The 57,671-nt window shown below is 54.3% G+C and carries 50 protein-coding genes (1 of these 50 running past the window's edge); 23 read left to right on the forward strand and 27 right to left on the reverse strand.

Translation table 11 applies throughout. The features are described 5' to 3' along the window. The 4 genes from dnaA (at window position 1) to gyrB (ending at window position 6,722) form a co-directional block, all read left to right on the forward strand. Window positions 1-1,578, forward strand: coding sequence for a chromosomal replication initiator protein DnaA (dnaA, locus tag LG297_RS00005; protein WP_404423888.1), 1,578 nt, complete (start codon window positions 1-3; stop codon window positions 1,576-1,578). A 309-nt stretch (window positions 1,579-1,887) separates the two neighbouring features. Then, window positions 1,888-3,006 (forward strand): DNA polymerase III subunit beta, encoded by a 1,119-nt coding sequence (gene dnaN, locus LG297_RS00010; RefSeq protein ID WP_404423890.1) that lies wholly within the window; start codon window positions 1,888-1,890, stop codon window positions 3,004-3,006. A 64-nt stretch (window positions 3,007-3,070) separates the two neighbouring features. Then, entirely contained in the window at window positions 3,071-4,243 is a 1,173-nt protein-coding gene (gene recF / locus LG297_RS00015) for a DNA replication/repair protein RecF (RefSeq protein ID WP_404423892.1), read from the forward strand. A gap of 19 nt (window positions 4,244-4,262) precedes the next feature. Next, the gene (gyrB, locus tag LG297_RS00020; RefSeq protein ID WP_404423894.1) at window positions 4,263-6,722 is read left to right on the forward strand and encodes a DNA topoisomerase (ATP-hydrolyzing) subunit B; all 2,460 of its coding nucleotides are present in this window, start codon (window positions 4,263-4,265) and stop codon (window positions 6,720-6,722) included. Window positions 6,723-6,892: 170 nt separating this feature from the next. Here gyrB and LG297_RS00025 read toward each other — a convergent pair whose 3' ends face one another. The 6 genes from LG297_RS00025 to LG297_RS00050 form a co-directional block, all read right to left on the reverse strand. Beyond that, on the reverse strand, window positions 6,893-8,155 hold the full coding sequence (locus LG297_RS00025) for a TRAP transporter large permease (RefSeq protein ID WP_404423896.1): 1,263 nt from the start codon (window positions 8,153-8,155) through the stop codon (window positions 6,893-6,895). Beyond that, on the reverse strand, window positions 8,152-8,691 hold the full coding sequence (locus tag LG297_RS00030; RefSeq protein ID WP_404423898.1) for a TRAP transporter small permease: 540 nt from the start codon (window positions 8,689-8,691) through the stop codon (window positions 8,152-8,154). Before LG297_RS00030 ends, LG297_RS00025 begins: the two co-directional genes overlap by 4 nt. Window positions 8,692-8,748: 57 nt before the next feature. Then, a complete protein-coding gene (locus LG297_RS00035) occupies window positions 8,749-9,726 on the reverse strand; it encodes a TRAP transporter substrate-binding protein (RefSeq protein ID WP_404423900.1) in 978 nt (325 codons plus the stop codon). 28 nt (window positions 9,727-9,754) lie between these two features. Continuing rightward, on the reverse strand, window positions 9,755-10,321 hold the full coding sequence (locus LG297_RS00040; protein ID WP_404423902.1) for a 3-hydroxyanthranilate 3,4-dioxygenase: 567 nt from the start codon (window positions 10,319-10,321) through the stop codon (window positions 9,755-9,757). 125 nt (window positions 10,322-10,446) lie between these two features. Beyond that, complete coding sequence (locus LG297_RS00045) at window positions 10,447-11,337, reverse strand: EamA family transporter (protein ID WP_404423904.1); 891 nt, start codon at window positions 11,335-11,337, stop codon at window positions 10,447-10,449. Between the two features lie 8 nt (window positions 11,338-11,345). Further along, the gene (locus tag LG297_RS00050) at window positions 11,346-12,299 is read right to left on the reverse strand and encodes a dihydrodipicolinate synthase family protein (RefSeq protein ID WP_404423906.1); all 954 of its coding nucleotides are present in this window, start codon (window positions 12,297-12,299) and stop codon (window positions 11,346-11,348) included. A 181-nt stretch (window positions 12,300-12,480) separates the two neighbouring features. On the opposite strand from LG297_RS00050, the gene LG297_RS00055 reads away from it, so the two are divergent. The 5 genes from LG297_RS00055 to LG297_RS00075 all read left to right on the forward strand — a co-directional run bounded on the left by LG297_RS00055 (window position 12,481) and on the right by LG297_RS00075 (window position 20,230). Then, on the forward strand, window positions 12,481-13,263 hold the full coding sequence (locus LG297_RS00055) for an aspartate dehydrogenase (RefSeq protein ID WP_404423908.1): 783 nt from the start codon (window positions 12,481-12,483) through the stop codon (window positions 13,261-13,263). 9 nt (window positions 13,264-13,272) lie between these two features. After that, window positions 13,273-14,238 carry a LysR substrate-binding domain-containing protein gene (locus tag LG297_RS00060; protein ID WP_404423910.1) on the forward strand — a complete coding sequence of 322 codons (966 nt, stop codon included), beginning with the start codon at window positions 13,273-13,275 and terminating at the stop codon, window positions 14,236-14,238. A gap of 99 nt (window positions 14,239-14,337) precedes the next feature. Beyond that, window positions 14,338-15,774, forward strand: a complete 1,437-nt coding sequence (locus LG297_RS00065) for an NAD-dependent succinate-semialdehyde dehydrogenase (protein ID WP_404423912.1) — start codon at window positions 14,338-14,340, stop codon at window positions 15,772-15,774. A 339-nt stretch (window positions 15,775-16,113) separates the two neighbouring features. Continuing rightward, window positions 16,114-18,033, forward strand: coding sequence for a transglycosylase domain-containing protein (locus LG297_RS00070; protein ID WP_404423914.1), 1,920 nt, complete (start codon window positions 16,114-16,116; stop codon window positions 18,031-18,033). A 217-nt stretch (window positions 18,034-18,250) separates the two neighbouring features. Next, a complete protein-coding gene (locus LG297_RS00075) occupies window positions 18,251-20,230 on the forward strand; it encodes a transglycosylase domain-containing protein (protein ID WP_404423916.1) in 1,980 nt (659 codons plus the stop codon). Between the two features lie 275 nt (window positions 20,231-20,505). On the opposite strand, the gene argE is transcribed toward LG297_RS00075, so the two are convergent. Genes argE through LG297_RS00095 form a run of 4 tightly spaced genes read right to left on the reverse strand, consistent with a single transcriptional unit; the run spans window position 20,506 to window position 24,787 of the window. After that, a complete protein-coding gene (argE, locus tag LG297_RS00080; protein ID WP_404423918.1) occupies window positions 20,506-21,684 on the reverse strand; it encodes an acetylornithine deacetylase in 1,179 nt (392 codons plus the stop codon). A gap of 28 nt (window positions 21,685-21,712) precedes the next feature. Next, entirely contained in the window at window positions 21,713-23,212 is a 1,500-nt protein-coding gene (locus LG297_RS00085; RefSeq protein ID WP_404423920.1) for a tripartite tricarboxylate transporter permease, read from the reverse strand. Window positions 23,213-23,229: 17 nt separating this feature from the next. Then, window positions 23,230-23,760 carry a tripartite tricarboxylate transporter TctB family protein gene (locus LG297_RS00090; RefSeq protein WP_404423922.1) on the reverse strand — a complete coding sequence of 177 codons (531 nt, stop codon included), beginning with the start codon at window positions 23,758-23,760 and terminating at the stop codon, window positions 23,230-23,232. 37 nt (window positions 23,761-23,797) lie between these two features. Beyond that, window positions 23,798-24,787 (reverse strand): Bug family tripartite tricarboxylate transporter substrate binding protein, encoded by a 990-nt coding sequence (locus LG297_RS00095; protein ID WP_404423924.1) that lies wholly within the window; start codon window positions 24,785-24,787, stop codon window positions 23,798-23,800. A 153-nt stretch (window positions 24,788-24,940) separates the two neighbouring features. Here LG297_RS00095 and LG297_RS00100 point away from each other — a divergent pair, with 153 nt between their 5' ends. Then, window positions 24,941-25,846: a LysR family transcriptional regulator gene (locus LG297_RS00100; protein WP_404423925.1), complete on the forward strand. Its 906-nt coding sequence runs from the start codon at window positions 24,941-24,943 to the stop codon at window positions 25,844-25,846. Window position 25,847: 1 nt separating this feature from the next. On the opposite strand, the gene LG297_RS00105 is transcribed toward LG297_RS00100, so the two are convergent. Together LG297_RS00105 and LG297_RS00110 are read right to left on the reverse strand one after the other, a co-directional pair. Further along, complete coding sequence (locus tag LG297_RS00105) at window positions 25,848-26,480, reverse strand: LysE family translocator (protein ID WP_404423927.1); 633 nt, start codon at window positions 26,478-26,480, stop codon at window positions 25,848-25,850. Window positions 26,481-26,498: 18 nt separating this feature from the next. Then, a complete protein-coding gene (locus LG297_RS00110) occupies window positions 26,499-27,215 on the reverse strand; it encodes a M48 family metallopeptidase (protein ID WP_404423929.1) in 717 nt (238 codons plus the stop codon). Between the two features lie 220 nt (window positions 27,216-27,435). On the opposite strand from LG297_RS00110, the gene LG297_RS00115 reads away from it, so the two are divergent. The 3 genes from LG297_RS00115 (at window position 27,436) to LG297_RS00125 (ending at window position 31,444) form a co-directional block, all read left to right on the forward strand. Further along, the gene (locus tag LG297_RS00115; protein WP_062949720.1) at window positions 27,436-28,656 is read left to right on the forward strand and encodes an argininosuccinate synthase; all 1,221 of its coding nucleotides are present in this window, start codon (window positions 27,436-27,438) and stop codon (window positions 28,654-28,656) included. 82 nt (window positions 28,657-28,738) lie between these two features. Further along, window positions 28,739-29,485, forward strand: coding sequence for a tRNA pseudouridine(38-40) synthase TruA (truA, locus tag LG297_RS00120; protein ID WP_404423931.1), 747 nt, complete (start codon window positions 28,739-28,741; stop codon window positions 29,483-29,485). Between the two features lie 255 nt (window positions 29,486-29,740). After that, window positions 29,741-31,444, forward strand: coding sequence for a methyl-accepting chemotaxis protein (locus LG297_RS00125; RefSeq protein WP_404423933.1), 1,704 nt, complete (start codon window positions 29,741-29,743; stop codon window positions 31,442-31,444). 34 nt (window positions 31,445-31,478) lie between these two features. On the opposite strand, the gene LG297_RS00130 is transcribed toward LG297_RS00125, so the two are convergent. The 5 genes from LG297_RS00130 to LG297_RS00150 all read right to left on the reverse strand — a co-directional run bounded on the left by LG297_RS00130 (window position 31,479) and on the right by LG297_RS00150 (window position 34,697). Continuing rightward, window positions 31,479-32,204: an LrgB family protein gene (locus LG297_RS00130; protein ID WP_404423935.1), complete on the reverse strand. Its 726-nt coding sequence runs from the start codon at window positions 32,202-32,204 to the stop codon at window positions 31,479-31,481. Continuing rightward, window positions 32,204-32,572: a CidA/LrgA family protein gene (locus LG297_RS00135; protein ID WP_404423937.1), complete on the reverse strand. Its 369-nt coding sequence runs from the start codon at window positions 32,570-32,572 to the stop codon at window positions 32,204-32,206. Before LG297_RS00135 ends, LG297_RS00130 begins: the two co-directional genes overlap by 1 nt. A gap of 133 nt (window positions 32,573-32,705) precedes the next feature. Further along, window positions 32,706-33,047, reverse strand: coding sequence for an arsenate reductase (glutaredoxin) (gene arsC, locus LG297_RS00140; RefSeq protein ID WP_404423939.1), 342 nt, complete (start codon window positions 33,045-33,047; stop codon window positions 32,706-32,708). A gap of 77 nt (window positions 33,048-33,124) precedes the next feature. Further along, entirely contained in the window at window positions 33,125-33,865 is a 741-nt protein-coding gene (locus LG297_RS00145; protein ID WP_404423941.1) for a MauE/DoxX family redox-associated membrane protein, read from the reverse strand. Window positions 33,866-33,986: 121 nt separating this feature from the next. Further along, window positions 33,987-34,697: a regulatory protein RecX gene (locus LG297_RS00150; RefSeq protein WP_404423943.1), complete on the reverse strand. Its 711-nt coding sequence runs from the start codon at window positions 34,695-34,697 to the stop codon at window positions 33,987-33,989. 94 nt (window positions 34,698-34,791) lie between these two features. Between LG297_RS00150 and LG297_RS00155 the strand changes: the two genes are divergently transcribed. The 5 genes from LG297_RS00155 to LG297_RS00175 all read left to right on the forward strand — a co-directional run bounded on the left by LG297_RS00155 (window position 34,792) and on the right by LG297_RS00175 (window position 39,709). Further along, the gene (locus LG297_RS00155; RefSeq protein WP_404423945.1) at window positions 34,792-35,586 is read left to right on the forward strand and encodes an ABC transporter permease; all 795 of its coding nucleotides are present in this window, start codon (window positions 34,792-34,794) and stop codon (window positions 35,584-35,586) included. A gap of 232 nt (window positions 35,587-35,818) precedes the next feature. Continuing rightward, the gene (locus LG297_RS00160; RefSeq protein ID WP_404426976.1) at window positions 35,819-36,976 is read left to right on the forward strand and encodes an aspartate aminotransferase family protein; all 1,158 of its coding nucleotides are present in this window, start codon (window positions 35,819-35,821) and stop codon (window positions 36,974-36,976) included. A gap of 10 nt (window positions 36,977-36,986) precedes the next feature. Then, entirely contained in the window at window positions 36,987-37,904 is a 918-nt protein-coding gene (argF, locus tag LG297_RS00165) for an ornithine carbamoyltransferase (protein WP_404423947.1), read from the forward strand. A gap of 138 nt (window positions 37,905-38,042) precedes the next feature. Further along, window positions 38,043-38,996, forward strand: a complete 954-nt coding sequence (locus LG297_RS00170) for an Hsp33 family molecular chaperone HslO (RefSeq protein WP_404423949.1) — start codon at window positions 38,043-38,045, stop codon at window positions 38,994-38,996. 116 nt (window positions 38,997-39,112) lie between these two features. After that, window positions 39,113-39,709, forward strand: a complete 597-nt coding sequence (locus tag LG297_RS00175) for a hypothetical protein (RefSeq protein ID WP_404423951.1) — start codon at window positions 39,113-39,115, stop codon at window positions 39,707-39,709. 59 nt (window positions 39,710-39,768) lie between these two features. Here the strand turns inward: LG297_RS00175 and LG297_RS00180 are convergent, their stop codons facing one another. The 3 genes from LG297_RS00180 to acs all read right to left on the reverse strand — a co-directional run bounded on the left by LG297_RS00180 (window position 39,769) and on the right by acs (window position 44,433). Then, complete coding sequence (locus tag LG297_RS00180; protein ID WP_404423953.1) at window positions 39,769-40,623, reverse strand: universal stress protein; 855 nt, start codon at window positions 40,621-40,623, stop codon at window positions 39,769-39,771. Between the two features lie 15 nt (window positions 40,624-40,638). Further along, entirely contained in the window at window positions 40,639-42,129 is a 1,491-nt protein-coding gene (locus LG297_RS00185) for a SulP family inorganic anion transporter (protein WP_404423955.1), read from the reverse strand. Between the two features lie 357 nt (window positions 42,130-42,486). Continuing rightward, a complete protein-coding gene (gene acs / locus LG297_RS00190; RefSeq protein WP_404423957.1) occupies window positions 42,487-44,433 on the reverse strand; it encodes an acetate--CoA ligase in 1,947 nt (648 codons plus the stop codon). A 545-nt stretch (window positions 44,434-44,978) separates the two neighbouring features. Here acs and rmuC point away from each other — a divergent pair. The 4 genes from rmuC to LG297_RS00210 all read left to right on the forward strand — a co-directional run bounded on the left by rmuC (window position 44,979) and on the right by LG297_RS00210 (window position 48,699). Beyond that, window positions 44,979-46,451: a DNA recombination protein RmuC gene (rmuC, locus tag LG297_RS00195; protein WP_404423959.1), complete on the forward strand. Its 1,473-nt coding sequence runs from the start codon at window positions 44,979-44,981 to the stop codon at window positions 46,449-46,451. Between the two features lie 118 nt (window positions 46,452-46,569). Further along, a complete protein-coding gene (gene def, locus LG297_RS00200) occupies window positions 46,570-47,088 on the forward strand; it encodes a peptide deformylase (RefSeq protein ID WP_404423961.1) in 519 nt (172 codons plus the stop codon). A gap of 161 nt (window positions 47,089-47,249) precedes the next feature. Beyond that, complete coding sequence (gene fmt, locus LG297_RS00205; protein ID WP_404423963.1) at window positions 47,250-48,179, forward strand: methionyl-tRNA formyltransferase; 930 nt, start codon at window positions 47,250-47,252, stop codon at window positions 48,177-48,179. Between the two features lie 4 nt (window positions 48,180-48,183). Continuing rightward, window positions 48,184-48,699, forward strand: a complete 516-nt coding sequence (locus tag LG297_RS00210; protein WP_404423965.1) for a GNAT family N-acetyltransferase — start codon at window positions 48,184-48,186, stop codon at window positions 48,697-48,699. Between the two features lie 12 nt (window positions 48,700-48,711). Here the strand turns inward: LG297_RS00210 and LG297_RS00215 are convergent, their stop codons facing one another. Next, entirely contained in the window at window positions 48,712-49,701 is a 990-nt protein-coding gene (locus LG297_RS00215; RefSeq protein WP_404423967.1) for a LysR family transcriptional regulator, read from the reverse strand. A 141-nt stretch (window positions 49,702-49,842) separates the two neighbouring features. Between LG297_RS00215 and LG297_RS00220 the strand changes: the two genes are divergently transcribed. Beyond that, window positions 49,843-50,025: a hypothetical protein gene (locus tag LG297_RS00220; protein WP_404423969.1), complete on the forward strand. Its 183-nt coding sequence runs from the start codon at window positions 49,843-49,845 to the stop codon at window positions 50,023-50,025. Between the two features lie 188 nt (window positions 50,026-50,213). Here LG297_RS00220 and LG297_RS00225 read toward each other — a convergent pair whose 3' ends face one another. The 6 genes from LG297_RS00225 to LG297_RS00250 form a co-directional block, all read right to left on the reverse strand. Then, window positions 50,214-51,497, reverse strand: a complete 1,284-nt coding sequence (locus LG297_RS00225; RefSeq protein ID WP_404423971.1) for an MFS transporter — start codon at window positions 51,495-51,497, stop codon at window positions 50,214-50,216. A gap of 175 nt (window positions 51,498-51,672) precedes the next feature. Then, entirely contained in the window at window positions 51,673-53,688 is a 2,016-nt protein-coding gene (locus tag LG297_RS00230; RefSeq protein ID WP_404423973.1) for a TRAP transporter permease, read from the reverse strand. Between the two features lie 12 nt (window positions 53,689-53,700). Next, window positions 53,701-54,207: a DUF1850 domain-containing protein gene (locus tag LG297_RS00235; RefSeq protein WP_404423975.1), complete on the reverse strand. Its 507-nt coding sequence runs from the start codon at window positions 54,205-54,207 to the stop codon at window positions 53,701-53,703. After that, entirely contained in the window at window positions 54,204-55,169 is a 966-nt protein-coding gene (locus LG297_RS00240) for a TAXI family TRAP transporter solute-binding subunit (protein WP_404423977.1), read from the reverse strand. Before LG297_RS00240 ends, LG297_RS00235 begins: the two co-directional genes overlap by 4 nt. A gap of 579 nt (window positions 55,170-55,748) precedes the next feature. After that, a complete protein-coding gene (locus tag LG297_RS00245) occupies window positions 55,749-57,164 on the reverse strand; it encodes a sigma-54-dependent transcriptional regulator (protein ID WP_404423979.1) in 1,416 nt (471 codons plus the stop codon). Beyond that, on the reverse strand, window positions 57,164-57,671 hold the end of the coding sequence (locus LG297_RS00250; protein WP_404423981.1) for a cache domain-containing protein. It continues 1,280 nt past the right edge of the window; 508 of the gene's 1,788 nt are visible here — the last part of the coding sequence; its start codon lies beyond the right edge, outside the window; it ends in the stop codon at window positions 57,164-57,166. Before LG297_RS00250 ends, LG297_RS00245 begins: the two co-directional genes overlap by 1 nt.

Consider the following 57,671-nt stretch of genomic DNA (forward strand, 5'->3'; position numbering starts at 1 on the left):
GTGCAGCACGCCGTTAGGGGAACGCAATCGGCACTCGGAGAGTCCAATGGGGGGATTCCGGGAGACCAGCAGGCGGCACTTGACGATCATGCGAAGGCGACATGGCAGGTTGTCCGCGAAAAGCTCCGTTCGGAGTTTGGCGCGACGGCCTATCGCTATTGGCTTGATCCGGTCGCATTGATTGCCGTTGAAGCCGGGGTCGCACGTCTTGGTGCGCCGACCCGTGCAATGCGTGACTGGGTCACCCAGCATTATCTTGATCGTATTCAGTCCTTCTGGCACGCCGAAGACGAAAACATCCATTTTGTCGAAATCGTTGTGGTCTTGCCGACAAACGGCAATGGTCAGAAAAATTCGCCCTCGTCGGCAGTTTCAGGCAGCCAGTCCACCAAATCCGGTTCCGCACACGGCCGCATCAGCGATAACCACGGACGTCCTGGGCAGGTTGCAAACGAGGCAACCAATCCCGAAGCTCCCTGCCAGCCATATGGCGGTAATGCAAAGGGGCTCGTTTCAGGCGGTCGCAAGGCAATTGCCAGCATGTCCGACGATGGCATCTCGGCAGCTCTCGATCCGCGCTATACTTTCGACAATTTCGTGATCGGCAAGCCGAACGAATTCGCCTATGCCGCGGCACGCCGTCTGGCCGAAGCCGAATCGGTGCCGTTCAACCCGCTGTTCCTTTATGGTGGCGTCGGTCTTGGTAAAACCCATCTGATGCATGCGATTGCCTGGCATATTCGTCGCACGCAACCGCATCGCACGGTTATTTACCTGTCTGCCGAAAAATTCATGTACCGGTTTATCCGGGCTTTGCGCGACAAGAATACGGTGGATTTCAAAGATCAGTTCCGGTCTGTTGATGTTCTGATGGTTGATGACGTTCAGTTCATTTCGGGCAAAGACTCAACCCAGGAAGAATTCTTCCATACTTTCAATGCACTGGTCGATCAGGGGCGCCAGATTATTGTATCTGCCGACAAGTCGCCTTCCGACCTTGAGGATATCGAGGAACGCCTGCGTTCGCGTCTTGGCTCGGGCCTTGTCGCCGATATTCATGCCACGACCTATGAACTGCGTCTGGGCATTCTCGAATCGAAGGCAGAACGCCAGAATATCGAGCTGCCGCAACGCGTGATGGAATTCCTTGCCCACAAGATCACAGCGAATGTGCGTGAACTTGAAGGGGCTCTTAACCGCGTGATTGCGCATGCGCAGCTGGTGGGGCGCGAAATCAGCCTCGAGATGGTTCAGGACGTGCTGCATGATGTATTGCGTGCATCCGAACGTCGGGTCTCGATTGAGGAAATCCAGAAAAAGGTCGCCGAGCAGTTCAATATCAAGGTGTCTGACATGCATTCGGCCCGTCGTGCCCGGGCCGTTGCCCGCCCGCGCCAGGTTGCGATGTATCTGTCCAAGCAATTGACGACGCATTCCCTGCCGGAAATCGGTCGCAAATTCGGTGGGCGTGATCATACGACCGTCATGCATGCGGTTCGCAAGATCGAAGAACTGCATTTGAGTGATCCATCGCTGTCCGAGGACATCGACCTGCTGCGTCGTATGCTTGAAGGCTGATTACGGTTTGAAAATAAGGTGCGGGTCACGGTCCAGGGGCGGTGGCCCGTTCTGATTCTGGCCAGATTTTTGCGGTGACCAACGCGCTGAAAATCAGGCATCGCGCGGGGTTCCGCCTTTTGCGCGCATTGTGCGGGAAAATATGCAACGACTCGTTTTGTTTGCTTGGGTTTAAGCCGTAAAAATCCTTCGATTTCCCGACATGCATGTTATAATGCGCCTGCCTTGCCAGAAAGGGTGGGGTAAAAGCGACAAAACCGATTATAAATCAATTTGTTAAACCAATACTGACAGACGGATAGGACGGGCATGAAGCTGACCATTGAACGCGCGGCTCTGTTGAAATCTTTGACCCATGTTCAAAGTGTGGTCGAACGGCGCAATACCATTCCGATTCTGTCCAATATTTTGCTGCGGGCAGAGAATGATCAGCTGTCTCTGACTGCAACGGACATGGATCTTGAGGTGATTGAAACGACCACTGCAGAAGTCAGTGAAGCCGGTGCAACTACCACACCTGCGCATACCCTATACGAGATCGTCCGCAAGTTGCCGGAAGGCTCACAAGTACAGATCGCGCTGGAGCCGGGGGCAGGCCGCCTGACCCTGTCGGCTGGCCGTTCGAAATTCAATCTTGCCGTTTTGCCGGTCGATGATTTCCCGGTCATGTCTGGCGGCGATCTTCCGGTTAGCTTCGGCCTTGCCGCGGCGGAGCTTCGCGGTTTGATTGATCGTGCCGAATTTGCGATTTCGACCGAAGAAACCCGTTACTACCTGAACGGTATCTATTTCCATGCGACGGATGCCGAAGGAACCAAAATCCTGCGCGCGGTTGCAACCGATGGCCATCGGTTGGCCCGGGTCGAAGCCCCGCTGCCCGATGGTGCGGAAAACATGCCGGGCGTCATCGTGCCGCGCAAAACCGTGGGCGAACTGCGCAAGCTGATCGAGGAAACCGGCGAAGCGGTGGATATAGCATTGTCCGATACCAAAATCCGCTTTGGCTTTGGCAAGGCTGTTCTGACCTCCAAGCTGATTGACGGTACCTTCCCGGATTACGAACGTGTTATCCCGTCGGGCAATGACAAGACACTTGATATCGAATGCAAAGCATTTGCCGATGCGGTTGACCGTGTTTCGGCAATTTCGATCGAGAAATCCCGTGCCGTCAAGGTTGTCATGTCGGGCAATACCCTGACCCTGTCGGCATCAAGCCCGGAACATGGAACCGCGACCGAGGAACTTGAAATCAATTACGATGCCGATGATATCGAAATCGGTTTTAACTCGCGCTATCTGCTCGATATCGCCAAGCAGGTAAAGGGCGATACCCTTAACCTTCTGATGTCGGATGGATCGTCGCCGACCATTCTGCGTGATACCGATGACCTGTCGGCATTGTATGTTCTGATGCCGATGCGCGTTTGACGGTTAGCGCATTTTTGCTGTGGCTGTTTTTGCCCATAATCTCTCATCTCAAGACGGTACGTTCATGACGAACCGTCTTGCCGTTTCCCGCATACAGCTTAGCGATTTTCGCTGCTACGAAAGCCTGCGCCTGTCGCTTGACGGGGCGCCGGTGGTTTTGACCGGGCCAAACGGGGCCGGGAAAACCAACCTGCTTGAAGCTGTATCGCTTTTGTCGCCGGGCAGCGGGTTAAGACGGGCCAAGCTGGGCGAGATATCCCGCAAACTGCCGGGCGCGGAAGAGGTAGATGACGGCACCACATTGCGGGCCTGGGCCGTATCGGCGTACCTGACCACCCCTGACGGGGACTATCAGGTTGGATCCGGCCTTGATCCTGCAGCCCTTGCGCAGGGACGCGAAAAGCGTGCCGTTCGGATTGATGGTGAAAACCAGAGAGGTCAGGCATCGCTGGGCCGGGTTTGTGCCGCGGTTTGGCTGACGCCGCAAATGGATCGTTTGTTTCTGGATGGGCCATCGGCGCGACGCCGGTTTCTCGATCGGCTGGTTTATGGCCTTGATCCGGAACACAGCAGCCGGGTTGCCGCTTATGAACACAGCCTTCGTAGCCGGGCGAAGCTTTTGAAAGAAGGCAAGGCAGACGATAAATGGCTGGCCGCAATCGAAGATTCGATGGTGCGTCATGGTATTGCGGTTGCGGTTGCCCGTGCCGAATTGCTGGCAAAGCTTGGCCGGGCCGGAACCATGGTTGTCGGGCCGTTCCCGGCGGCAAGGCTGGCTCTGGCGGGGGATCTTGAAAACTGGCTGGAACAGCTGCCGGCGATTGAGGTCGAAGACAGAATGCGGGCGGCATTGCGGGATGGACGGCCACGCGATGCCAGCTATGGCGGGGCTTCCGTCGGGCCGCAGCGCAGTGATCTGCTGGTTTGGCATGATGCCAAGAATCAGTCGGCAGATCAGTGCTCCACCGGCGAGCAAAAGGCGCTGCTGCTATCGATAATAATGGCCAATACCCGCCTGCAAAGCAAAGCACGCGGGGCTGGCCCGCTGCTGTTGCTTGACGAGGTTGTGGCGCATCTGGATGCAGAACGCCGCCACCACCTGTTTGATGAAATCGTGGCGCTTGGCGTTCAGGCCTGGATGACAGGTACGGACCGGGCGCTGTTTGAAGGTTTGGACGGACGTGCGCAATTCTTCCGCGTGGAAGATGCCACACTGACCGCTGAAACCACTCCGTGAATGCCGAGGTTGTGACGCTATGACCAACGAAACAGAAGCTCCGAAAACCGCCGAACAACAGGCGCAGGATTACGGTGCAGAATCGATCAAGGTTCTCAAGGGCCTTGAAGCGGTCCGTAAACGCCCTGGCATGTATATCGGCGATACCGATGATGGCAGCGGTTTGCACCACATGATTTATGAGGTTGTCGATAACGCGATCGACGAAGCGCTAGGCGGATATTGCGATACCGTCTGGGTGCAGCTTAACGGTGATGGCTCGGCAACGATCCGCGATAACGGTCGTGGCATCCCGACCGACATGCACAAGGAAGAAGGTGTTTCCGCGGCCGAGGTCATCATGACTCAGCTTCATGCCGGCGGTAAATTTGACCAGAATTCCTACAAGGTTTCCGGTGGCCTGCACGGCGTAGGTGTGTCGGTTGTGAACGCCCTGTCGACCTTGCTGAAATTGCGCATATGGCGCAACGGCAAGGAACATTACATGGAATTTTCCGGTGGCGATGCGATCAAGCCGCTGGAAATTGTCGGTGATGCGCCGATGACGGCGGAGGGCAAACCTCTGACAGGGACCGAAGTGACCTTCTATCCTGATGCCGAAATTTTCACGATGACCGAGTTCAACCTGCCGACGCTTGAACATCGCTTGCGTGAACTGGCCTTCCTGAACTCTGGTGTGATCCTTACATTGCGTGACGAACGCCATGGTGAACCGGTTGAAACCAAGCTGCATTACGAAGGCGGTATTCGTGCCTTTGTCGAATATCTTGACCGTAACAAGGTGCGTCAGATCGAAGAACCCATCACCATCGTTGGTGAAAAGGACGGTATTACTGTCGAAGTTTCGTTGCAGTGGAACGACAGCTATCACGAAACCACCCTGTGCTTTACCAACAACATTCCCCAACGTGACGGCGGCACGCACATGGCCGGTTTCCGTGCGGCCCTGACCCGTCAGATCAACTCCTATGCGCAGGAAAGCGGGATTGTGAAAAAGGAAAAGGTCAGCCTGTCGGGGGATGATGCCCGGGAAGGCCTGACCTGTGTGATCTCGGTCAAGGTGCCGGATCCGAAATTCTCGTCCCAGACCAAGGACAAACTGGTTTCATCCGAAGTCCGCCCGGTCGTCGAGAATATCGTGAATGACAGACTTCAGCAGTGGCTGGAAGAACATCCGCAGGATGCGCGCAAGATTGTCACCAAGGTTGTCGAGGCTGCATCGGCACGTGAAGCAGCGCGTAAGGCACGTGAATTGACTCGTCGTAAGGGGGCTCTTGATATCTCGTCCCTGCCGGGCAAGCTTGCCGATTGTCAGGAACGCGATGCCTCCAAGGCCGAACTGTTCATCGTGGAGGGCGATTCCGCAGGTGGTTCGGCCAAACAGGGTCGTGAACGTGGCTTTCAGGCAATTCTGCCGCTACGTGGTAAAATCCTGAACGTTGAACGTGCACGTTTCGACAAGATGCTTTCAAGTCAGGAAATCGGCACCCTGATTACCGCCCTTGGCACGGGTATCGGTCGTGACGATTTCAACATCGAAAAGGCGCGCTATCACAAAGTCATCATCATGACGGATGCTGACGTCGATGGTGCGCATATCCGGACCCTGCTTTTGACCTTCTTCTACCGTCAGATGCCGGAACTGGTCGAACGTGGATACCTTTATATCGCGCAGCCTCCGCTTTATCGTGCCAAACGCGGCAATTCCGTCCAGTACCTCAAGGATGACCGCGAAATGGAGCAGTACCTGACTGCGCAGGGCACCGAAGATGCGCTTCTGACGCTAAGCGGTGGTGTGCAGGTGGCGGGGCCGGATTTGGTCCGGATCGTTGAGATGGCCCGCAAGGCAAAAGGCTTTTTGGAACCCCTGTCACAGAAGTTGCCGATCTCGGTGCTTGAACAGGCCGTTCTGGCGGGGGCGCTCAACCCGGCATTGCTCGACGATGACGGCAAGCGGCAGGAAGCCGCCAATACACTTGCTGCCCGTCTTGATACCCTGTCCGAAGATTTTGATCGCGGCTGGAAGGGTGAGGCCCCGATGGACGAGATTATGATGTGGCGCATGCTGCGCGGGGTTGAGGAACGCTATGTGATTGACGGCAATATCCTGCGTTCGGCTGAAAGTCGTGCGATTGCCGGTATGTTGGGCGAACTTCGTGAATTGTTCGAAAAAGGTGCCGAATTCGGTGCCAAGGACAAGGTCTGGAGAATCAACGGTCCTGTCGATCTGGTCAATGCGGTGATGGAATATGGTCGTCGCGGTATTTCCGTCCAGCGTTATAAAGGCTTGGGTGAAATGAACCCGGATCAGCTTTGGGAAACCACCCTGGATCCAAATGTTCGCTCGCTCCTTCAGGTGCGGGTCGATCATGCGGACGAGGCGGAGGAAGTCTTCTCGACCCTGATGGGCGACGTGGTTGAACCGCGCCGCGATTTTATCCAGTCGAACGCGCTTAAGGTTGCAAACCTCGACGTTTGATTTGTTTTGATTGTGAATTGACTCATAAAACTGGAAACGCGACGCATAAATCTAGAATCTGTGACGCATAACATTGGAAAGCCGGAGGTATTGCCTCCGGCTTTCTTTGTTATTTCCGGGAGTATCTCGCCCTATTCTCAGAGATACAGGATACGTTGTGATCGCCAGAACTACTCAGCCAGGAAATTGGAAATCCATGGGAACGCGCTGAGCAACACCAGAATGATGGTAACAGCCAGCAAGAACGGCCAAAGGGATTTCAAAATGCGCCCTGCTGAAACACCGCTCATCGATGACGCGATATAAAGTCCGACCCCTACGGGCGGTGTCAAAAGCCCAAGTGTAAGATTAAGGCACATGACCACCCCGAACTGGTAGGGGCTGATATTGAAATCATTCATGGCGATTGGCAGCAAAATTGGTGAAATCAGGATTATGGCTGCAATTCCGTCAATCACCATTCCCACAAACAACAGCACCAAATTGACAATCAGAAGGAACAACAGAGGATCGCTCGTCACCGAGGTGATTAATGCTGCCAGCTTCTGAGGGAGCGCTTCATAGATAATTACCCACCCAAACACATTCGCAGCAGCGATCATGAAAATGATCATTGATGAGTTGACTGCAGTGCGCCTGAACATGTCGATGAAGGCTGATGGCTTGAGTTCACCATAAACAAGCCAACCGATCAAAAACGCGATGAGCGATGCGATTGCCGCACTTTCAGTTGGTGTCGCAATTCCAAAAACAATGCCGCCAACGATCGCCATCGGGATTAATGCAGCGGGCAAACAGTGCAACAGAGCAGACAACGCTTCATTCCGGGTAAACCACCCGCCTTTTGGGAAACCGGTCACCAGTCCGACAAGGAATATGACAGCAGCGAACGATCCAGCCAGCAAAATACCCGGTAATACACCGGCCAAAAACATCTCTCCGATGGGAATTTGTGCCAGAACACCATAAATGACAAACATCATTGATGGGGGAATGACCGGTGCCAAAAGCCCGCCTGCTGCGGTCGTCGCCGCCGCAAACCCTTTGTCGTATCCTTCCTTTTCCATCTCGGGGTTCATTGCCCGTGCCATCACCGCGATTTGGGCAGTCGCAGAACCAATGATGGCTGCCATGAACATGTTCGCAAGAAGATTGATATAAGCCAGGCCACCACGGAATCCGCCGACAAAAACACGCGCAGCATTGATCAACCGGCGGGTCATTCCACCTTCGTTCATCATTTCCCCGGTCAGCATGAAGAGCGGTATTGCCAGAAGGCCGTAGTTTTCAAGCCCTGCGAACATTTTCTGAGCAAAGCTGTCATACAGAACCGTATTCCCGCTTTCCCAAATGTACCAGATGGCGGTCAGGGCCAGAACCAGTGCAACCGGAACAGCGATCAGCAGCTTGAAAGCAAAGATCAGCGGTGTCATGACTCTTCCTTCTTATCGGCCGGGTTTTGACCAATCAGGTTCGTGAAACTGTGCAGCGTTGCACCGATTGAAAACGCCCACATCACCATCCAAACCCAGTATTTCTTGATGCCAAGCGTCGTGGTCGGTTCGGCATAAATGAAGTTGAAGGTCGCGCCCTGAAAGGCTTTGAAATCAAAGCCATGTTGTGCCAGTTCCAGCGGTGAAAACCAGCGCCAGCAAAACCAGAACATAGCCAGTGCAAATGCAAAAACGATCAAATCGACAAGCTTTGCTGCAATATGGCGCACAAACGGCGGCAAAAGATCGGTCAAAATCGTCACAGCAACGGTATGACCGAAATGCAGGGCAGCAGACGCGCTTAGAAAGGTCATCCAGGCCATTGCATAGATTGCAAGCTCATCAACCCAGTAAAGAGCAGCACCGGCGCTGCGTGTGACGACATTAAGAAGGATCAGCACTGTAATCGAAACTGCCAGCATGACTGCCAACGTCATTTCGACCCGTGCCACGCGCGCAGATAGGTTTCCGATCATGATTGAATATACTCTGGCGTTTAGGGCGCGCATATGCGCGCCCTTTGGCTTTGGTAATTATTGCGCAGTCGCTTTTGCAACTTCACGCAAGTATTTGAGCGATGAAGAACGCTCGGACCACGTCTTGTTCCAGGTATCGATTGCATCGGTGAAGAAAGTCTCATCCACTTTGACAATCTTGTGTCCTGTTTTTTCGATGCTATCGAGCCAATCCTGTTCTTTTTTGACGTAGGTATCGATTGTACCCTCGAGATGTTTGGCCATTAAATCATGGATCAATATCCGATCTTCTTCTGACAAATTCAGCCAGACCCGCGCGGAGATCAGTCCAACCATCGGGAACATCATGTGGTTCGACTCTACAATGGTGTCTGCATGATCGTAGAATTTCAGCGCCCATATCAATTCCGCGTCCATATCGATGGCGTCTACCTGACCGTTCGCCAAGGCATCATAGACAGCAGGGAGTGGCATCGGTGTTGGCGCTGCACCGACAGCCTTATAAAAATCAAGGATCGGCTCAAACGGTGTGATTCTGAGTTTCAGCCCCGCCAAATCGTCGGCGGAATTGACCGGAACACGACTGACAATCTGTCGCAAGCCACCCATGCCATAGCCAGCCCCGACAACCCCAACCTTCTCAGGAAGCTGATCAAGCATCGACTTTGCATTCTCGCTTCGCAGAATACGACCTGCATGCTCGATATCACTTGCCAGATACGGGGCATAAAACGCTCCGAAATCGGGTGCGCGGTTTGATACCTCGGCAATTGTCATAAACGCCATATCAAGTGCGCCGGTTTGCAATTGTTGCAACATCTCGGCTTCATCGCCCAACTGACGAGACGGAAATACTGTCACACTGTGATTCCCACCACTTGATACAGACAAATCCGTTGCAAAGTCCTGCGCGGCCTGCGTCCAGATATGCTGTGGCGGCGTGATCAAGCCCAGACGAAATTCATTTGCAAACGCAGGCATGGAAGAAGCAACCAGCAGTGCTGCCCCGGCCAGTGTTTTGGTGATATTTTTCATTGATTGGCTCCCTGATGTAAGCGTTGTGTTATTGGATTTGAACCCAACCCTCTGGCGGCTTGCCTTTTCCGGGGTGAATTTCACCACAGTCGGGACAAGTGCGGGCTTCGATGCTGTTATGGAAAGCGTCATAGATTTTTGGCAGCGCGGTCACGATACCCTCGGGCCCATCCAGTGTAACTTCCGCGCGGTGAACCAGACCCTCGCACTTGAAGCAATACCATTCGAACCCTTCTTTCATGCCGGGCTGACGGGGAGCTTCGACGACGATGCCAACAGAACCTTCCTGCGGGCGCTGCGGCGCATGACGAACGTGGGGTGGCAACATGAAGACTTCGCCTTCGCGGACAGTGACATCATAGATTTTTCCGCCATCCGCAATCTTGAGCATCATGTCGCCCTTCTGCTGGAAGAACCACTCCTCCACAGGGTCATCATGAAAGTCCACACGGGTGTTGGGTCCGCCAACGACCATGACAATCATGTTGCCTTCCTTGTGAAGAAGCTGGTTACCGACAGGCGGACGCAGCTTGTCAGCATTTTCTTCCACCCATTTCTTGAAATTGAAGGGCTTCAGTGTTGGATGTGCAGTCATGATCTTCTCCCGGTAGATCGACATATTCGTCTTACAAAACGACTTTCCACGTGAAAGGTTATGGGGAATTGTGACAAAGGAATATTTGTTTCGCGGAAAGTGGATATCGGTATTACTGATAGCTGCTATGGCGAGAGAAACAGCAGAGTTGTCCCACCCATAGTCACGACAGAAGCGATCAGCAGCCTTATGATCGCAACGGTTTCGCACCTTGTTATAACTAATACAAAGACAGCGCAGAACAGTACTTCGAGGGTTCCCAAAACAGCAACCGACAAGACCGACGCCGTTTTCAATGCGAAGAATTGCAGCAGTTGTCCGGTGCTTAATGCCAATGCTGTTTGCCAATGTTGCCTTGATCTATCAATGGTGATGTAGGTCCATCCGGCCTTTACGCCTTTGGCTCCTAATGCGCAGATCAACAGGATCACCGCTGCAAACAGTGCACCGATGCTTGCTCCTAGTGCCGCATCTGGTATTGAAACAAGCCCGATACCCCTGAAACAATATGCAAGGGCATAAGCAAGGGCAGACATGACGCCAACCACCAGCCCAGTTTTGGGAATGGCATGGCTTTGTCCTGTGGGCTGCACCAGATAAATCGCAACCCCGATCAGGACAATCAGAGCACCAGTAATCCGAAGCGCATCAGGATATTGCCCAAGCAACACAACTGCACAGGGTACCGCAAAGATTGGCGTCATTCGACGCATAAGCCCGGCGCGTACCGCGCCAACCATCTCAGTGGCGCGGTACATGGATTGTCTGCCGACAACATTCGCAAGCACCCCGGCAACGGCAAAGGCGGCCATTGCGGGAAAGACTTCAGGCACCATGATGTCGCCAGCCGCGACCTTACCCCAACCAACCCATAGACATAGCGACATGCCAAACGTCAGCAGGATGGACAGGAATACACCATTGTCACCCCGTGCTTTTGCCTTTCCCTGAATGATGAAGACACCTGCCAGCCCGTATGCAAATGCGGCAAGAGTTGCCAATATTTCCCCGGTCATCACATGGCTCAGAGCTGAAGACCGGAATCCTCGAACGCCGCACTGGTGGCAGCTTTTTCCGCTTCGGTAAGTTCGAGCATCGGATGGCGTACACGGCCACCAACCTGACCAAGCAGTTCCTGCCAGTATTTTCCATGGGCGGTCGGTTTGCCGCCCGGCTTGGTTTTGCTGATTGCATCGCGGACAGGCTGCAAACTGTCTTTTACCCGACGGGCTTGATCGAACTTTCCGTTAAAGGCCAGCTCGGTATATTCATGCATCCGGCGGTCATTCTTTGTCTGCAGCAAATAGGGAGGTGACGAGCAAAGATAAAGCTGCCAACCAAGTTCTTCGATATTGTCCAGCCATTCGTCTTCTGAAGATGTGGAAACAAGAATCTTGTCGCCAACCATGCGTGTCAAACGCGCATAGAGTTCTCGCGGCACCGAATATTTGATCGCCATGATATTTGGCAATTCCGCAATCCTTGCACAGGTCTCTGGTGCCATCAGATATCCGCTGTCAGGGTGGCTCCACATCGCGATACCGATATCCAGACGGTCACAAAGATACTTGTAGTAGTTATAGAGAACTTCGTCGCGGTCATGGCAGAAGCTCAGCATCGGGGCATGCACGACAACAAAATCTGCACCGCATTCCTGCGCATGACGCCCCAGTTCAAGAACGGTATTCACATTCTGATCAGAGATAGACATGATGGTTCCGGCCTTGTCACCGCACTCATCGGCGGCGATTGTCATGTTGCGCTTGCGCTCTTCAAGTGACATTGACCAGAACTCGCCCTGCTTTCCGGCGATGAACAGTCCTCGAATATCAAGATCATCGATCCAGTGCCGGATATTGCGACGCAGACCGGCCTCATCCATGCTCAGATTATCATCGAACGGATTAAGGGCAGCCGCCCAGATGCCGCGCATTGTTTCACGCGCATAGGCCTTAGCTTCGTTCTTCGTATATTTCATGAGTTGGTTTCCGATCTGAAAAGAGGTCGTTTTAACCGCGCACAGGCGCTGATTCATAACGGCAGTTAGGCTGCGAAACCCAAAGAAAACCAACAGTTTTGACGGAAACTAGCTATCCAATATTTTGATATCAAGATGCTCGAAATTTCCGATACGCTTGCTTCAAAAGCAGGAGATATCTATGAAAATCGGCATTATTGGCGATGGCGCTATCGGGCGTTATGTCGCGGCAAATCTTAATGAACGCGGGCTTGGTCCGGATGTTGTTCTGACCCGGATCAGCGACGTTGCTGACAGTCCGCCAATCAGTGCAACCTATATCAATTCTGTCAGTGAACTGCCTGATGATATTACCTTGATGGTGGATTGTGCGGGGCACGCAGCCCTGGCCGAACATGGTTGTTCGATCTTAAAGCGCGGCATCGATTTGATAACGGTTTCTCTTGGGGCACTCGCCGATGCCGTTCTTGCCGACAATTTGCTACAGGCTGCCCAAAGCAGTGGCGTGAAACTGCATCTTGCCAGTGGTGCAATCGGTGCGCTTGATTGCCTGCGCGCAGCAAAAGTTGGCGGCCTTGGTGATGTCACATATGTTGGCCGTAAACCTCCGCATGGCTGGCAAGGTTCGCCTGCTGAAAAACAGATTGATCTTGAAACGTTGAAAACTGCGGCCATCCATTTCGAAGGCTCGGCAAGAATTGCTGCGGTGACCTATCCCAAAAATGCCAATGTCGCTGCTGCAGTTGCCATTGCCGGAACAGGATTTGATTCAACGAAGGTCAAACTTGTCGCGGACCCGTCAATTTCGGACAATATCCACGAAATCCATGCGACCGGTGCATTTGGCCGGTTTTCTTTCCGGATCGAAGGACGTGCCTTACCTGATAATCCCCGAAGTTCTGCACTGGCTGCTATGAGTGTAATCTCGGCCATCGAGCGCGAGATCGCACCAATCACGATCTAAGGAAATTGAATGGCCACCCGCCACACCCGTATTGTCGAACGTGCATTAACCCGGCTGAAATTGCGGCAACTCAGACTTCTGATTGCGGTTGCCCAGCATGGCAGCATCCAGAATGCTGCTCGCGATCTCAGCATTTCCCAGCCGGCGGCCACGAAAATGATTCAGGATCTTGAACTGGATTTCGAGGTCAAACTTTTCGAGCGTACAAATCGCGGAGTGGTGCCGACGGTTTTTGGCGAATCCTTGATACGTCATGGCAAACTGATCTTTGCTCAGGTTTCCAACGCCGCACAGGAACTTGATGACCTTAACGAGGGCAATAGTGGTCGTGTTGTTGTCGGGACGCTTCTGGCAGCATCACCAACATTGTTGCCTATTGCTGTCGAAGAACTTTTAAAAGCTCGCCCGAATGTTGCGATCAAGATCGTCGAAGGTACGAACGAAGTTCTGATGCCCGGTCTTTTGTCAGGGGAAATCGACATGGTTGTCGGGCGCCTGCCAAGCCACCGTTATCGGGAAAACATTACGCAGGAAAAGTTCTTTGACGAACGGGTTCTTGCCGTGACGGGTACACAGCATCCACTGGCAGCAATGACCAATGTCTCGTTTGATCAGCTCAAACCATTTGGATGGATTTTGCCGCCGGTCGAGACCACCTTGCGCAGACAAACCGATCAGTTTTTTGTCCGGCAGGATCAATATGTCCCGCCAACCGGAATTGAGTCCGTCTCCTATCTGGCAAACAGATCGCTTTTAAGAACCCACAATTTCATCGGGATCATGCCCGCCCATGTGGTAGCCCTTGATATCCAGACCGGTGTTCTGGCCAGTGTTGACTGGGCTGCACCATTTGGCGCGGGCCCGGTTGGCGTTTCCTATCGCGGCAAACAAAGCCTTTCCCCGGCAGGTAGCGCATTCCTGTCCGCCCTGCGATCGGCCGCAGCCGAGATCACCGCCAGTCAGCGAGCAATCTGATATTCGTCTTTCTGATATCAGTATTTGGTCAATTCAGTTGTCGTTGGCCGCTCGCCACACGAAAATTTGCTCAATTCAACTTTCAACGACGAGGTCGGAATGAGCATGTATCCAGATTTGAAACTCTTCATTGGTGGAGAATGGCGCAAAACAACGGAAGATATTTCTGTTGTGAACCCTGCCACCGAAGAGGAACTGGGGCGTCTTCCATGCGCATCGATAGCCGACCTGAAAGACGCGCTTCGTGCCGCAGAAAAAGGGTTCGAAATCTGGCGAAAGACCGCCCCGCGCGAACGTGCGGATATCCTGCTGCGCGCCGCTGCATTGATGCGGGAAAAACAGGAAGAAATCGCTCAGGCCATTACTGCCGAACATGGCAAACCACTGGCACAGGCACGCCTTGAAGTCATTCGAGGTGCCGAATTCTTTGAATGGGATGCCGGTGAAGCCATGCGTGTTTATGGTCGCGTTATTCCGTCAGCCAGCGGCAGCAAGATTTCCGTTCATCATCACCCGATCGGGGTGGTTGCCGCGTTTTCACCCTGGAACTTCCCCATGAGCCAACCCGCGCGCAAAATAGCAGGTGCGCTGGCATCGGGGTGCTCGATTATTCTGAAGGCAGCCGAAGAAACGCCAGCCGGCGCCATTCACATTGTAAAATGCTTTGAGGAAGCCGGCCTGCCTGCGGGGGTGCTGAACCTCGTATTTGGCAGACCGGCTGAGATTTCCGAATTTCTGATACCGCAACCTTCCGTTCGACTGGTTGCCCTGACCGGTTCAACAACGGTCGGTCGCCACCTTACCGGGCTGGCGGCACAAAGTGACACACGTGTTCTTATGGAACTGGGCGGGCATGCGCCGGTAATCGTTTGTGAAGATACCGATGTGCAAAAGGCCGCCATCTGTGGCGCCATTCGAAAGATGCGCAATACCGGTCAGGTCTGTACATCCCCAACGCGCTTTTTTGTGCATGAAAGTATTTTTGAAGAATTCGCATCCACCTTTACCAAACGTGCTGCTGAAACCGTGGTCGGGAATGGTGCGGATGTCGGGGTGGAAATGGGGCCGACTGCCAATGACCGCAGGGTTCCCTTCCTGTCAGAGTTGGTTTCAGATGCTGTATCAAAAGGTGCAGAACTGCGTACTGGCGGAAACCGGCTTCGCAAACCCGGCTATTTCTTTGAGCCGACAGTGCTAACTCATGTTCCTGACAGCGCGCTCATCATGCAAGAAGAGCCGTTTGGTCCGGTCGCCGTTATTAACCCGGTCAAGGACCTTGAAGATGCGATCAAGAAGGCAAATGCAGTTCCCTATGGACTTGCAGGTTATGCCTTCACCAATCGCGCAGATTATATCGACCGCTTGATCGACGAACTTGAGGTTGGGAACTTCTCGGTTAATACGCTTGAAGCCTCCTTGCCCGAAACACCGTTCGGTGGGATTAAGTCCAGTGGATATGGCCGCGAAGGTGGCACAGAAGGTCTTGAAAGCTATCTGACGATCAAGAATGTCTGGCATTCATCAGATATTCACTAGACTACCCAACTCAGACACCTCAGAGGCACTCAAACTCAAAAACTCCCGAGACTCAGCTTGGTCACGTCCCTTACGGGATGTGGCCATTTTTTTGCTCAGTCAATACCCTCAAGGCAGTGAAATTTACCTTTTACCGCGATGCGACCAAACTGCCGGAGTGGTTGACTCCAAATTTATGTGTCGCGTTTTCAGTTTTATGTGTCAGTTCAGAAAATCCGCAATTCGTACAGGGAGTCCGTCAGGCTACCCTGTTTAAGTTTGGATGAAGGACTTTCTTAACAGCTTGGCGGTTTACTGTACGTTGGCATAGTCAATCTGTGGGCAAAAGCGGATCCGAGCGTGGCAGAAGAAGAACAGGAAGAACCGCAGCGCGGCGGGGCAAGTGCTGCCCAAGCGGCAATGCAGGAAATTGAAGAACGCGAACTGCGCATAATCCGGCGTCGCCGTCGCCGTCGCCGGATGCTGACTATTGTCTTTTTCGTCTCGGTTGCTGTTTTGGCCGTGACGGGGATTACGCTTACGATTCAGTCAAATCTTGATTTCAGCCGGAACATGATCCGAAGCCCCGAAGTCCGAATCATGGGCTTTGACGGGGCGACGCTTCAAATTGTGCAGGGACGCTATAGCCAGGATGTGTCGCTAACGACCATTCCTGAACGGGTACAAAACGTTTTTGTTGCAGCAACCGATCCCGGTTTTTATGGCCACCTTGGCGTATCGGCCAGTGACTTCGTTCGCATATTCACAAGCGACGATGTCCCCGGATCGACCATCACGATGCGTGTTGCGCGAAGCTTCTTTAAAACGCCCGAAGCCAGTGCAGGCCGCCATTTGCAGGAACTTCTGGTAGCTCTTTGGCTTGAATTCAAATTCAACAAGAAAACCATCCTGCGCAGTTACCTTGAACGCAGCTACATGGGACGGGGTATCTTCGGAATCACGGCGGCATCGCGTATCTGGTACGGCAGCCCGGCTGAACGGATAACGTTGCATCAGGCAGCTGTTCTGGCTGCGGCGATTAACGATCCGAAAAAAAATGACCCATTGTATCACCCGCGTGATGCCGCCAGTGCGGCCAATGAAATCCTTCTGAATATGGGGCGCTACAAATATATCGAACTTGATCGTGTATCGGCTCTTACACTGGTCGAGCCGAAACTGGACGTCCAGTACGAGAATGGTGTGGTTTCAAACTATGTGATCGATATGGTTATGGACGAGGTCGCCGCACGCGTCGGCTATACCAGTCGCGATATCGAAGTCACGACCAGCATCGACCTGACCGTTCAACGGCTGGCCCAGGATGTTGTGCGCGAAGTTGCCAATCTGCGGCTTAAACCCAAGGGCGTGCAACAGGCTGCCCTGATTTCCATAAGCCCCGACGGTCGTATTCGTGCGATTGTTGGTGGTGTGGATTATAGTCCGTTCAGGCCGAACCGCGCCTGGGACGTCCGCCACTTTCCGGGCCGGATGATCAAGATCACCTCCTATTACTATGCGATGAATGAAAACAGCGACCCGGCCCAGTGGGTGCGTGATAATCGTATGGCAGTGGGCGGCTGGCGACCGGTAAACCCGGATCATGAATATCGCGGACAGATTTCATTGCGCGAGGCATTCGTCCGTGATGTGAATACTGTGCCGGTCAATCTGGCGGACCAGTTTGGCCTGCTGAATGTCAAGGATTATGCCAAGGCAATTGGTATTCAAAGCCCGCTTTCAAACGATATTCGTACTGTCGTCGGGCTTGATCCGGTAACCCTTGCCGATATCGCATCAATCCATGCATTGCCGCAAAATTCCGGAAAGCCGGTGCAACTCAGTCTGGTCAATAGGGTCGCTTTTGCCGGAACGGGTGAACCGGTTTACCAGCGTGTTCAGCAAACAGTGGAAAAGCGCCTGACCGACGAAGCAATTCAGGGAGCATATACACTGTTTGCGAGTGTTACCGATCCGCAGCTTCGCCTTGATCGGCCCTTTGCCGGTTACGGGACGCAGAATACAGCTACAGCAGATGCGTGGTTTACCGGCTTTACATCCGACCTGATTACGGTTGTCTGGGCCGGAAATGATGACAATAGCCGTATTTCGCAGGTTCGCGGTGATGTAGAACTTGCGTCTCTTTGGCGGTTATTTATGCTGGATGCACATGACGGTTTGCCAATTCGTTCAATGATCCGTGCCGCATCGCAACGTCGTCGTGAAAATGACGGTGTGACGGACATGTGGAAGAATGATTTGTTGAACGAAAAGCAGTAATACTGTTCTGGAACGAGGAGACGGGGGTCTCCTGCAGCGGTTGGGGCATAACCATATATATATCGGCCGAAATGGCTGAACGGCGAGGATTTGGCGCTTTGTGTTACCTGTCTGGCAGATGCGTTGACAGACAGGCTATACACGGGCACAAACCGGCGACGCTATTGGATTTAAAGGTAACTTCGTGGCCCAAAGACCATTCAAAAGACAACAAACCGTGCGAAAGGGTGCAACGACGCCGCGCAAACGCAAGAAACGTGCGGGCGGTGGTGGTGGCGGTAAAAAAAGCGGCCCGGGTCTTTTCAGCAAGCTCGGCGCAATGGTTCCCGGGCCAGAGGCGATTGCGCGTTTTATTGTCATTCTGGGCATTTGGTGTTTGGTCATCGGCGGTGGAATTGTCGCCTATTACGGATATGGGTTGCCCGACAAGGTCAGCTTCGAAGTTGCGAGCGAACGCAAGCCCTCCATCCGTGTGGTCAGTGTTGATGGTGTGGTACTCGGGGCGTACGGGGATCGATACGGTAATCCGGTCGAGGTTGGCGATTTGCCCGATTATGTCGGGCAGGCTTTCGTATCCATCGAAGACCGTCGTTTTTACGATCATTTCGGCATCGATATTCTGGGTATATTGCGGGCCAGTTGGGTCAATCTGACGACGGGCCGCATCGCCGAAGGTGGCAGTACGATCACCCAGCAGCTTGCAAAAAACCTGTTTCTGTCACCAGAACGCAATTTTGGTCGCAAGATCGAAGAAGTTCTGCTGGCGCTTTGGCTGGAATTCAAATTTTCCAAGCAACAGATTCTGTCGCTTTATCTGAACCGTATTTATTTCGGATCGGGGATGTATGGCATTGATGCCGCGTCCCGGCACTATTTCGGAACCGACCCTCGGCGCCTTAATCTTTACGAGGCGGCAGTTCTGGCTGGATTGCCAAAGGCACCAAGTCGTTACAACCCGCTGGTTGATCCAGAAGATTCCGCAAAACGTGCCAATATTGTTCTCGACGCCATGGCATCAAACGGCGTGATTACTGGCGCGCGTGCCGAGCGCGCCAAACAGCGGACTGTCCGCACCACTCGACAGGGAAAAAGCGGCCCCGGTGTTCGGTATTTTACCGATTGGGTGCTGGATCGTGTCCGTGATTACATCGGTTACGTTGATCAGGATCTGACGATCAACACCACACTTGATTCCCGTCTTCAGGAAATTGCCGAACTCAATCTTGAACGTGCTTTGGCAAGCCCCGTTGCGCAGCAAAAGCGTGTAGGCCAGGCATCCCTTCTGGCGATGACCCCGGATGGGGCCGTTCGCGCAATGGTTGGTGGGCGTAACTATTTCGAAAGCCAGTATAACCGTGTGACACAGGCACGGCGCCAGCCCGGTTCCGTGTTCAAACTGTTTGTGTATCTGGCAGCCTTGGATAAGGGGATCGGGTCGAACGACTGGATGCGCGACATGGCAATATCCGTTAACGGATGGGAACCGCGAAACTTTGATCGCAAACACCACGGCACCATGTCGATCCGCGATGCGGTGGCAACATCGAATAATTCAATCGCGGTTCAGGTCGCCATGGAAGTCGGCCTGGATAATGTGATCAAAAAGGCTCACGATATGGGTGTTTCTGCCGAACTTGGGCGGGAACCCAGTCTGGCACTGGGCACCAGCGAGGTTTCGATGCTTGAGCTGACCGGTGCCTATGCCATCGTCGCCAATGGCGGATTTTCGGTGTTTCCGCATGCGATCCGTAAAATTGTCGGTCAGGGCGGCGAAGTTCTATATGAGCGCAATGACGAATTCCCTGTCCGTCTGATGAACCCGCTGCACGCGGGGGAAATGAACAATATGCTGTCATCTGTCGTTGCCAAGGGCACGGGACGCAATGCGATCGTTGATCGTCCTGCTGCCGGCAAGACGGGCACAACGTCGGATTCCCGCGATGCGTGGTTCATTGGCTATACCGCTGAACTGGTTGCCGGCGTCTGGATGGGGAACGATAACGGCAGCCCGATGGATGATGTGTCCGGCGGGGATCTGCCAGCCAAGCTTTGGCATGATTTCATGCTGCATGCTCATCAGAACCTGCCGGTTCGTTCTCTCGGCAAGGCTGCGCTTGCGCGGTCGCAAAAAGTGGGCGAAGACGGCAGTTGGCGTGACTTTACTTCTGGCTTCACAACCGGCAACAAAAAGCAGTAACCGGCCTTGATACAAGTACCGCAAAGGTGCTTCAGGGTCGGTGCGGATGCATTGGCCCTTTTCGTTTCGGCCAAGAAAAAATGGCCGGTATCCGTTACGGAAAACCGGCCATCAAGTTTGCAGTTTGCATGGCTTCATCGGGGGAGACCGACGAAGCCGAGGGAGGTCTCACCTGTCGAATATCGCGATGTAATCAAGGGTCAGGGGTGCAATCTTCCCCTTGCATCGCCAGGACATCCGCACGCACCGTTCAGGGCGGTACATCGGCGAGAGCATCAGGCCGCTACAGCCTGATCACTGAGCTTCTCGAGGAATTCCAGACATTCCTCGATCTGCGAAATTTCGATGAACTCATTGGCTTTGTGGGCTTGCTTGATGCTGCCCGGGCCGCAGATGATCGATGGGATGTTGCCCTGTTTTTCGAAAATCCCGCCCTCGGAACCATAGGAAACCTTGCCCGAAACGTTGGGGATGATGTTGCGGATCAGCTCGAACGCCTCTGCATCCGTGCAATCACCCATTCCGGGATAGGAAAAGATTTCTTCCCATTCAAATCCGGTTTCGGCTTCTTTGGCTTTCATTTCCGCATCAAGGGTTTCAAGGATTTTCGCTTTGATCCCGTCAAGAACTGCTTTGGCGTCATGTTCCGGCAAATGGCGAATTTCGAACGTGAATTCGCAAAAATCCGGCGTGACATTGGTTGCTGTTCCGCCGCCAATGGTGGTGGTCAGCATGGTGCTGTGCGGCACCGTGAAGTCATTGTCAAATGGGCCGTTTTCTTCAAATTCACGTGCCAGATCGGATATCATCGTAATGGCGCGTGCCGCATATTCGATGGCGTTGACATGGCGGGGTGCAAAGGATGAATGCCCGGCTGTACCGGTAACCGATACCCGCATCGAAAATTTGCCCTTCTGACCATTGATGACTTTCATCTCGGTCGGTTCACCAATCACGGCAAGGCGTGGCGGGGTTTTAAGGTTTGCCAGATGATCGACCATCGAACCCACGCCAAGGCAACCGACTTCCTCGTCATAGGACAGGCAAAGATGGAACGGGATCGCCAGATCGCGTTTGACCAGTTCCGGAACCATTGCCAGCGCACAGGCCGAAAAACCTTTCATGTCAGCAGAACCGCGACCAAACAGTTTGCCGTCACGTTCGGTCAGTTCAAATGCTGGGCTGATCCAGCTTTTTTCAAGGGCGGGAACCACGTCAGTATGCCCCGAAAGCGCGATGCCAGGGATATCCTTCGGACCGATGGTTGCCAGAAGGTTGGCTTTTTCACCGGTTTCGTCATGGAACAGTGTGCTTTTGATGCCATATTGCGCCAGATAGTCGCGGACAAAATGGATCAAGCCGAGATTCGAGTTTTTGCTGGTCGTGTCGAACGCCACAAGTTTGCCAAGCAGATCAATGGCATTATGCAGGCGGGACATGTTGGGTTTGCTCATTTTTTATCGCTTCTCGTTTCTCGGAATATTAGGCCGACTGCGCCGCATTACGGGATTTTTCCCGCCATTTCTGCCATTCGCGACGAATGGTCAGGATGACGAACAGAACGGTCAGGGCAAAGAGCGCCCATGAAATCCACGACTGGAAAAAGACACCAAGATCCCCGCGCGAAATTGCAAGCGACCGGCGCATATTGTCTTCGAACATCGGCCCCAGAATGAAGGCAATCAGGAATGGTGCCGCGGGGATATTCAGGATCATCATCGCAAAGCCGACAATCCCCATGACCAGAAGGACGGTGACGTCAAAGGGGCTGGCACCGATGGAATAGATGCCAAACACGCACAGGACCAGAATGCAGGGTAAAAGCAGCGTCTGGGGAATGCGAGAAATTTTGGCAAAGGCACCTGCGGTCAGTTTTCCGGCAACAAACAGGAACACCGAACTGAACAGGATGCCGATAAACAGCGAATAGACTTCACCGATATTGTTCTGGAACAGCAGCGGACCCGGCGTCAGGCCATGGATCATAAATGCGCCCAGCATCACACCGGTAATAACGTCACCCGGAACACCGAGTGCGAGAAGCGGGATCATGGTCGCCCCGCAACAGCCATTGTTGGCAGACTCGGATGCCGCAACGCCTTCCAGTTCGCCTTCGCCGAATTTGTCGCCGTTTTTCGATGTCCGGCGGGCTTCGCTGTAGGAAAAGAACGCGGCAGTCGACGGTCCAATACCCGGAATGGCACCAAGTATCACACCGATAACACTGCCGCGCAGGATCGATTTCAGGCTGCCGCGGAATTCGGACATGGTCAGGCGATTATCGCCAAGCTTCATGGCGGCATTGTTGTCCTCGGGCCGGAAGACGATCATCTTGATCAGCTCGGGCAATGCAAACAACCCGATCAGCACCGGTACAACACCAAGGCCCGATTTCATGTCCTCGGTTACGGCAAAGCGGAACGAACCATAAATATCCTCGCCAACAGTTGCCAAAAGCAGACCGAGACAGGCGGAAATGATGCCAAGAACAAGTGACCGACCCGAAATGCTGGCAACGATAGTCAGTGAAAAGGCCATCAGCATGAAATATTCCGGTGGTCCGACCCGAAGCGCAAACAAGGCAAGCGGCATCGCCAGGAAGAACAGCGAAATATTTGAAATAAAGTCGCCGATACAGCTTGAAACCAGCGCCATGTTAAGCGCTTTGCCGCCTTTGCCCTGCTGGGCGAGGGGATATCCGTCAAGAACGGTACAGGCCGCAGAAGCAGTCCCCGGTGTTTTGATCAGGATCGCCGAAATAGATCCGCCATAGGTTGATCCCTTGTAAAGGGCAACGAGCAGCAGAATGCTGGTAACAGGCGGGAGGTAAAAGGTGAATGGCAGAGCAAGTGTTACGGCCATGGTTCCGGTCATGCCCGGAATGGCACCGATGATCACACCACCCCAGATTCCCGCCGCCATGGCAATAAAATTGGGCAGCGTTGCGACAGCTTCAAAGGCGTAAAGCAGTTCATTCAACATGAAGGGACGCTTTCAAATCAGATCAGGGTCACGAAATCGGCCATTATCGCCGAAAACAGGCGGCCTTCGGGGAAAGGCGTGTGGGTGACTTCGGTGAAAACAAGATAAAGCAGGATCGGAAACGCTATGGTCAGTCCGATCATCCAGATTTTGCGACTGTAATTGCCGGTCATCAGGAACAGATAGGCCAGAAGCAAAATGGTGGCGGGGACGAAGCCGATCAGCGGCATGCCATAGGTAAAAGCTGCAAATCCGATCAGAACGGCAACAAAACGCAAAATCAGTTTACGATTTCGCTGCAGTGTTGCGCCAATTGACATGACGCTTTCATTCGCGGCCACCCGCATCTTTGGAATGGCAAAAAGAATGGCAAGAATGCCCATAACCAGCCCGACCACGGTAATCACACGGGGCCACATATCGGGTGGCGGGGCAAACCCGGGAATGAAAGACGGAACCTTCACATAGATCGGGATCAGGACAAACAGGACAAGGGCAAAGAACACCGTTGCGATCAGTCCGGTATAAAAATCGCGATTGGGAGTCATGGTTCCGTCTCACATTCAGAGAATTAAGGATTGCGGATTACTGAATGTAACCGAATTTCTTGGCCATGCCGTTATAGAGCTCGTACTGGCTCTTGACGAAGGCAGCCGGGTCCTGTTCGCCAACAACCGAGACGGAGCCGCGTTTCTTGGCAAGGTCAAGCCACTGGTCGTTGGTTGCAACGTTGGAAAGGATGTCTTTCCACTTTGCAACAACGTCTTCCGGCAGGTTTTTGGGCGCGAACAACGCGCTCCAGCCGTCAACCTGACCGGCCAGGTTATAACCGAGTTCCTTGGCGGTCGGGACGTCGGGAAGGGCATCCATGCGTTTCGGTGCGTAAACCATCAGCGCACGCATTTTACCGGCTTCGATATGGGGCATCAAAGAACCGGCTGCGATGGCGAGGAAGTCGACATGACCGCCAAGAAGAGCTGCGGCAAGGGCGCTGCCGCCTTTGTATGGCACGAGGGTGGAAGCAGACAGCGGGTCAAGACCGGCATCGGCCAGAAGCGCCTGAACCGTAAAGCCGTCAATAGCGGTGGGGCCGGACGCGGCATAGGTAGTGGCGCCATTGCTTGATTGGATTTTGGCAAGCAGGTCGTCGACGGTCTGGATGTCCGAATTTGCATTGACCGCAAGGATCATCGGGGTCGATTCAAGAATACCGAGGAAGGTGTAATCGTCCCAGCCAACCGGGCTGTCGGTGTAAACGGCCGGATAAAGGGCCATGCCGACGCGCGACAGCAGAAGGGTATAACCGTCCGGCTTCTGTTCGGTGACATAACGCGCACCATTCATGCCGCCATTGCCGGTTTTGTTCACAACAACGACCGGCTGTTCGTCGGTGTAGTTGCGTGCGGTTTCAGCCAGTGCGCGACCGGCCAGATCCGATGCACCGCCCGCGCCATAAGGCACGACAAGGGTGATGGCTTTTTCCGGGTAGTCAGCGGCCTGTGCGGTCGAAACCAGTGTTGTGGTTGCAAGAACTGCAGCCGCAAATGTCGCGGCCTTTTTGAGCTGTCGAAACATCTTCATGTCTCCCTGGATGGTTGGTGGCAGGATTGCCCGAGCTCGTCGGTTTTTTGTTTTGTATACATTCCATCGCAAACTATAACTCGTGACGCAAAAAATTAATTTCAGTATAACTAATTTACATACTAAAGGTGAGATATGGATTGACCGATGAATTTGCGTGAACTTGAAAGCTTCAACGCTTTTATGACCTATGGCTCTGTGACGAAGGCGGCACAGGCCATGAATATCAGTCAACCAATGGTCAGCCGTTTGTTGAACAGTTTTGAAAAATCCGTGGGGTTTTCGCTGTTTAACCGCAAACGAAACCAGTTGTTGCCAACTACCGAGGCCCTCCAGTTTCATACAACTGTTCTGCGATCACTTAACGCATTCCGCGAGATCGAAACACAGGCCCGTGCCATCGCCAATGAGCAGCTTGGCAGTATCCGGATTGCTGCCCAGCCGATCTATGTTGATACCTATCTTCTTGATGTGGTCGCCAAGTTCAAACAAGCCCACCCCAATGTTGCCGTCAGTATCACGGATACCGGTCTTGAAGGCATGCTTGATTTGGTCGCGACCCGCCAATGTGATCTTGGGATTGGCATTACGCTTGATCTTCAGGACCCGAATATGGAGGTTATGCCGCTTGCGCAATGCCGGGCGGTGTGTCTGATGCCGCGCGATCACCGGCTGGCCGGGTTTGAAACCATCGATATCGATCTTTTGCGCGGTGAAAGCTTTGTCGAACTTTCCATCGGATCGCCGCTCCGCACCAAGATCGATTACATTTTTCAGATTGCAGGCTGGCCGCGCAAGATCGCGGTCGAAGCGCGCACAATTCGGACGATTTCACGTCTGGTCGAACGCAATGTCGGCATCGCGGTGATTGATCCCTTTGCAACCCTGCTGGTGGATAAGGAAAAGGTGGTTGCCCGTCCCCTGACCCCGGCAATCGAATGGGACGTCGCCCTGTTCCGTTCATCGGGGGAGCTTAGCGCGGTTGAACGCCGATTTTTGTCTTTTCTGCGGGCTGAGCTACCCGACTTGCGCAATGCGGGCTGTGTGCTGTGATTTATGCGCGCCGTTCAAAGGCAAGGCGTGCGGCCAGTGCCAGAAATACGCAACCAGTAAAAATCTGGAACGCGCGTGCCAGACGGGCCGAACGCGACAGGAACTGGCCTAGCTTTCCGGCAAAACCACCAACCAGGCAATTGATAATCGTGCCGCCGATATTCAGGATCACACCAAGGATCAGAAACTGTGCCAGAACCGATCCGCGCGCCGGGTCAACGAATTGCGGAATAAAAGCCAGCACGAAAACGATGATCTTCGGATTAAGCAGGTTAACAACTATGCCGTCGCGCCAAGCCTTTATTGCGGTTGCCGGGGCGGTTTTCGCCGGCTTTAAAACGCCTCCGCGGTCACTGAAGGACTGAAACGCCAGCCACACCAGATAGCCAATCCCCGCCCAGCGCAGAATTTCCAGCGCAACCGGGTGGGCGGCTACCACTGCTGCCAGTCCCAAACCAGCAAGAAGAGTATGGATCATGGCTCCTGTCGCGATCCCGAAACTGGCGGCCAGACCCGCCCGTGGTCCTGATTTAATCCCCTGACCCAAGCAAAAAAGCATGTCGTTGCCTGGCGTCATGTTCAGCGCCAGCGCGGTCGGAACGAAAATCAGCAGAGTTTCAACAGGGATCAGCATATCGAGACTCCGTTGGGATCAAGTACCTGCGCCATATCGATGCAGGGCTGAACCGTTCTTCTTTAGCCAGTGCTGCTGCTTTTTTGATGGGCCATAAAGGTCTTCGACGACAGCCCAGAAACGCGCACTATGGTTCAGTTCCTGAAGATGGGCGACCTCGTGGGCGACGACGTAATCCAGCACATCTTCAGGGGCGAGTACGAGTCGCCAGCTAAAGGACAGATTGCCGCTTGATGAACAACTGCCCCAGCGCGTGCGCGTATCTTTCAGCGAAATGCGATTGACCTTCTTGCCGATCCGTTCGGCATAGGCATGCGCACGAGGCGCGATTTCAAGTTTCGCCTGCTTTTTCAGCCAATCAGAAACCCTGCGGTTGGTGTGCTCTGGCAATCCCGAAACCCAGATCACACCGGCTTCGGCCCAGACCCCACGCCTGGCGTCGGGAACGGTGCGGATGGCGTGTTCATTTCCCATGAACGGCACCCAGGCACCGGGGACAAACTGCACGCGTTCTGGTAACCGACGCATATGAGCCGTGACCCAGTCGCCATGCTGATGCAGCATCGATATTGCCGTTTTGCGTGAAACGCCGTTGGGCACGACGATTTCAACACCGTCAAAGGCCGGATCGATCCGCAATTTGAGTCGCGTCGCACGCGCGCTTGGCCGCAACCGGACCGGCAAGGGGCCGATTTGCGGCAGATCGATTTCGGTTTCTTCAATATTTCGCAGCATTCAGGGTGAATTTTTCCAAAAGCGGGGTGGAATTTTCGTACTTTTTGCGCCTTTTTGGCCGGAAGGCCATCTTGGCCCTTGCCCGGCAGTAGTGTTTTCCTATACTCCGCGCTCAAGGTCTAGGGGACTTTTGCAATGCATTTGTTGCAGCCCCGCAAGGGACGTTGGCCTGAATGTGCCGCGCCCCGGTTTACATCGGAAGAAGAAAGGCGTCACTCCAATGAGCGATCAGGTCAAAAAGGTGGTGCTTGCCTATTCAGGCGGGCTTGATACCTCCATCATCCTGAAATGGCTGCGCGAAGAATATAACTGCGAAGTCGTGACTTTCACCGCCGATCTCGGCCAGGGCGAGGAACTTGAACCCGCCCGCAAGAAGGCCGAGATGTTTGGCGTCAAACAGATTTTCATTGAAGATCTGCGCGAAGAATTCGTTCGCGACTATGTCTTCCCGATGTTCCGTGCGAACGCCCTTTATGAAGGTGTGTATCTGCTCGGTACCTCGATCGCACGTCCGCTGATTGCCAAGCGCCAGATCGAAATCGCTGAAGAAGTCGGTGCAGACGCAGTTTCCCACGGCGCTACCGGCAAGGGCAACGATCAGGTCCGTTTCGAGCTTGGCTACTACGCGCTCAAGCCGAACGTAAAGGTCATTGCACCGTGGCGCGAATGGAAACTGAATTCGCGCACGGCTCTTTTGAACTTTGCCCGCGAACATCAGATTCCGATCTCGGCTGACAAGCTGGGCGGGGATGAGCCCCCCTATTCAACCGATGCCAACCTTCTGCACATTTCCTATGAAGGCAAGGCGCTGGAAGATCCGTGGGTCAAGCCGAACGAACAGATGTTTGAACGCACTGTATCGCCACAGAACGCACCCGATGCGATCACCACGATTGAAATCGAGTTCGAACAGGGTAACCCGGTTGCCGTCAATGGCGAACGCATGAGCCCGGCAACCCTTCTGACCAAGCTGAACGACGTTGCGGGCAAAAACGGCATCGGTCGTCTTGATCTGGTCGAAAACCGTTATGTCGGCATGAAATCGCGCGGCGTTTACGAAACCCCGGGTGGCACCATCCTTTCAGTTGCGCACCGCGCAATGGAAAGCATTACGCTTGACCGTAATGCCGGCCATCTCAAGGACGAGCTGATGCCGCGTTACGCCGAGATGATCTATAATGGCTACTGGTGGTCGCCGGAACGTCAGGCCCTGCAGCGCCTGATCGACGAAACCCAGAAAACCGTCAACGGTATTGTTCGCCTTGACCTTTACAAGGGCAACGTCACGGTTACCGGTCGCAAGTCGCCGAACTCGATCTACTCCGAAGAACACGTCACCTTCGAAGCAGATACCGTTTACAACCAGCGCGACGCAGAAGGCTTCATCAAACTGAACGCCCTTCGCCTGCGCCTTGGTTTTGACCGCGACGGCGTGAAGTAAGTTTCACCGTTGTGATGCATTACGAAACGAGGGGTGATCATCACCCCTCGTTTTTGTTTTGAAGCTTGGTTATAAGCACCCGATGCAGCGCTATAAATGTACCGTCGAATATAATGGGCGTCCCTATCACGGATGGCAGTTCCAGGAAGAGGTGATCTCGGTCCAGCAGGTTTTTGAAACCGCGCTGGAAAAGTTCATCGGTGAATTTGTGCGCGTATATGTATCTGGCCGCACCGATGCGGGGGTACATGCCTTTGGCCAGGTCGTGCATTTTGATCTGCCGCGCATTTATCCCGCGGATGTCGTGATGAATGCGATCAATCATCACCTCAAACCTGATCCGGTGGCTGTGATTGACTGCGTCGAGGTCGATGAAAACTTCCACGCCCGGTTTTCATCCAAGAAACGGTACTACATGTATCGCATCATCAATCGGCGTGCGCCGCTGACAATTGATGCCGGTCTTGCATGGGGCATTTTCAAGCCGCTTGATATCGATGCGATGAATGAGGCTGCGGCCTATCTGGTTGGCACGCATGATTTCACCACTTTTCGCGCCAGCGAATGCCAGGCCAAAAGCCCGGTCAAGACGCTTGAGAAACTGACCGTTGCGCGTAGCGAACATGACCCGCTGGATATTCGCGTCCATACCGAAAGCCGATCATTCCTGCATCATCAGGTGCGCAATATGGTCGGAACCCTCGTCCTGGTGGGCAAGGGCAACTGGAAGCCAATTGATGTCAAAACCGCACTCGAAGCCTGTGATCGCAAGGCTGGCGGGCCAACAGCCCCGGCCGACGGGCTTTATTTCGTCAAGGTTGATTACTGAACTTGATCTTGCTGGGCAGAGCGCGGTTTTTGGTGGCTTTGATCATCTTCTGCATAAATGTTCAGCTGTTTTAATTTTACGTTCTTGAACTGCATATTAAAGATCACCAGATTCCAATAAGATAAGTGCGCTCTTCAAATCGTTATAACGGTAAGTTCCGAGCCATGCTGACGGTTGGTCAGGATCTTGGGGGGTGGGCGTTTTTGGCATTGGTGCCGCTTGGCATCATGCATTGGGCTCAGGGGACGATCTGATATGTCCAGAAGTATTGTTTTCAAGGTTGCTTTGGCCGCTTTGGTCATTCTGATCAGCGGCATTTTCCTGCTTGGCGCTGTTATCATGCAGCGTATCGACCAGCAGGTCAGTGATACCAGTCTCCAATCGCAAAAGCTTAACCTGCGTGTTGCGGCCCTGTTGCTGCAGGATGCCTATCCGGATTTGAAAGTGACCATTGGTGCAGACGGTGAAACGACCAAACTGGTTATGCCCGAAATTCCCGATCTGTCATCTCATGAACTGATCGACCGTATCGGAACCGCCACCGGCCAGACGGCAACCGTATTTTCCTGGGTGCCTGCAGAAAACGACTTTATCCGTGTTTCGACCAATATCATCAAGCCGGATGGCCAGCGGGCCGTTGGAACGATGCTGGGGAATGGCAGTGCTGCCTATGGCCCCACCACTTCGGGAAAAACATTCCGTGGCGAGGCAGTCATTCTTGGCACCGCCTATATCACTCAATACACGCCGATCTTTAATCCGGGCGGTGATGTGATCGGCATTCTTTATGTCGGAATTGCCAAGGCCGAAGTCGCCGAGGTCGCATCGGCTATCGAGTTGCGCATCGCTATTGCCGGTATCGTCGTTGCCCTGATTGCCGGGGTGTTGTTGGTGGTTCTGTTACGCTGGCAGCTTGGCCCGCTTCATGTTCTGGGCAATACCATCGCCCGTTTTGTTGACCGCGATTTTTCCGGCGATGTTGCCTATACGACGCGAAAGGATGAAATCGGCGTGATCGCTGATGGTCTTGTCCGCTGGAAAGAAACCGCAGGCAAAATCATGGAAGCCGAGGAAGCCCGGATTGCGGCTGAAAAACGTAACGAGGATGAACGCATTCAGCAACGCAACCGCCTCGCGAAAGAGCTTGAGGAATCCGTCGGTCAGATCGTTTCTTCGGTCCGACAGGCAACGGAAGGCATGATGCGTTCGACCCGCCAGATGCGGGACTCCGCCGATCATTCGGTTCGCCAAAGCAGCCATGTCAGCGAAGCCGCAAACGAGTCGGCGCGAAGCGTTCAGACGGTTGCCGCCGCGACCGAAGAACTTTCGGCATCTATCACCGGGATCGGAAGTCAGGTTGACGAATCGACATCCATCGCCGATACCGCCGTTACCGAAGCATCGCGGGCCAATGAAATGGTCAGCGGCCTTGCCGACGCGGCCGAACGGATCGGCGAAGTCGTGAGCCTGATTAACGATATTGCGGCTCAGACCAACTTACTGGCATTGAATGCCACCATCGAAGCCGCCCGTGCCGGCGAGGCAGGCAAGGGCTTTGCCGTTGTGGCGCAGGAAGTCAAAAACCTTGCCAATCAGACGGCCAAGGCAACCGATGAAATTGCCCAGCAGATCGGTGCGATTCAAAGTGAAACCAAACTGACGGTCGAGGCCATCGAAAAAGTGACCCAGACCATCGCGACCATCAACGATATCACCAATGGCATTTCGGCATCGGTTTCCGAACAGAACGCCGCAGTCAGTGAAATCGCCAACAGTGCCGCGACCGCGTCGAGCGGTTCAAGCGAGGTCGTCAGCAATATCGAGGAAATCCATCAGGCCGCCAGCAGCAGCGGTGCTGCCGCAAACGAGCTTGATACAAATGTCGGGGCCTTGTCAGGACAGATCGAAACCCTGCACAGAACTGTCTCCGACTTCCTTAAACAACTGCGTGCCGGTTAAGGCTTTTGGTTCTTCGGGTGGGTTTCGTTTCGGCTCACCCGAAGAACCAGTGCCAGAGAAATGGCAGGGTGAGCGCGGTGGCAAGCGTATTAAGCCCCATCGCCAACCCTGAAAAGGCACCGGCCGTTTCATTTACCTGAAACGCCCGTGCCGTTCCGATCCCGTGTGCGGCAACCCCCATGGCAAATCCGCGCGCACGCCAGTCTTTCAATCGTGCCAAATTCATCACCATCGGGCCAAGTGTCGCTCCGACAATGCCGGTTGCGATCACGCAAACCGCTGTCAGGGCCGGGACACCGCCAATTTCATCAGCAATGCCCATCGCAACCGGTGTCGTGACCGATTTCGGTGCCAGTGACGCCAGCGTTTCCGGGCTCGCACCCAGAACCCATGCCAAAACAACCGTACTGACACTGGCGACCAGCGATCCGAACAGCACGCCGAAAATAATTACCGGCAATGCCCGTTTCAGTGTTTCCATCTGGCGAAACAGCGGTACGGCAAGTGCGACCGTCGCCGGGCCCAGAAGGAAGTGCACAAACTGCGCCCCTTCGAAATAGGTCGCATAAGGGGTGCCGGTGCTTTCCAGCAGAAACGCAATCAGTGCAATGGCGATCACCACCGGATTGCAAACCGGATTGCGGTCGGTTTTCTGATACAGCCAGAACCCGATGGAATAGGCGACAAGCGTTATTGTCAGGCCTGTTAATGGCTTGGCCGAAAGATAAACCCAAAGCTGCGTGATATCTGTCTCGCCCATTATTTTGTCTCCCCATCGGCAATGGTTTCTTTTGGTTTGGGAAGCAGTTTCGACATCAGAAGGGCGGTCAAAACCATCGCAAGCAGGGTGGAAAAGATCAGGGCTGCCGTAATCGGCAACCAGTCCCCGCGTAAACGGTCAAGCTGTGTCACCACCCCGACCCCTGCCGGAACGAACAGCAGTGAAAAATGGATCAGAAGGTTATCGGCTGCATCGGTCAAAACCTTGGGCGGGTGGCGTTTGACGATCAGCCCGATAAACAAAAGCCCAAGCCCGATCACCGGGCCGGGTACCGGCAGGTCAAACAGTTCCGATATCACCTCGCCAAACAGCTGGCAGACGAGGATCAGAGCAAACGCAGCAATCATCAGCAACCTCCCGATATTTACGTCTTTGGATTAGACATAATGACTTTGCGCCCGTTCGACTTTTATTAATAACGAAAAACGCCCGTGCGGAAATGGCACAGGCGTTTGAAGTCATTCGATATTTCAGGTGACCCTAAAGGATTTCCAGTACACTTTCCGGCGGTCGCCCAAGTGCAGCCTTGTGGCCATTGACCACAATCGGACGTTCAATCGCACGCGGATGGGCGCACAGTGCCTCAATCAAATCATCGCCGCGAAGATCGGCAATGCCTTCTTCTTTGGCTTCTTTCTTGCGCAGGATATCTTCCGGTGCCATGCCCAGCATGCCAAGAATCTCCTTTAATTCCTGCGGGGTGGGCGGCGTATCCAGATACTGGATCACGTCGGGGGTAATCCCCTGTTCCTCGATCAGTGCAAGAGTCTGGCGCGACTTGGAACAACGCGGATTGTGATAGATGCGGACCATCATATTCATGGTTCTCCTTCACGCAAAAGGCAGCATGTACCGATCCTTTTTAGGGGCTCGATCCCGATTGCACCAGTCCGTTTTGCTTATTTCACCATCATCCAGATCGCCATGGCGACCATCATGATGTTTTCCGTCAGTGAAATGAAACCAAGTGGAACATTGCTGTCCCCGCCGACACAGGCACATTTAAGATCGCGTTTATCGATATAAACCGCCTTGAAAACCGATATCGCCCCGATTGTCCCGATGAAAAGGGCAACAGGAACGGCAAGCCACATAAGTGCGCCCAAAATCATAAGCACGCCTGCCAATGCCTCACCAAACGGGTAAAGGTAGGCATACCGCACCCACCGTTGCGCCAGCAGGTCATAGCCCAGAAACATGTTCGAAAAGCTTTCCAGGTCCCGCAGCTTCAGGATGGCAAGAATGCACATCGACGTTGCGATGAACCACTCAACCGCCCGAACCGTCAGAAAATCGCCAAATGCGGCCCAGCTAAGGCCCAGCGCCATAAGTGCTGCCATGCCGAAAACGGCAATGACCGGCTGATAGGTAACTGAATTGCCATCATTTACCGGTTTGCCGAAATATTCCCGCAATTCGTCATGGCCGCCGATCCGTTCGCCATTGATGAATGTCTGCGGTGTCGTATCTACATTGTGTTCTGCCTGAAAGTCATCAGTTTCTTTTCGGGTAGTCAGCCAATGATCATCAACTTCGTATCCTTCGCGTTTCAAAAGATCGCGCGATTTAAGTCCGAACGGGCAGATATGCGCGTCCATCACCATCCGGTAAAGCGTTGCCTTGCGTGTCTGTACGGTCATGACTTGATCTCTCTCGTCTTGCCTTCGGGTCTACGCTTTTATGGAACTTGCCCGGGCGGCATTTGTTCCACACAATATGGAAACGCAGTCTTTCAGTGCCCGAAAAACGCCAGCACGGCAATCAGATGCCGTCAATCATGGATAACAGGTCGTTCAGGTGATCCAGATCGCCATCAATGATCCTGGTGGCCGTGTCATAGCCAAATCCCTGCCGGGCAAGTGCTGCCAGATCTTTGTCGCGTTTTTCATTGCGCTGGTCGGGTCGACGAAATGGGCCAAGGCGACGGCGTCGGGCATAGGCTGCCGCCGCGGCAAGGTTGGGATCGGTACCCCGGATATCTTCATAGGCCGCCTGATCGGCTTCCTGCCTGAGGTCGGTGATGGTGTCGTCAATCATGTGCGACGCAATGCCGCGCGCATTCAGATCGGCAGCGATCACCCGCATGGCCTTGCCCTTGCGCAGAAGCGATCTGGCGCGTCCCTTGGCATAGGCAGTGTCATTGATAAATCCGGCATTTTCGCAAGTGTTCAGAACGCTTTTCATCCATTCTTCGGCTTCCTGCGGATCGGTGCCGTATTCCGCAACCGAGATCCTGATTTTGCCACGCATCAGTTTTTCAAGCCGGGCGCGCGATGCGGCAAAGCGTTCCAGATACCAGGTGGCATAGTTCATCAGATAGTCGCGCGTTACCCGGCGCGGTTTTTTGGGGTCGCGCGGGTTGCGATCTTTGCCTTTGGCGGCACTTTTGCGGGAAAAGCTGGCGTTCCCGCCAAATTTTTCCGCCTTGCTGTCAGGCGCTAAATCACTGCGGTTTTCGTGTGATTCTTTCATTTCATCCAATGCTGATCAATACGCACCCTTGCACTTGATGCCCAACTCTCCCTATTTTACCGGCAATTGTCTGCATTTTTCCGAAGGATTTTTCATGCAAGAGCTAGCACCGCGTCAAATGGGCGCGATCAACTGGCTCGGTCTGTGGACGCTTTATGCCAAGGAAGTTCGACGTTTTCTAAACGTCCATCTGCAAACCATCGGGGCACCGGTGGTGACCAGCCTGTTATTCATGGCGGTCTTCCTTCTGGCACTCGGGCGCGCGGTCGAGACGGTCAATGGCGTTCCTTTCGCCACTTTCCTTGCCCCCGGCCTGGTCATGATGACCATGGCTCAAAACGCATTTGCCAATACTTCAAGTTCCATCATCATCTCGAAGGTACAGGGCAATATTGTCGATGTTCTGATGCCGCCGCTTTCGGCCGGTGAAATGGTTGCCGGTTTTGCCTTTGGTGCGGTCACCCGCGGGATCATGGTTGGTGTCGCCACGACCATTGTCATGGCGTTCTTTGTCGATGTTGGCATCCATAATATCTGGGCGATCCTGTATTTCGGGATTTCGGCATCGCTGATGTTGTCGTTGCTTGGTATTGCCGGTGGTGTCTGGTCCGAGAAATTCGACCATATCGCCGTTGTGACCAACTTTGTCATCACCCCGCTTTCCTTCCTGTCGGGTACTTTCTATAGTGCGGAAAACCTGCCCGAAGCTGGCAAGGTACTGGTCCATTACAACCCGTTCTTCTACATGATCGACGGGTTCCGTTATGGTTTTACCGGGGTTTCGGACGGCACGGTGATGACCGGTGTTGTGGTGCTGGCGGTGGTTAATATCCTGCTTTGGATTCTGTGCTATCGCATGATCAAAAGCGGTTACAAGCTTAAAGCCTGATCACCAAAACAGTGCGGTTTTCAGCATTAAATTCCGTTTAAGGGCAGCATTCCGCATCGGATGCTGCTCTTTTTCATATCAGCCCTGTTTGAATACGGGCTTTTGCGCCGTTGACAGAGGTCAGGAATCTCTTGATACTCCGCGGCTTCCCGGTATTCTGCCGGAGCTGACCTGTTGGTCAGGAATGATTTTTTACCCCTGATTGAGGAATGAAGAAGTGATTACTCCCGTCATGCCGACCTACGCGCGGGCCGATCTGGCCTTTGAGAAAGGTGAAGGACCTTATCTCTATGCGCAGGATGGCCGACGATTCCTCGATTTCGGGTCGGGTATTGCGGTGAATACCCTTGGCCATGCGCATCCGCATCTGGTCGAGGCGCTGACCGAACAGGCCAAGAAAGTCTGGCATACGTCGAACCTGTACCGAATTCCGGGGCAGGAAAAGCTTGCCGCACGTCTGGTTGAAAATACCTTTGCCGACACCGTGTTCTTCTGTAACTCCGGGGCAGAGGCCAACGAAGCCGGCATCAAGATGTTGCGCCGTTACCAGTATGTCAGCGGTCATGCCGAAAAGAACCGGATTCTCGTGGCGACCAATGCCTTCCACGGTCGGACCCTTGGTACCCTGACCGCCGGTTATAGCGATAAATACCGCGAGGGCTTTGGCCCGATGCCCGATGGTTTCGACCGTGTGGCATTTGGCAATCTGAACGAATTGCGCGATGCAATCACGCCCGAGACCGCCGGTATTCTGGTCGAACCGATTCAGGGTGAAGGCGGCATCTGCAAGGCCCCCGCAGGGTATCTTGAAGGTCTGCGCAAGGCGGCTGACGAGTTCGGTCTGCTTGTGATGTTTGACGAGGTCCAGACCGGCGTTGGACGCACGGGCAAACTTTATGCCTATGAATGGTCGGACATGAAACCCGATCTGATTTCATCGGCCAAGGGGCTTGGCGGTGGTTTCCCGGTCGGTGCATTGCTGGCGACCGAACGCGCGGCACAGGCATTGCCTGCCGGGATGCATGGCACGACCTTTGGCGGCAATCCGCTTGCCATGGCGGCGGCCAATGCGGTTCTTGACGTCATCCTTAAACCCGGTTTCATGGACAATGTTCTTGCCATGAGCCAGTTGATCCGTGACGGCCTTGCGGCCATTGCCCGAAAACATCCGGGCTTTATCGCGGAAGTTCGTGGCATGGGCCTGCTTTTGGGCATGAAAACTGTGCCGACCAATGTTGATGTTGTCGCCAAGTTGCGTGAACTGGGTCTTTTGACCGTTCCGGCGGGCGATAACGTGGTGCGTCTTTTGCCACCGCTTAACATCACCAAAACCCATGTCGACGAGGCGCTGGCAGCAATCGATGCCGCCGCGGCAGCCTTGGCGCAATAAGGATAAAAAAATGACTGATATCAGGCACTTTCTCGATATCGACAAAATGTCGGCGGGAACACTGAACGATATTCTTGAACTCGGATCGGTGGAAAAGGCTGGCAAGGCACCGTTTGGCGACAAGCCGCTGGCGGGCAAAACCCTTGCCCTTATTTTTGAAAAGCCATCGACCCGTACACGTGTGTCGTTCGAAGTCGGTATGCGCCAGCTTGGCGGCGATGTTGTCATCCTTGATGCGGCAAGTTCGCAGTTGGGGCGCGGGGAAACCATTGCCGATACCGCACGCGTTTTGTCGCGCTTTGTCGATGCGATCATGATCCGGACGACGGATGAATCGAAACTGCTGGAACTGGCGAAACATGCCACCGTTCCCGTGATCAACGGCCTGACCGACCAAAGCCACCCGTGCCAGATCATGGCCGACCTTATGACAGTCAAGGAACACAAGGGCCGCATCAATGGTCTGAAGTTTGCCTGGGTTGGCGATGGCAACAATGTTTCGGCATCCTTCATCCATGCCGCGCCGAAATTCGGCTTTGCGCTTGATATGGCCTGCCCGGCGGGGTATCGCCCCAATCAGGGGCTGATCGAAACCGCCAATGCCGAAGGCGGCAAAGTCCGTCTGACCGACATGGATAGCGCGCTTGACGGGGCCGACGTTATCGTCACCGACTGCTGGGTTTCGATGGGAGATAAGGATTACGATGCCCGCATGGCAACTCTGGCACCCTATCAGGTCAATGCAGGCGCAATGGCAAAGGCAAACAAGGATGCGATCTTTATGCATTGCCTGCCTGCCCACCGTAACGAAGAAGTCACCGACGACGTGATCGACGGGCCGCAATCGGTCGTGTTTGACGAAGCCGAAAACCGTCTGCATGCGCAGAAAGGGGTTCTGCTATACTGCTTTAATGGCTTGCCTTCCTGACGGTGCTGACTAAATAAGACATCAGAATTTCGGGGCGGACAGTGATGTTCGCCCCTTTGCTTTGGCGTGACATGGCTGGACAATGCGGTTCTGCTGTTGTTATACGCCCCGGAACACGTAAAAACGCGGAACCCGAAAATGCAGATCGCTGTCGATTTTTGTCAGCCCTTCACGCTGGATCATTCCAATATTCGCGGCCGTTTCGCACGGCTTGGCCCGACGGTGCAGACCATCATCGGTCAGCACAGCTATCCGCCGCTTGCAAATCATCTGCTGGGCGAGATTATCGGGCTGGCTGTCCTGTTGTCGTCGGCGCTGAAATATGAAGGCCTGTTTACCCTTCAGACTTCGTCGGACGGTCCGATTGGCATGATGGTTGTCGACGTCGATAGCGACGGCAACATCCGTGCCTGTGCGCGTGTTGATGAAGACCGCCTCGCCACGATGATTGCGGCCGAAGATGGTGGTGAAGATGCCCTGCGCGGACAGGTGCACAAGCTGATGGGGCATGGCCACATCGCTTTCACCGTCGATCAGGGCGGCGATCACGAACGCTATCAGGGTATTGTCTCGCTTGAAGGCAATACGCTTGCGGAATGTGCCGAAGCCTATTTCCGTCAGTCCGAACAGATTGAGGCATCGTTCAAACTTGAAGTCCACCAGGGCGAACTTGCCCATGACTGGTGGGTGGGTGGTCTGTTCCTGCAGCGTCTTCCGGCCAGTGCATCGGGCGATGCCGCAACCCCGGAAGAAGATGAAAAGATCACCGAGGACTGGAACCGCTCCAAGATTCTGATGGCAAGTGCGACCGAAAACGAACTGGTCGATATCTCGCTATCCGCCCATGATCTGATCTGGCGTCTGTTCCATGACGAAGAACCGCGCGTGTTCGATCAGACAGCGTTGCAGTTCAAATGCCGTTGCTCGCGCCAGAAAATCGAAGGCGCGCTTGTGTCCTATCCGCTTGATGAACTTCTGGATATGCGCGAACCCGATAGTGGGGAAGTCGCGGTCTCCTGCCAGTTCTGCAATACGCGATACGGCTTTAACGAGGCCGACCTGCGTGCGCTCAAATCCGGCGAGGATGCATAATTTCCTGCACCGTGGCGGTTTTTGATCGTCACAGCCTTGCCTTAATCATCAAGCAACGTCACCATGCCCACCAAAAGGTATGGTGGCGTTTTTATTTGAGGCAGGAGAAAGACTTGATGAAGGCATTGTCCATCAATGGAATGCGCTTGGCCCTGGCGGGTGCGGTTGTTGCCCTTCTGGCGGCCTGTACCAGCGCACCGGTGCAAACCTATCCCGATGTGACCTGGCGCCATCTCGACCCGATTGTATTTGCAGCCGGGCCGATTGAAAAAGTGGCGGCCTATCCGGCCGGGGGTGACAACAACCTTGAAGCCTATCTGCCGTTCAGCCTTGGCAAGATGGCAATGAACTGGCCCGATGAACGCATTCAGACGGCCGGTACCAGCGACATTCTGCGTTATAGCGTGACCGAGGCATCCATTACCTCAAGCGCGCTTAAAACCACGAAGGGCTTTTCGGGCGTCTTTACCGACGATCAGTCCGAGCAGGTCGAAATGAAAGTCGCAGCCAAGCTCGAAGTTCTGGACCCGAACGGCACCCAGAAAGGCGAAGTCGCCGCAACAGCGATTCGCACTCGGACCTTGGCGGAATCGATGTCGGTCGCCGAACGTGAAAAGGCGGTCTATGACGAAACCGCAACGCTTCTGATGGACCTTGATCGCGAACTTGAACGCCAGATCAACGCTAATTTCGGGCGGTTCATGTTGCGCTAAATTCCAGTATTCATATTGCTATGTCAAAAGCCCGGCAGTTTTCCTGCCGGGCTTTGTCTTTAACGGAACATCATCACCGGCACCTGACAGGACCGTACCATTTCGGTCGTCGTGCTGCCGATGATCAGGTTGCGAATGCGTGAATGGCCGTATGCGCCCATGACCAGAAGGTCGATGCCGTCCGCCTCGATCCGGTTCTTGATCACGTCTTCGGGTTCACCGGTCTCAAAGCCGGCTTCGACCGCATACCCGGCCTTGCGCAGCAGACCGGCGGCATCGTCGAGTTTGTCCTGCAAACTGTCGGTCGGTTTGCCAACGCATAGCAAAACGCACGGCAGGCCGATAAAAAGCTTGCCGCTGGCAATATGGCGTACCGCCTTCATCGCACTTTCACCACCATCAAATGCAATCAGGAACTTGCTGATCGGTTTGAACGTGCGCGATGCGACCAGAACCGGTTTGGTCGCAGACCGGACAACCCGTTCAAGATTTGACCCCAGATGCAGTTTGGCAAAATCGGCGGCCTCGCCCCGCTTGCCAATGATGATCAGGTCGGCATCGCCTTCAAACTCGCCAATTGCATCAATCAGATCGCCATGACGAAGCTTGGAGGTAACGGATGAAAGTCCAGCTTCTTCAAGGCCCGATTTGGCTTCTTCAAGCAACAGCCGCCCGCGTTTTAGCTCTAGCTTGGCCTTTTGTTCATCAAGGTCGGCCAGCTCCTGCAAAAGGGCGCTACGTGCGCCAAGTTTGAGGTTACCACTAAGGTCGGCGGGTTCGGAGCCCACGCCGCGACGGCCCAGCACATGCATCAGCTCAACCGATGCTTCGGTGCGTTCCGCTACCCAGCAGGTCAGGTCGCGAACGCTTTGCGAATAGCTCGATCCGTCGATCAGTGCGATCAGATGTGTCATTGATCGTCCCCTTCCCTAATGGCCCATCAGGCGTTCAAAAGCGCCGGGCTTGTCATGTATGGCCAGTTTATCGACAATTGTTTCGCTGGCTTCATTGAGACCGATCAATTCGACTTCGGCCCCTTCACGGCGGAATTTCAGCACGACCATATCAAGGGCCGCAACACTTGAAATGTCCCAGATATGCGCATGGCTGACATCAATCGTGACCTTGTCCAGCGCTTCCTTGAAATTGAATGCCGCGGTGAAATCATCGGCAGAGGCAAAGAAAACCTGCCCTTCGACGTTATAGGTCCGATGCGTACCGTCTTGTGAAAGTGTGCTGGAAACGCGGAAAATCTGCGAAATCTTCCACGCAAAGAAAATGCCGGACAGCAAAACCCCGATCAAAACGCCAATCGCAAGGTTATGGGTCGCGACGACCGTTATCACGGTTGCCAGCATCACGATGGACGAGCTTCTCGGATGGTCACGAAGGTTTTTGATCGAGGACCAACTGAATGTGCCGATCGAGACCATGATCATGATCGCAACAAGGGCTGCCATCGGAATGATGCTGACGATATCGCTTAACACGACGATCATGAAAAGCAGGAAAACCCCGGCAACAAAGGTCGATAAACGTCCGCGCCCGCCCGATTTCACATTGATCACGGACTGCCCGATCATCGCACAGCCCGCCATGCCGCCGATAAAGCCGGTGGCGGTATTGGCTATGCCCTGGCCGATGCATTCGCGGTTCTTGTTTGACGGCGTATCGGTCAGATCATCGACGATCTGGGCCGTCATCAGACTTTCGAGCAAGCCGACAACCGCAACAGCCGCCGAATAGGGCAGAATGATCATCAGGGTTTCAAGGTTCAGCGGAATGTCGGGGATCAGGAAGACCGGCAGGGTCGAAGGCAGTTCGCCCATATCACCCACGGTTCGCAGATCGGCATTGATAAACAGCGAAATCACCGTCAGCACAATGATACAGACCAAGGGCGAGGGGATTGTTTTGGTAATGCGCGGGAACAGGTAGATAATGGCAAGTCCGCCCGCAACCATCACATAAGTCACCCAGGTGACATTGGTCAATTCGGGCAACTGTGCCATGAAAATCAGGATTGCCAGGGCATTGACAAAACCGGTCATCACGGATTTAGAGACAAACCGCATGACATAACCCAGCTTGAATATACCGGCGACAATCTGCAACAGGCCTGCCAGCACAGTCGCCGCCAGCAGATATTCAAGCCCGTGATCGCGCACCAGCGTAATCATCAGGACGGCGGTTGCTGCGGTTGCGGCTGAAATCATGCCCGGTCGCCCGCCAACAATCGCGGTAATCACCGCAATCGAAAAGGACGCATAAAGCCCGATCTTCGGGTCGACCCCGGCAATGATCGAAAAGGCAATGGCTTCGGGGATCAGGGCAAGGGCAACGACAATCCCGGCAAGGATATCGCCGCGAATATTGCCAAACCATTCGGTCCGCAACTGCGGAAGGAAATCGGTGTTCACAGACTTAACTCCAGTCTCGCAGTCCGCCAGCAATCCGGCAGACGGGTTTCTGTTATATGATCAGGGAATAAAAAAGGGGCGGAAAGCTGTTTCGTCACTGCCACGCGGTAACATCGGCGCTGTTGATACAGCCCGGTCGGAAGCAGGAATTATCGAAACAGTTCTTACATCGGCCCCGTGTCCGTCAAAGGATAAACAAGTTTTGCTGCGTCGCAACGCTGCCTATTTAAAGGAATTCCAGAAACGGCACAACCGACAATATTGGAATGCCGAAGGCAAAGAGCTGTGATCCAACGTAAAAGACCCCGCTTAAATCAAAGCGGGGTCTTTGTGAATCAACAGGTTGGACCTGAAATTCTATTTACGATTCTGGCGATTTTCGATCAGATCATCAACCACACCCGGATCGGCAAGGGTCGATGTATCGCCAAGCTGGTCATATTCGTTCGCCGCAATCTTGCGCAGGATGCGGCGCATGATTTTGCCCGAACGGGTTTTCGGCAGTCCCGGCGACCACTGGATGTAATCGGGGCTGGCAATCGGGCCGATTTCCTTGCGGACCCACTGAACCAGTTCCTTGCGCAGTTCTTCCGTCGGTTCTTCACCGGCATTCAGCGTGACATAGGCATAGATGCCCTGACCCTTGATGTCATGCGGTACGCCGACCACGGCGGCCTCGGCCACCTTGGAATGCGCGACCAGTGCGCTTTCAACCTCGGCGGTGCCCATGCGATGGCCCGAAACGTTGATTACGTCATCAACGCGGCCGGTGATCCAGTAATAGCCATCCTCGTCCCGTCGTGCACCGTCGCCAGTCGTATAGACATTGGCGAATGTGCTGAAATAGGTCTGGATGAACCGTTCATGATCGCCATAAACCGTGCGCATCTGTCCCGGCCAGCTATCCTTGATCACAAGGTTGCCATCGGTTGCGCCGCTCAGTTCCTTGCCTTCATTATCCAGAAGGGCAGGCTGAACACCAAAGAACGGAAGCGTCGCCGACCCCGGTTTAAGGTCGGTGGCACCCGGAAGCGGCGTAATCAGGATGCCGCCGGTTTCGGTCTGCCACCAGGTATCGACAATCGGGCAGTTCCGTTTGCCGACATGCTCGTGATACCATTCCCATGCTTCGGGGTTGATCGGCTCGCCCACCGAACCAAGGATACGAAGGGACGAAAGATCCGCCTTGTTGACCCAGCTTTCGCCCTCGCGCATCAGGGCGCGGATCGCAGTCGGTGCGGTATAGAAGATGTTGACCTTGTGCTTCTCGCACACCTGCCAGAAACGTGATGCGTCCGGATAGCTTGGCACACCTTCAAACATCAGGGTCGTGGCACCATTGGCCAGCGGCCCGTAAACGATATAGCTGTGCCCGGTGACCCAGCCAACATCGGCCGTGCACCAGTAAATATCGCCTTCGTGATAATCAAAGACATACTGATGGGTCATCGATGCGTACACAAGGTATCCGCCCGACGTATGCAAAACGCCCTTCGGCTTGCCGGTTGAACCCGACGTATACAGAACAAAAAGCGGGTCTTCGGCATTGACTTCGGTCGGCGGGCAATCGGGGGATGCTGCCTCGCAAACTTCGTGATACCAGACGTCGCGGGCATCGTTCCACGCGATGTCCTTGCCGGTATGCTTGACGACAACCAGCTTTTCGACGGATTTGACACCGGGATGGGAAAGGGCTTCGTCTGCATTGCGTTTCAGCGGTACGCCGCGCCCGCCACGAAGGCCTTCATCCGATGTGATGACAACCTTCGCACCGCAATCTTCAACGCGGCCGGCCAATGCTTCGGGCGAAAATCCGCCAAATACGATGGAATGGATCGCACCGATGCGTGCGCAGGCCAGCATCGAAACCGCTGCGGCCGGGATCATCGGCAGGTAAATGACAACGCGGTCACCCTTGCCCACGCCCATCGATTTAAGCGCGTTGGCAAACCGGCAGACACGTTCATGCAGGTCTTTATAGGTGATATGTTCGGAAACGGACGGATCGTCGCCTTCGAAAATGATCGCGGTCTGATCACCGCGCTTGGCCAGATGACGGTCAAGGCAGTTGGCCGCAACGTTCAGCGTGCCGTCTTCATACCACTTGATATAAAGATCCCTGGCGTCAAAGCTGACATTCTTGACCTTGGTATATGGCTTGATCCAGTCGATGCGCTTGCCGTGTTCGCCCCAGAAGCCTTCGGGGTCTTCGACCGACTGCTTATACATGGCGTCGTATTTTGCCTTGTCGATCAGCGCGCCCTTCGCGATGTCGTCGGAGACGGGATAAACATTCGCAGACATATGTGGCCTCTTGTTCGTTTCCTGTTGTCTGTGCGTTCGCACCGGTCACCTGCCCACTAAGAGGTCTTTGGGCCGGTACGATATTCTTGTGCGTATCAGGTGCCGGTTTTCGCGGTTGCAATAACGGATGCGGAATAACCGGACGGGCGATGCAAGATCAGCCGGACGGCATGGCGTAAATCGGTTCCTGTCGCTTGCGCCCTATGCTAGTGCGCTGATGGATTTCAGGGAATACAACTTAAGGCGGGGGGCAAAAGGCACCGGATTATCCCGGATAAAACCCTGATTTCCCTGCCTTGTCGCCGGTTTCTGGCGTGCAGCACAACCATAACTTCCCGACGATCCCGAATGGATATCGGGATGTATGCCGGGCACAAGCAATCCCTGAAGTAGGTAATTGAAACATAGTCATATTATGGTGTCTTCGCCAGTCACGATCTGGCGATTTGCTTTGTTTCACGATGAGCTAACAATGCGGTTGCGTTCTGGATTTAATGGAACAAAACAGATACAAAGATATCAGGCTTTAATCAAACGGTGGGAATATGGATCCGATTTCTCTTGCAGCGGGCGCAATTGCGGCATTTGTCGTCGCACTGGTTTTCAGTGTGTTGATGGTCAAACGCACCAAAGAAGCCGCCATGGCCGAGGCAGAGTCGCGAACCGCCCTGCTGGCGGCACAACTGGAGCAGGCCGATAAAACCCGCCGTGAACTGGTATCCGAACTGGCTATTACGCGTGACAGGCTTTCCGAAGAAGCCGAAAAACGCGCCATTGCCGAAACCAGACTTGAAAAAGAACGCGAGGCAACGACGGAAAAGCTCGCGATGCTTGATGATGCACGCACCAAACTGCTCGATAGCTTCAAGGCGCTGTCGTCCGATGCGCTCAAAATCAATAACGACGAGTTCATGAAGCTGGCGCGTGAGAATTTCTCGCGCATGCAGGAAGGGGCCAAAGGCGATCTGGAAAAACGTCAGCAGGCGATCGACGGGCTTGTCAAACCGATCCAGGAACGTTTGCAGGCGTTTGATACCAAGGTCAACGAATTGGAAAACTCGCGCAAGGAAGCCTACGGCGAATTGCGCAATCAGGTTGGCCAGCTGGTCGAATCGCAAACCCGCCTGTCCAAGGAAACCCAGACGTTAAGCTCCGCCCTTCGGTCAAGCTCGTCGGTATCTGGAAAATGGGGCGAATTGCAATTGCGCCGGATCGTAGAACTGGCCGGGATGCTCAAACATTGCGATTTTGAAGAACAGGTGCATTTCAATACTGACGAAGGCGCTCAAAAGCCCGACATGGTCATTCACCTGCCGGGCGGTAAAAACATCGTTGTTGATGCCAAGGCTCCGACATCGGCCTATCTTGAAGCAATCGAAGAAAAGCACGACGAGATTCGCCGCGAGGCCCTGATGGGCACCTACGTCACGAATGTGCGCAAGGTGATTTCGGATCTCTCTAAGAAATCCTACTGGAAGTCGGTCGATTCCCCGGAATTTGTTGTCCTGTTCCTGCCCGGTGAAAGCTTCTTCTCCGCCGCCCTTGAACGCGATCCCCGTTTGATCGAAGACAGCTTCCGCGACGGTGTGATCTTGGCAACCCCCACCACATTGTTGGGGCTTCTCAAGGCGGTGGCCTATGGCTGGCGTCAGGAAGCTTTGGCCGAAAATGCCCGCGATATCAGCGAAATCGGTCAACAGCTTTTTGAACGCCTTGGTACACTTGCCAAAAACTTTTCCTCGATGGGCAAGTCACTTGAAAGCACGGTCAAGAACTACAACAAGACCCTTGGTACCCTTGAAGGTACGGTTCTGGTTTCGGCCCGCAAGCTCAAGGAAAAACATATCGTTGCCGATGATCGCGTGGTCGAGGAACCGCCACATGCCGAAACCCATGTACGCGAAATCACCAAGATGGAATTGCTGGGCAGTCCTTCGACCGATGTTGTGTCTGATGATGCCGGTGAAACCGCTGATGATGGCGATCAAGCACCCCATACCGGCACTGATCATGGGTGAATTGCGTGCAGTCATGGGGCAGTTTGCTTGACTAACCTGTGCCGAGACCTTATCTCGGAGCGCTGATTTCGCTATAATGCGATGAACGCATAGATTTCCAAACCCGGACAGAAGACACATGGCCCTGCGCGACATTCTCATTATTCCCGACCCCCGCCTCAAGCAGGAATGCGAAGAGGTGGCCGAGGTGAATGACGAAATCCGTGAATTGCTCGATGACATGCTTGAAACCATGTATGCGGCACCGGGTATCGGCCTTGCTGCACCCCAGATCGGCGTGATGAAACGTCTGGTCGTCATGGATGTGTCTGATGACAAGGAAAAGCCCCAGCCGCTGAAACTCGTGAACCCGGAAATCATCTGGGAGTCCGAGGATACATCGGTCTATCAGGAAGGCTGTCTGTCGATCCCGGAACAATATGCCGATGTCGAACGCCCGGCCGAAGTCGGGTTGCGCTATCTCGATGAAAACGGCAAGGAGCACGAGATCGAGGCTGATGGCCTGCTGGCAACCTGCATCCAGCACGAACTTGACCACCTTGATGGCATCCTGTTCACCGATTATCTCAGTGCGCTTAAGCGCAACATGATCCTGAAAAAGGTGCAGAAGCTGCAAAAGACGAAAAAGTCTGCCTGATCAGAAACGCATCGAAGAATTCAGGGGCCGGATTTTCTGGCCCTTTTGTTTTAGTGTTTTGATAAATCTGACGCTTGGTTGTGCAGGCTTGGCTTGTCATTTGGCCAAGATAACGCCAAATTGCCGCCAACCAGCCGATTGATGACGATAGGACGTGACCGATGACCAAGCTGCGCATTGCCTTTATGGGAACCCCGGATTTCGCGCTTGTGGCGTTAAAGGAACTGGTCGCAGCCGGTCATGATGTTGTCTGCGTCTATTCACAGCCGCCCCGTCCGGCCGGACGCGGGCAAAAGGAAACGCCAACTCCTGTTCATGCGTGGGCGCTCGAACAGGGGATAGAGGTTCGCACACCTGTTTCCCTGAAATCCGATGATCAGAAACAGGCCTTTGCCGACCTTGATCTTGATGTTGCGGTGGTCGCGGCCTATGGCCTGATCCTGCCAAAGGCGATCTTGGATGCGCCGAAATATGGCTGCCTGAACATTCACGCATCCCTTTTGCCGCGCTGGCGTGGTGCTGCCCCGATCCAGCGGGCCATTCTGGCGGGCGATGACAAAACGGGGGTCACCATCATGCAGATGGATGTCGGGCTGGATACCGGCGATATGTTGCTGGTTGGTGAAATTCCGATCACGTCCGAAACCTATGCCAATGCACTGCATGACGGCCTGGCCGAACTGGGTGGCAAAATGATTGTCGAGGCGCTTGAAAAGCTTCCGCTTGGCGGATTGCGCGCAATCAAACAGCCCGAAGACGGCGTGACCTATGCCGCCAAGCTTGAGAAATCCGAAGCACAGCTTGATTTCACCGACGATGCCGCCGCACTAGAACGCAAAATCCGTGCGTTTACGCCTTGGCCGGGGGCTTATTTCGAATTCGGGAAGGAACGTATCAAGATACAGGCCGCCATCGTTACCGACCAGACCGGTCCGGCGGGCACCATCCTTGACGATAATCTGACGATTGCGTGCGGCACCGGTGCTCTGCGCCCGACCCGCATTCAACGGCCTGGCAAGGCAGTTATGGATACCGATGCGGTGTTACGCGGCTATGACAAGCTTGCCAAGGGTCTCGTTTTACAGGGCTAAGTACATGGAAATGGCATTCGACATTCGCAAAGCCACCAACCGGGACGGCGATCAAATCGCAATCCTGATTGATGCGGTCTTCGCCGATTACCCCGGTTGCATCTTTGATCGTGGGAGCGAGTTCCCGGAACTTGATGCCATTGCCGACGATTTCTCGGGCGATCATGGTTGCATCTGGGTGGTCGAGGGCGCTCGGGGTATTTTGGGTTGTCTTGGCCTCAAATATGATCCGGTCCAAAAACAGGCCGAATTGCACAAGGTATATCTGGATCGCAAAACCCGCGGGCAGGGGATCGCCCAGCGGATGTTGCAAACCGCCCTTGACTGGTTGGCGCAAACCCATCCGGACTGCGTTGATCTTGTGTTATGGACCGACACCCGGTTCACTGCGGGCCACCGCTTTTATGAAAAGTGCGGGTTCGCGCGAACCGGCGGAACCCGTACTCTTGATGATCTTAGCGCTTCGTCCGAATACCAGTTTGCTGCCCGTCCGGGCGATGTCCGGTTTCGGATTCGTTGACCGGTTCTGCGCTTAGCTTTGCTGCCCGGTTACCGGGGCTGCGATGGCCTTGGTCTCGGTAACGGCGTCGGGTTTGCGGACGGAGCGAGCATCGCGCAGGCCCAGTTCCCATGGCGGGATCGGGGTGAATTTTTCGGCCAGAAAGTCCACAAAGGCACGAACCTTTGGCGACAGGTGACGTTTATGCGGATACACCGCCGAAATCCACGCCAGATCGTGAACATATTCTGTCAGAACCGGTGTCAGTCGACCCGCGCGTATGTCTTCATGCACCAGATATTCGGCCAGGCGCGCCATACCAAGCCCGGCCACCACGGCCTCGTGCAGGGCATCACCGTCATTGGCGGAAAAGCTGCCCTGTGCGCGGAATGATACGTGACCGTCGGGTGTATCGAAATGCCAGTCGTTAAAGCTTTCGCGCGATGACAGGTGCAGACAGTCGTGGTTTTCAAGTTCCTGCGGCTTGCGCGGGATACCGTTTTTTTCCAGATATTCCGGCGATGCGACGATCATGCGGCGATTGACCGCATATTTGCGCGCAATCAGCGACGAGTCTTCAAGTGCCGACAGGCGAATCGCCAGATCATAGCCATCGTTGACCAGATCGGTGAATTTGTCGTCGAGCGTCAATTCAATGCGTACATCGGGATACCGCGCCAGAAATTCCGGGATCAGCGGCACGACCTGATATTTGGTAAAGGCCACCGATGCGTTGATGCGAAGGGTGCCGCGCGGGGCGGCGTAAAGCTGGGTGACGACTTCTTCGGCTTCTTCGATCTCGTTTAGGATCGTGCGGGCGCGTTCGTAAAAGGCGCGACCTTCCTCAGTCAGACTAAGCTGGCGGGTGGTGCGCATCAAAAGTCGCGCGCCAAGTCTGTCTTCAAGGCGCGAAATGTATTTTGAAACCGCTGAAGGCGACAGACGCATGGTCCGTGCGGCAGCCGAAAAGCTGCCTTCTTCAACGGCATGGACAAAGATTTCCATTTCTGCGGCGCGATCCATCGGCGATATTTCCTATTTATGACGCATGTTCACAAGTAATGTGCATATTGAGGCAATTCTCATCTGCCGTAAAGGAAATTAGATTGGCTTCATCGAACGCGACATGTTGTCGCACCGAACCAAATCTGAAGGAGGTCTGCCATGACCACTTATGCTGACATCGCCAAGCTGAATATCAAAACCAGCGAGATTGAAGCTGGCGTGCGCAAAGGCCAACAGCTCCGCGCTGAATATATCGGCAGCCTGTTCCGCAGCCTGTTCAAAGGCTCTGACAAGTCCGCCGATATCAAGCATCCGGCTGGTACCGTTGGCGGTGCTGCCTAACTGACGACCTCGCGGTCGAGCGACGTTTGATTTTCCTCCCCAAACGGCGCTCCCGCGATGGCCTACCGCGTTTTTCTAGCGTCTTCCTCCCTAGACGACGCTGTTTTCCCGACTGGCCCGGGCTCTTTTGAGCTCCGGGCCATTTTTTTGTCTCATCGTCGATTTCCGACTTTGAAATCCCCCTGGCCTTATTCACCGGCTTGGCGGGCGATACCGGGCGGGATATAGAAGCCCGGTCGTTCCGACATCCAGGACAGCACTGAAACCACAGCCATTGCAACGATGGTGATCCAAAGCGTCGTGCCGATATCGATATTGGCGGCAAACATCCAGCCGTAAATCGCAGGCCCAATCGCCGATGCCAGAACCATCACCGCGGTCAATGTGCTGCGGACCGCGCCGATTTCATCAAGCGGCACCAGTTCCGGGATGATCGCGGTACGAAGTGTGGTGGCAAAGCCGGTGGTAACGCCGAGCATCCCCATATAGACAGGGATCATCACCGGGTTTTCGGCAAGCGCCAGCAGAACAACTGCGCCGATGGCCGGGATCAGATGATAGGGAAACAGTTTGCGCGCGGTATGGCTGTCAATCAGTGGCCCGCTGCCAAATGCTCCGATCACCGATGTGATGGCAAATACCGTGAAGCCTGCGGCAAACCACGCAAGGTCGATGCTCTTGCTGGCTGCAATCGATCCCTGATGGAAAAACAGGGCGGTCATCACCAGCGGCGGGGCGGCCAGCATCGGCATGCAGAACCAGATATAGCGTGACCGAAACAGTCGTGGATGGCTGCTGGTGGTGGGCGACTCGTCCAGCTCCCCATTCCTGTTGGTAGCGGTGGCTTTTTTGTTTTCAGTCTTTGTCGATTTTCCCGGTGCTTCGCGGAATTTTGCGTTGTCGCGGATGAGCAGGATGGCGATTGGCATCAGGATAATCAGGACAAAAACACCGGCCCCGGCATAGGTCATCCGCCAGCCAAAAACCGCGATCAGGGCCAGCAAGGTGACCGGCATAATCGCCTCGGCGGCCGGAAAGCCGAAGCTTGCAATCGCCAGTGCCCGGCCGCGGCTGCGGTCAAAATAGCGCGCGATACCAGTCATGCTGACATGGGTCATCAGGCCCTGACCTGCCAGACGCAGAATGAACAGAGCCCCGATCAGCATCCAGATCGATTGGGCGGACGCGATGATAAAACAGCCGATCGCCAGCAAGATCATGGTCGCGAGGCTGTATCGCAGGATATCGATCCGGTCGATCAGCCGCCCGATAAACGGCAGGCACAGCGCGCTGCCAATTGTGATCCCGGCATAGATATTGGCAAATTCCGTTTCATTGATCGCAAGACTGGCACCGATGAACGGAACAAACAGGGCGACCAGAAAAGTCTGACCAAAGGAGGAGCCGAAGCTGTGAAGCGCGCCAAAGGCAAGCGGGCGCGGTGCCTGTCGCAAAAGAGTAAGGAATTGCATGGGGTTCAATCAATAGTATGAGGAATTATTTCCTCGCGATTTTATCGATCCGGGCGATTTGCGTCTACTGCCCGCATGCATAGGTATTCTGTACGCGCATAATGTGAAAAAGCACCCGCAAGAACATGCCTTGCGGGTGCTTTTTATAGCAAATAAACCGGTTTTTCCGGTCAAATCAGGCGGCGACTTGCGCTGCCGGGTCGTCCGAATTGCGACCTTTCCACCAGTTCAGGCCAAGGATCGCCAGAATAACCACCGTGCCGGCAATTTCAGCTCGAAGATCGGGATAAAAAATACCGATGGTCGCCGGAACGATCAGGATGCGGGATACCAGATCGATTTTGGCAAACATGAACCCTTCGAGGGCTGCGGCAAAGGCCGCCAGCGACAGGATCGCGGTGAAACCGGTCCAGAGCACCAGCGGCAGCGGACCGCCGGTGATGATTTCCGGATTGAACACCATAAAGGCCGGGATCAGATACAGGCCCTTGGCAAATTTCCACGCCTGCATACTGGTTGCCATTGGACTGGCCCCGGCAATCGCGGCCCCGGCAAAGCCGGCCAGCGCAATGGGCGGCGTCACGTTACTGTCCTGGGAATACCAGAACACCACCAGATGGGCGATCAGCAGCGGAATGCCGAACTCGTTCGACAATGCCGGGCCGACCAGAACGATCAGAACGATATAGGATGCTGTCACCGGCAGACCCATACCGAGGATCAGGCTGGCGAGAAGCACCAGAACCAGAGCCAGAACGATATTGCCACCGGAAAACGCGATCATCATCGACGAGAATTTCAGCCCCAGTCCGGTCAGGCCGACAACACCGACGATAATCCCGGCAACCGCACAGGCCATGCTGACCGCAACTGCGTTCTTTGCACCGAGTTCAAGGGCAGCGATTGTAATCCTGACACCATTGGCAAGGGCAGCCTTGAGGCGGTCATGGCTGACCTTTTCACCGTTCTGCGGCGCGACATAGAAGAACCAGATCGCGTAACGCAGGGTGGCAACCGCAAGGACCGAAATAATCGCCCAGAAACCGACACGCATCGGGGAAATGCTCAGCACCAGAAGGTAAATCAGAACACCAAGCGGCAGGATGAACTGCCAGCCTTCCTTGAGCACCTGTTTCCAGTCGGGCAGTTCTGAAACCGGCATGCCGCGCATACCGTTTTTCAGCGCGACAATATGGACAAACAGATAAACCGTACCGAGATAGAGGATCGCCGGGAAGATCGAAATCATGACGATTTCGAGATATGGTACCTGCGTATATTCGGAAATCAGGAACGCCCCGGCACCCATCAGCGGCGGGGTGATCTGCCCGCCGGTCGAGGCCGCGGCTTCAATGCCGCCTGCCTGTGCCGGACGATAGCCAAGCCGCTTCATCAGCGGAATGGTAAAGGCACCGGTGGTGACAACGTTGGCAATTGCCGAGCCGCTGATCGAACCCATACCGGCAGACGCCAAAACAGCCGCTTTGGCCGGGCCGCCCGATTTACGACCGGTTGCGGCATAGGCCATGTCGATAAAGAATTTGCCTGCTCCGGTGACTTCAAGAAATGCCCCAAACAGCACGAACATGAAGATATAGGTCGCGGCAACCCCCATCGGCAGGCCGTAAATGCCTTCCTGGCCGAGATAAAGTTGACCGACAAGACGATCAATGCTCGCACCACGGTGACTGAGAATGCCGGGCAGCCATTCACCAAGCCACGGTAATGAGCCGCGCGGACCCGAAAGGGCATAAATGATTGCAATAATGCCGATGATCGTCATGCCAAGGCCGACAGCCCGGCGGCTGGCTTCAAGCACGGTGATTGTGGCTATGATGCCAATGATCAGGTCGGTATTGGTCCAGAAACCGGCACGGTTGACGATGTCATCAAGGAAGAAAGACAGATAGAATCCGGTCACAAATGCACCGGCCAGAAAAGCCAGATCGATGGCCCATCCAAACGCACCGCGCTTGCGGTTCGCGCCGAAAGCCGGGAACATCAAAAAGGCCAGAAACATCACAAAGGCCAGATGGATCGAGCGCTGGTAAAACAGGCCAAGCGGTTCGATCCCCGCTGCGTACATCTGGAACAGCGAGAGCGCTACTGCGACCACGGTGATCAGCCCGAGAACAAATTTGGGCTGGGCAACTGTGTCCTGCATGGACGGGAGAGGTGCCGGTTCAGTCATCAATTAAAATCCTTAATCCCCGGTATCAAGCCGTATGGTGACACGGGTATGCTCGGCCATTTTCGACAGATTGATCTCGTCACTTTTGGTGACAATACGATGATTGACCGCCAGACTGCCAACCCGGAGGTAATAGGCATTTCCCGGAACGGGTTCATCGATATCTTCAATCCAGTAACCGCCGTTTTCCGCGCTGGTCAGTTTGCCGCGACCTGGATAATGGCCCAGACCGGCGGCAAAATCGGGCTGGTAGGAACGATGCAGAACCATCTTGCCGTGATCGTCGATATAGCAATCGATCACGCCATCACCGGTTACCGAATGGTTCCAGTAAAGGCACCATCCCCCCTGACGGGGAATGCCGGTTTCAGCCAGAATACGACCATCCGACCCGACAATTTCGAGGCGATCGGTTTTTTGGGCGCTTTCTTTGGGGGCTTCACCGGCATGACCGGCGGGCACCCATGCAAGGAAGAAAAAGGCGGCCAGAACCGGCCGCCCCCATTCGGTTGCGATCATGGACGCAGATGGTCCAGGAACGGTGCGCCGGCTTCTTCGTAGTAACGAAGCGCGCCCGGATGCATCGCGATCGGGGTTGACCCGACCGAGAAATCAACCGTGGTGTCGTTTGCCGCCGGGTGAATGGCGATCAGTTCATCGACCTTTTCAAACAGGGTCTTGGTGATCTGATAAGCCAGTTCTTCGTCCATTTCGGCGCTGGCGATCAGAACGTTCGGGGTCGATATCGTCAGAACCGGTGCTTCGACACCTTCATAGATGCCCTTGCGCAGCGAATAGGCTGCAAAGGTCGGCTCTGCTTCGATGGCAGCAGCGACTTCTTCCTCGGTCAGCGCGATAAGTTTGATATCGCGCGTGGTTGCAAGGTTGAGGATCGAACTGGTGGGCGGGCCGACGCTCCAGAAGCCTGCATCGATATCGCCGTCACGGATCGCATCGGCGGTTTCGTTGAAGTTCAGGCGCTGTTCTTCGATGTCGTCATAGGTGATGCCGTTGGCTTCGAGCAGGGTCTGGGCCGAAACTTCGGTGCCCGAACCCGGTGCGCCAACAGAAACGCGTTTGCCTTTAAGGTCGGCAAGGCTGGTGATACCGCTGTCGGCCAGGGTTACGAGCTGCACAGCGTTCGGATAGATCGACGCCAGGGCACGCACATTGTCGAGTTTACGGCCTTCGAACTGGCCAATGCCATTGTAGCCGGCATAGACCGTATCGGCGAGTGCGATGGCGATGTCGCTGTCGCCACGCGAAACAAGGCCCATATTTTCGACAGACGCGCCGGTGACTTCGGCAACGGCGTCATAGCCATCAACATATTTGCCGATCAGTTCGGCAAGACCGCCACCATACGGATAATAAACGCCACCGGTACCACCGGTCGCAATGGAAAGCTGGGTCTGGGCGAATGCCGGTGCGCTGAACATCATCAGCGCTGCTGCTGCAGAAAGCAGATTCCGCAATTTCATTGGTAGTCCTCCCTAGGATCAATGTTCACTGCATTGATAACATCAGAAACGGTCAATAAAGGAATATTGGCGGTTATCTTTTGATATCTCCTCAGTTGTTGGTCGTCTTGTTATCTAACTAATCGGTGTTGTTCGGGCATTTAACAGAAAGTCGGGGATGATAAGATGTATCCGATCAGGTCGCAGAAAACGGCATGCGCAAAAGCCTTGTGAAACGGTTCACAAGGGGATGTCAGAAACCCGAAAAATTGCGAGCACGATACGAGCCGATTGATCGAACTCCGGACAGACCAGAGGGTCGATCATGTTTCATGCGTTGAAGGCATGACTTTTCGGACATTGGTTATCCTCCCTAACGAGTATTTCTTGTTGTTTTGACCTTTTGATTGGCAAATGCCATGCCAGGCCCGGCCATTATTTTTATGCTTATATATCAATCGGATATAAGATTCTGTTTGGCGGTGTCGGCAATAAATTGCCGATAAGGGATCAGTCGCTCGGCGAAATCTTGCCGATCTTCGTGCCCGGCGACGATCCTAACACTTTATGGCTACGCGATAAATCGTCGCGATATGGTCGCTATTCAAGGGTATCGCGGCGAATGTTCAGCTTCTTCATTTTTTCGTTCAGGGTTCGGCGGGGGATATCAAGTTCATCCATCACCGGTTTGATATTGCCGTCATGACGGATCAGGGCATCGCGGATGATGTGCTGTTCGAAATGACGGAGCTGTTCGGCCAGCGACCCGGCCTTGTCGGAGGGCGCCGATGCATTGTTGCCGATGCCGGTATTAAAAAGCCGTGCCCAACGATCATCGGGGCTTCCGGTCAGCAGTACATAACGTTCGGCCAGATTTTTGAGTTCGCGGACATTGCCCGACCATTCGTGACCAAGCAAATTTCCCCACAGAGTGGCAGGCGGTTTTTCATAGGGGCGGTCGAAATTCTCGGCCGCCCGTTCGGCGAAAATATCGAACAACAGGGGCAGATCGTCCTTGCGTTGGCGAAGCGGAGCGATTTGCAATTCGAACGTGTTGATCCGGAATAAAAGATCTTCGCGGAACTGTTTTTCGGCGACTGCGGATGGCAGGTCTTCGTTGGTGGCACAGATCAGGCGGAAATTGACCTTTACCGGAGTGTTGGAGCCAAGCCGCACGACTTCGCGCTGTTCGATCACGCGCAGAAGCTTGGCCTGCAGGGCCAGCGGCATGCTTGAAATTTCATCCAGGAACAAGGTGCCGTTATCGGCATGTTCGATCCAGCCGACCCGGCGGCTGGCTGCGCCGGTAAACGCGCCCTTTTCATGACCGAACAGTTCGCTTTCGGCCGTGCTTTCGGGGATGGCAGCACAATTGACGGCAACAAACCGCCGATCACTGCGGGTACTAAGATCATGGATGGCGCGCGCAACAAGTTCCTTGCCGGTACCGGTTTCGCCCGAAACGAGAACGGGAACCTCGGTCGGAGCAATGTTGGCAATCTCGGCCTTTAGGGCGCGCATGGATTGGCTGTTGCCAATCAGGCGGCTGTCAAGCGTGCCCTGCCGGGTGATTTGTGCGCGGAGTGTGCGGTTTTCGATGACAAGCTTGCGCTTCTCGATGGCGCGTTGCAGGTTTTCCAGAATTTCGGTCGGTTCGAACGGTTTTTCAACGAAATCATAAGCACCGGTTTTCATTGCCTCGACGGCCATCGGAACGTCGCCATGCCCGGTCATCAGGATGACGGGGATGTCGCGGTCGATTTTCAGGATGGATTTGGTAAAGGCGATGCCATCAAGTTTTGGCATTTTGACATCGGTCAGAATGACCCCGGCAAAGTCGGGCGTGATGTTTTCAAGGGCGGAAACCGCATCGGCATGAACGTCAACGACATATCCGGACAGATCAAGCCATTGGGACAGGGAAACGCGCAGGGCTGCCTCGTCATCGACGATGATCACATGGGGCAATCGCGGATTTGCGGTTGCGACATTTTTGTCATTGGTTGAGTCCGGCATTACTTCTGCGTCCCCCGCATCAGTGGCAATTGTATTTCAAAGCAGGCTCCGCCGCGTGCACGGTTATAGGCCCGGATATTGCCGCCAAAGTCACGGACAATCCCGTAGGTGACCGACAGGCCAAGCCCGACCCCCTGCCCCGGATCCTTGGTGGTAAAGAACGGATCGAACAGCAATCCCAGGCTTTCCTCGCCGATACCGGGGCCGGTATCGGATATTCGAATGGTTGCCTGATCCTTTGAACCGGAAAGTTCGATGACAACCCGTTTTTCTGCTGTGCCATCGGTGGCGTCGAGGCCATTCATCGCATCAAGCGCATTGCGGATGATATTGACGAAAACCTGTTCGATGCGGACAAGATCGGCATGGACAATCAGTTCGCCGTCACATTCCTTTTGTTCCAGAACACAGCCTTCGTTGTGAAGCTGGGATGACAGCAATTGTATCACGTTATCAAGGGCGGCCCGGATATTGACGGGTTCGAGAACGCCTGTCGATTTGCGCGAA

This window comes from Thalassospira australica, from assembly GCF_044790785.1.
In the GTDB taxonomy this organism is placed as follows: Bacteria; Pseudomonadota; Alphaproteobacteria; order Rhodospirillales; family Thalassospiraceae; genus Thalassospira; species Thalassospira australica_A.

Bases quoted from the DNA above. Each gene is read 5' to 3' on its own strand.
- LG297_RS00110 (WP_404423929.1), bottom strand. From the start codon at position 27,215: ATGCTGCGAAATATTGAAGAAACCGAAATCGATCTGCCGCAAATCGGC.
- LG297_RS00055 (WP_404423908.1), top strand. From the start codon at position 12,481: ATGAAAATCGGCATTATTGGCGATGGCGCTATCGGGCGTTATGTCGCG.
- LG297_RS00090 (WP_404423922.1), bottom strand. From the start codon at position 23,760: ATGACTCCCAATCGCGATTTTTATACCGGACTGATCGCAACGGTGTTC.
- LG297_RS00160 (WP_404426976.1), top strand. From the start codon at position 35,819: ATGCCGACCTACGCGCGGGCCGATCTGGCCTTTGAGAAAGGTGAAGGA.
- LG297_RS00095 (WP_404423924.1), bottom strand. From the start codon at position 24,787: ATGTTTCGACAGCTCAAAAAGGCCGCGACATTTGCGGCTGCAGTTCTT.
- LG297_RS00060 (WP_404423910.1), top strand. From the start codon at position 13,273: ATGGCCACCCGCCACACCCGTATTGTCGAACGTGCATTAACCCGGCTG.
- LG297_RS00045 (WP_404423904.1), bottom strand. From the start codon at position 11,337: ATGACCGGGGAAATATTGGCAACTCTTGCCGCATTTGCATACGGGCTG.
- LG297_RS00210 (WP_404423965.1), top strand. From the start codon at position 48,184: ATGGAAATGGCATTCGACATTCGCAAAGCCACCAACCGGGACGGCGAT.
- acs (WP_404423957.1), bottom strand. From the start codon at position 44,433: ATGTCTGCGAATGTTTATCCCGTCTCCGACGACATCGCGAAGGGCGCG.
- LG297_RS00180 (WP_404423953.1), bottom strand. From the start codon at position 40,623: ATGACACATCTGATCGCACTGATCGACGGATCGAGCTATTCGCAAAGC.
- LG297_RS00175 (WP_404423951.1), top strand. From the start codon at position 39,113: ATGAAGGCATTGTCCATCAATGGAATGCGCTTGGCCCTGGCGGGTGCG.
- LG297_RS00215 (WP_404423967.1), bottom strand. From the start codon at position 49,701: ATGGATCGCGCCGCAGAAATGGAAATCTTTGTCCATGCCGTTGAAGAA.
- LG297_RS00025 (WP_404423896.1), bottom strand. From the start codon at position 8,155: ATGACACCGCTGATCTTTGCTTTCAAGCTGCTGATCGCTGTTCCGGTT.
- LG297_RS00030 (WP_404423898.1), bottom strand. From the start codon at position 8,691: ATGATCGGAAACCTATCTGCGCGCGTGGCACGGGTCGAAATGACGTTG.
- LG297_RS00135 (WP_404423937.1), bottom strand. From the start codon at position 32,572: ATGATTGCTGCGTTTGCTCTGATCCTCGTCTGCCAGCTGTTTGGCGAG.
- LG297_RS00230 (WP_404423973.1), bottom strand. From the start codon at position 53,688: ATGACTGAACCGGCACCTCTCCCGTCCATGCAGGACACAGTTGCCCAG.
- LG297_RS00035 (WP_404423900.1), bottom strand. From the start codon at position 9,726: ATGAAAAATATCACCAAAACACTGGCCGGGGCAGCACTGCTGGTTGCT.
- argF (WP_404423947.1), top strand. From the start codon at position 36,987: ATGACTGATATCAGGCACTTTCTCGATATCGACAAAATGTCGGCGGGA.
- LG297_RS00040 (WP_404423902.1), bottom strand. From the start codon at position 10,321: ATGACTGCACATCCAACACTGAAGCCCTTCAATTTCAAGAAATGGGTG.
- LG297_RS00150 (WP_404423943.1), bottom strand. From the start codon at position 34,697: ATGAAAGAATCACACGAAAACCGCAGTGATTTAGCGCCTGACAGCAAG.
- gyrB (WP_404423894.1), top strand. From the start codon at position 4,263: ATGACCAACGAAACAGAAGCTCCGAAAACCGCCGAACAACAGGCGCAG.
- LG297_RS00225 (WP_404423971.1), bottom strand. From the start codon at position 51,497: ATGCAATTCCTTACTCTTTTGCGACAGGCACCGCGCCCGCTTGCCTTT.
- dnaN (WP_404423890.1), top strand. From the start codon at position 1,888: ATGAAGCTGACCATTGAACGCGCGGCTCTGTTGAAATCTTTGACCCAT.
- def (WP_404423961.1), top strand. From the start codon at position 46,570: ATGGCCCTGCGCGACATTCTCATTATTCCCGACCCCCGCCTCAAGCAG.
- LG297_RS00100 (WP_404423925.1), top strand. From the start codon at position 24,941: ATGAATTTGCGTGAACTTGAAAGCTTCAACGCTTTTATGACCTATGGC.
- LG297_RS00155 (WP_404423945.1), top strand. From the start codon at position 34,792: ATGCAAGAGCTAGCACCGCGTCAAATGGGCGCGATCAACTGGCTCGGT.
- LG297_RS00245 (WP_404423979.1), bottom strand. From the start codon at position 57,164: ATGCCGGACTCAACCAATGACAAAAATGTCGCAACCGCAAATCCGCGA.
- LG297_RS00115 (WP_062949720.1), top strand. From the start codon at position 27,436: ATGAGCGATCAGGTCAAAAAGGTGGTGCTTGCCTATTCAGGCGGGCTT.
- LG297_RS00220 (WP_404423969.1), top strand. From the start codon at position 49,843: ATGACCACTTATGCTGACATCGCCAAGCTGAATATCAAAACCAGCGAG.
- rmuC (WP_404423959.1), top strand. From the start codon at position 44,979: ATGGATCCGATTTCTCTTGCAGCGGGCGCAATTGCGGCATTTGTCGTC.
- truA (WP_404423931.1), top strand. From the start codon at position 28,739: ATGCAGCGCTATAAATGTACCGTCGAATATAATGGGCGTCCCTATCAC.
- LG297_RS00065 (WP_404423912.1), top strand. From the start codon at position 14,338: ATGAGCATGTATCCAGATTTGAAACTCTTCATTGGTGGAGAATGGCGC.
- LG297_RS00240 (WP_404423977.1), bottom strand. From the start codon at position 55,169: ATGAAATTGCGGAATCTGCTTTCTGCAGCAGCAGCGCTGATGATGTTC.
- LG297_RS00050 (WP_404423906.1), bottom strand. From the start codon at position 12,299: ATGAAATATACGAAGAACGAAGCTAAGGCCTATGCGCGTGAAACAATG.
- argE (WP_404423918.1), bottom strand. From the start codon at position 21,684: ATGAGCAAACCCAACATGTCCCGCCTGCATAATGCCATTGATCTGCTT.
- LG297_RS00235 (WP_404423975.1), bottom strand. From the start codon at position 54,207: ATGATCGCAACCGAATGGGGGCGGCCGGTTCTGGCCGCCTTTTTCTTC.
- LG297_RS00170 (WP_404423949.1), top strand. From the start codon at position 38,043: ATGCAGATCGCTGTCGATTTTTGTCAGCCCTTCACGCTGGATCATTCC.
- LG297_RS00085 (WP_404423920.1), bottom strand. From the start codon at position 23,212: ATGTTGAATGAACTGCTTTACGCCTTTGAAGCTGTCGCAACGCTGCCC.
- LG297_RS00130 (WP_404423935.1), bottom strand. From the start codon at position 32,204: ATGGGCGAGACAGATATCACGCAGCTTTGGGTTTATCTTTCGGCCAAG.
- LG297_RS00125 (WP_404423933.1), top strand. From the start codon at position 29,741: ATGTCCAGAAGTATTGTTTTCAAGGTTGCTTTGGCCGCTTTGGTCATT.
- fmt (WP_404423963.1), top strand. From the start codon at position 47,250: ATGACCAAGCTGCGCATTGCCTTTATGGGAACCCCGGATTTCGCGCTT.
- arsC (WP_404423939.1), bottom strand. From the start codon at position 33,047: ATGAATATGATGGTCCGCATCTATCACAATCCGCGTTGTTCCAAGTCG.
- LG297_RS00145 (WP_404423941.1), bottom strand. From the start codon at position 33,865: ATGACCGTACAGACACGCAAGGCAACGCTTTACCGGATGGTGATGGAC.
- recF (WP_404423892.1), top strand. From the start codon at position 3,071: ATGACGAACCGTCTTGCCGTTTCCCGCATACAGCTTAGCGATTTTCGC.
- LG297_RS00105 (WP_404423927.1), bottom strand. From the start codon at position 26,480: ATGCTGATCCCTGTTGAAACTCTGCTGATTTTCGTTCCGACCGCGCTG.